49 protein-coding genes and 1 pseudogene (2 of these 50 cut by a window edge) are annotated in these 57,671 nt (G+C 70.5%); 31 read left to right on the top strand and 19 right to left on the bottom strand.

From position 1 onward, the window contains the following. The 10 genes from ACM26Y_RS10090 to proB form a co-directional block, all read left to right on the top strand. Positions 1-1,640, top strand: partial view of a S9 family peptidase gene (locus ACM26Y_RS10090; protein WP_416063356.1) — the 3' portion only. Its footprint begins 364 nt before the window's first position; the window shows 1,640 of its 2,004 coding nt (coding positions 365-2,004); its start codon lies off the left edge, out of view; its stop codon occupies positions 1,638-1,640. Between the two features lie 82 nt (positions 1,641-1,722). Then, complete coding sequence (locus ACM26Y_RS10095) at positions 1,723-4,398, top strand: valine--tRNA ligase (RefSeq protein WP_416063357.1); 2,676 nt, start codon at positions 1,723-1,725, stop codon at positions 4,396-4,398. Further along, a complete protein-coding gene (gene folC, locus ACM26Y_RS10100) occupies positions 4,395-5,828 on the top strand; it encodes a bifunctional tetrahydrofolate synthase/dihydrofolate synthase (RefSeq protein ID WP_003938157.1) in 1,434 nt (477 codons plus the stop codon). Before ACM26Y_RS10095 ends, folC begins: the two co-directional genes overlap by 4 nt. Then, complete coding sequence (locus tag ACM26Y_RS10105) at positions 5,825-6,250, top strand: DUF4233 domain-containing protein (RefSeq protein ID WP_003938158.1); 426 nt, start codon at positions 5,825-5,827, stop codon at positions 6,248-6,250. The genes folC and ACM26Y_RS10105 overlap by 4 nt, the downstream gene beginning before the upstream one ends. Positions 6,251-6,266: 16 nt before the next feature. Then, positions 6,267-6,686 (top strand): nucleoside-diphosphate kinase, encoded by a 420-nt coding sequence (gene ndk, locus ACM26Y_RS10110; RefSeq protein ID WP_003938159.1) that lies wholly within the window; start codon positions 6,267-6,269, stop codon positions 6,684-6,686. Between the two features lie 388 nt (positions 6,687-7,074). Next, positions 7,075-10,203, top strand: coding sequence for a translation initiation factor IF-2 N-terminal domain-containing protein (locus ACM26Y_RS10115; RefSeq protein ID WP_416063358.1), 3,129 nt, complete (start codon positions 7,075-7,077; stop codon positions 10,201-10,203). 202 nt (positions 10,204-10,405) lie between these two features. Next, positions 10,406-10,717 carry a 50S ribosomal protein L21 gene (rplU, locus tag ACM26Y_RS10120; protein ID WP_003939076.1) on the top strand — a complete coding sequence of 104 codons (312 nt, stop codon included), beginning with the start codon at positions 10,406-10,408 and terminating at the stop codon, positions 10,715-10,717. A 36-nt stretch (positions 10,718-10,753) separates the two neighbouring features. Then, the gene (rpmA, locus tag ACM26Y_RS10125; protein WP_003939075.1) at positions 10,754-11,017 is read left to right on the top strand and encodes a 50S ribosomal protein L27; all 264 of its coding nucleotides are present in this window, start codon (positions 10,754-10,756) and stop codon (positions 11,015-11,017) included. A gap of 200 nt (positions 11,018-11,217) precedes the next feature. After that, entirely contained in the window at positions 11,218-12,675 is a 1,458-nt protein-coding gene (gene obgE / locus ACM26Y_RS10130) for a GTPase ObgE (protein WP_416063359.1), read from the top strand. A gap of 27 nt (positions 12,676-12,702) precedes the next feature. After that, positions 12,703-13,803: a glutamate 5-kinase gene (gene proB / locus ACM26Y_RS10135; protein WP_003939073.1), complete on the top strand. Its 1,101-nt coding sequence runs from the start codon at positions 12,703-12,705 to the stop codon at positions 13,801-13,803. A gap of 10 nt (positions 13,804-13,813) precedes the next feature. Here proB and ACM26Y_RS10140 read toward each other — a convergent pair whose 3' ends face one another. The 6 genes from ACM26Y_RS10140 to ACM26Y_RS10165 all read right to left on the bottom strand — a co-directional run bounded on the left by ACM26Y_RS10140 (position 13,814) and on the right by ACM26Y_RS10165 (position 20,213). Then, positions 13,814-14,647: an NAD-dependent protein deacetylase gene (locus ACM26Y_RS10140; RefSeq protein WP_416063360.1), complete on the bottom strand. Its 834-nt coding sequence runs from the start codon at positions 14,645-14,647 to the stop codon at positions 13,814-13,816. A gap of 21 nt (positions 14,648-14,668) precedes the next feature. After that, entirely contained in the window at positions 14,669-15,604 is a 936-nt protein-coding gene (locus tag ACM26Y_RS10145) for a D-isomer specific 2-hydroxyacid dehydrogenase family protein (protein WP_416063361.1), read from the bottom strand. Between the two features lie 49 nt (positions 15,605-15,653). Continuing rightward, positions 15,654-16,049, bottom strand: a complete 396-nt coding sequence (locus tag ACM26Y_RS10150) for an ectoine synthase (protein ID WP_003939070.1) — start codon at positions 16,047-16,049, stop codon at positions 15,654-15,656. A 56-nt stretch (positions 16,050-16,105) separates the two neighbouring features. Further along, positions 16,106-17,386: a diaminobutyrate--2-oxoglutarate transaminase gene (gene ectB, locus ACM26Y_RS10155; protein ID WP_003939069.1), complete on the bottom strand. Its 1,281-nt coding sequence runs from the start codon at positions 17,384-17,386 to the stop codon at positions 16,106-16,108. Between the two features lie 43 nt (positions 17,387-17,429). After that, entirely contained in the window at positions 17,430-17,969 is a 540-nt protein-coding gene (ectA, locus tag ACM26Y_RS10160; protein WP_040784215.1) for a diaminobutyrate acetyltransferase, read from the bottom strand. A 141-nt stretch (positions 17,970-18,110) separates the two neighbouring features. Further along, entirely contained in the window at positions 18,111-20,213 is a 2,103-nt protein-coding gene (locus ACM26Y_RS10165) for a RecQ family ATP-dependent DNA helicase (RefSeq protein ID WP_416063651.1), read from the bottom strand. Positions 20,214-20,616: 403 nt separating this feature from the next. On the opposite strand from ACM26Y_RS10165, the gene ACM26Y_RS10170 reads away from it, so the two are divergent. After that, positions 20,617-22,170: an acetyl-CoA hydrolase/transferase family protein gene (locus tag ACM26Y_RS10170; RefSeq protein ID WP_416063362.1), complete on the top strand. Its 1,554-nt coding sequence runs from the start codon at positions 20,617-20,619 to the stop codon at positions 22,168-22,170. A gap of 22 nt (positions 22,171-22,192) precedes the next feature. Here ACM26Y_RS10170 and ACM26Y_RS10175 read toward each other — a convergent pair whose 3' ends face one another. Further along, a complete protein-coding gene (locus ACM26Y_RS10175) occupies positions 22,193-22,810 on the bottom strand; it encodes a DUF3515 domain-containing protein (RefSeq protein WP_416063363.1) in 618 nt (205 codons plus the stop codon). Positions 22,811-22,852: 42 nt separating this feature from the next. On the opposite strand from ACM26Y_RS10175, the gene ACM26Y_RS10180 reads away from it, so the two are divergent. From ACM26Y_RS10180 to ACM26Y_RS10190, 3 genes are read left to right on the top strand one after another with little or no spacing between them, the layout of a single operon-like run. Then, positions 22,853-23,920, top strand: coding sequence for a thiamine-phosphate kinase (locus ACM26Y_RS10180; RefSeq protein ID WP_416063652.1), 1,068 nt, complete (start codon positions 22,853-22,855; stop codon positions 23,918-23,920). A 10-nt stretch (positions 23,921-23,930) separates the two neighbouring features. After that, entirely contained in the window at positions 23,931-24,452 is a 522-nt protein-coding gene (locus ACM26Y_RS10185) for a gamma carbonic anhydrase family protein (RefSeq protein WP_003939063.1), read from the top strand. 18 nt (positions 24,453-24,470) lie between these two features. Then, positions 24,471-25,148: a uracil-DNA glycosylase gene (locus ACM26Y_RS10190; protein ID WP_416063364.1), complete on the top strand. Its 678-nt coding sequence runs from the start codon at positions 24,471-24,473 to the stop codon at positions 25,146-25,148. Positions 25,149-25,159: 11 nt separating this feature from the next. Here ACM26Y_RS10190 and ACM26Y_RS10195 read toward each other — a convergent pair whose 3' ends face one another. Both ACM26Y_RS10195 and rpmB read right to left on the bottom strand, forming a co-directional pair. Continuing rightward, on the bottom strand, positions 25,160-25,951 hold the full coding sequence (locus tag ACM26Y_RS10195; protein ID WP_416063365.1) for an enoyl-CoA hydratase-related protein: 792 nt from the start codon (positions 25,949-25,951) through the stop codon (positions 25,160-25,162). Between the two features lie 224 nt (positions 25,952-26,175). Then, a complete protein-coding gene (rpmB, locus tag ACM26Y_RS10200; protein ID WP_003939060.1) occupies positions 26,176-26,367 on the bottom strand; it encodes a 50S ribosomal protein L28 in 192 nt (63 codons plus the stop codon). 196 nt (positions 26,368-26,563) lie between these two features. Between rpmB and ACM26Y_RS10205 the strand changes: the two genes are divergently transcribed. The 13 genes from ACM26Y_RS10205 (at position 26,564) to ACM26Y_RS10265 (ending at position 43,843) form a co-directional block, all read left to right on the top strand. Then, a complete protein-coding gene (locus ACM26Y_RS10205) occupies positions 26,564-28,192 on the top strand; it encodes a DAK2 domain-containing protein (protein WP_416063366.1) in 1,629 nt (542 codons plus the stop codon). 59 nt (positions 28,193-28,251) lie between these two features. After that, a complete protein-coding gene (recG, locus tag ACM26Y_RS10210) occupies positions 28,252-30,549 on the top strand; it encodes an ATP-dependent DNA helicase RecG (RefSeq protein WP_371383121.1) in 2,298 nt (765 codons plus the stop codon). A 184-nt stretch (positions 30,550-30,733) separates the two neighbouring features. Continuing rightward, the gene (locus tag ACM26Y_RS10215; RefSeq protein WP_416063367.1) at positions 30,734-34,132 is read left to right on the top strand and encodes a pyruvate carboxylase; all 3,399 of its coding nucleotides are present in this window, start codon (positions 30,734-30,736) and stop codon (positions 34,130-34,132) included. After that, positions 34,092-34,721, top strand: a complete 630-nt coding sequence (gene rsmD / locus ACM26Y_RS10220) for a 16S rRNA (guanine(966)-N(2))-methyltransferase RsmD (protein ID WP_274521228.1) — start codon at positions 34,092-34,094, stop codon at positions 34,719-34,721. The genes ACM26Y_RS10215 and rsmD overlap by 41 nt, the downstream gene beginning before the upstream one ends. Continuing rightward, on the top strand, positions 34,718-35,212 hold the full coding sequence (gene coaD, locus ACM26Y_RS10225) for a pantetheine-phosphate adenylyltransferase (protein WP_003939055.1): 495 nt from the start codon (positions 34,718-34,720) through the stop codon (positions 35,210-35,212). Before rsmD ends, coaD begins: the two co-directional genes overlap by 4 nt. 182 nt (positions 35,213-35,394) lie before the next feature. Further along, positions 35,395-36,156, top strand: coding sequence for a DivIVA domain-containing protein (locus ACM26Y_RS10230; protein ID WP_003939054.1), 762 nt, complete (start codon positions 35,395-35,397; stop codon positions 36,154-36,156). 126 nt (positions 36,157-36,282) lie between these two features. Beyond that, a complete protein-coding gene (locus ACM26Y_RS10235) occupies positions 36,283-36,897 on the top strand; it encodes a YceD family protein (protein WP_003939053.1) in 615 nt (204 codons plus the stop codon). A gap of 2 nt (positions 36,898-36,899) precedes the next feature. Next, positions 36,900-37,082, top strand: coding sequence for a 50S ribosomal protein L32 (rpmF, locus tag ACM26Y_RS10240; RefSeq protein WP_003939052.1), 183 nt, complete (start codon positions 36,900-36,902; stop codon positions 37,080-37,082). Between the two features lie 19 nt (positions 37,083-37,101). Then, positions 37,102-37,863 (top strand): ribonuclease III, encoded by a 762-nt coding sequence (gene rnc / locus ACM26Y_RS10245; protein WP_054374642.1) that lies wholly within the window; start codon positions 37,102-37,104, stop codon positions 37,861-37,863. A gap of 6 nt (positions 37,864-37,869) precedes the next feature. Further along, a complete protein-coding gene (gene mutM, locus ACM26Y_RS10250; protein ID WP_010592786.1) occupies positions 37,870-38,739 on the top strand; it encodes a bifunctional DNA-formamidopyrimidine glycosylase/DNA-(apurinic or apyrimidinic site) lyase in 870 nt (289 codons plus the stop codon). A 115-nt stretch (positions 38,740-38,854) separates the two neighbouring features. After that, complete coding sequence (locus ACM26Y_RS10255) at positions 38,855-39,298, top strand: hypothetical protein (RefSeq protein WP_416063368.1); 444 nt, start codon at positions 38,855-38,857, stop codon at positions 39,296-39,298. Between the two features lie 181 nt (positions 39,299-39,479). Continuing rightward, on the top strand, positions 39,480-40,706 hold the full coding sequence (gene nhaA / locus ACM26Y_RS10260) for a Na+/H+ antiporter NhaA (protein WP_289381722.1): 1,227 nt from the start codon (positions 39,480-39,482) through the stop codon (positions 40,704-40,706). A gap of 140 nt (positions 40,707-40,846) precedes the next feature. Then, positions 40,847-43,843: a UPF0182 family protein gene (locus tag ACM26Y_RS10265; protein ID WP_416063369.1), complete on the top strand. Its 2,997-nt coding sequence runs from the start codon at positions 40,847-40,849 to the stop codon at positions 43,841-43,843. 206 nt (positions 43,844-44,049) lie between these two features. On the opposite strand, the gene ACM26Y_RS10270 is transcribed toward ACM26Y_RS10265, so the two are convergent. The 10 genes and pseudogenes from ACM26Y_RS10270 to pcaH all read right to left on the bottom strand — a co-directional run bounded on the left by ACM26Y_RS10270 (position 44,050) and on the right by pcaH (position 54,914). Next, positions 44,050-45,702, bottom strand: a complete 1,653-nt coding sequence (locus ACM26Y_RS10270; RefSeq protein ID WP_416063370.1) for a cation:proton antiporter — start codon at positions 45,700-45,702, stop codon at positions 44,050-44,052. Between the two features lie 6 nt (positions 45,703-45,708). Further along, a complete protein-coding gene (locus ACM26Y_RS10275) occupies positions 45,709-48,480 on the bottom strand; it encodes a cation-transporting P-type ATPase (protein WP_416063371.1) in 2,772 nt (923 codons plus the stop codon). Positions 48,481-48,698: 218 nt separating this feature from the next. Beyond that, positions 48,699-48,809: pseudogene (locus ACM26Y_RS10280) on the bottom strand (potassium transporter Kef); the annotation flags it as partial. Between the two features lie 111 nt (positions 48,810-48,920). After that, positions 48,921-49,700 carry an ABC transporter permease gene (locus ACM26Y_RS10285; RefSeq protein WP_416063372.1) on the bottom strand — a complete coding sequence of 260 codons (780 nt, stop codon included), beginning with the start codon at positions 49,698-49,700 and terminating at the stop codon, positions 48,921-48,923. Beyond that, complete coding sequence (locus ACM26Y_RS10290; RefSeq protein WP_054374640.1) at positions 49,697-50,431, bottom strand: ABC transporter ATP-binding protein; 735 nt, start codon at positions 50,429-50,431, stop codon at positions 49,697-49,699. The genes ACM26Y_RS10285 and ACM26Y_RS10290 overlap by 4 nt, the downstream gene beginning before the upstream one ends. Next, positions 50,428-51,006, bottom strand: coding sequence for a TetR/AcrR family transcriptional regulator (locus tag ACM26Y_RS10295; RefSeq protein ID WP_416063373.1), 579 nt, complete (start codon positions 51,004-51,006; stop codon positions 50,428-50,430). Before ACM26Y_RS10295 ends, ACM26Y_RS10290 begins: the two co-directional genes overlap by 4 nt. Positions 51,007-51,062: 56 nt before the next feature. Next, entirely contained in the window at positions 51,063-52,052 is a 990-nt protein-coding gene (locus tag ACM26Y_RS10300) for an ABC transporter permease (protein WP_416063374.1), read from the bottom strand. Between the two features lie 102 nt (positions 52,053-52,154). Further along, entirely contained in the window at positions 52,155-53,393 is a 1,239-nt protein-coding gene (locus ACM26Y_RS10305) for a cation:proton antiporter (protein ID WP_140189121.1), read from the bottom strand. Between the two features lie 106 nt (positions 53,394-53,499). Continuing rightward, positions 53,500-54,165 carry a protocatechuate 3,4-dioxygenase subunit alpha gene (gene pcaG, locus ACM26Y_RS10310; protein WP_416063375.1) on the bottom strand — a complete coding sequence of 222 codons (666 nt, stop codon included), beginning with the start codon at positions 54,163-54,165 and terminating at the stop codon, positions 53,500-53,502. Further along, entirely contained in the window at positions 54,162-54,914 is a 753-nt protein-coding gene (gene pcaH, locus ACM26Y_RS10315) for a protocatechuate 3,4-dioxygenase subunit beta (RefSeq protein WP_416063376.1), read from the bottom strand. Before pcaH ends, pcaG begins: the two co-directional genes overlap by 4 nt. A 113-nt stretch (positions 54,915-55,027) precedes the next feature. On the opposite strand from pcaH, the gene ACM26Y_RS10320 reads away from it, so the two are divergent. The 4 genes in view from ACM26Y_RS10320 to ACM26Y_RS10335 are tightly spaced (at most 26 nt apart) and all read left to right on the top strand, a layout consistent with a single transcriptional unit that may run on beyond the window. Next, the gene (locus tag ACM26Y_RS10320) at positions 55,028-55,975 is read left to right on the top strand and encodes a LysR substrate-binding domain-containing protein (protein WP_416063377.1); all 948 of its coding nucleotides are present in this window, start codon (positions 55,028-55,030) and stop codon (positions 55,973-55,975) included. 19 nt (positions 55,976-55,994) lie between these two features. Continuing rightward, positions 55,995-56,432 (top strand): OsmC family protein, encoded by a 438-nt coding sequence (locus tag ACM26Y_RS10325; RefSeq protein WP_003939035.1) that lies wholly within the window; start codon positions 55,995-55,997, stop codon positions 56,430-56,432. Between the two features lie 26 nt (positions 56,433-56,458). Next, a complete protein-coding gene (locus tag ACM26Y_RS10330; RefSeq protein WP_416063378.1) occupies positions 56,459-57,385 on the top strand; it encodes an SMP-30/gluconolactonase/LRE family protein in 927 nt (308 codons plus the stop codon). Then, positions 57,382-57,671, top strand: partial view of an acylphosphatase gene (locus ACM26Y_RS10335; protein WP_054374635.1) — the 5' portion only. It continues 1 nt past the right edge of the window; 290 of the gene's 291 nt are visible here — the first part of the coding sequence; the start codon lies at positions 57,382-57,384; the stop codon is cut by the window's right edge — 2 of its three bases fall inside, at positions 57,670-57,671. The genes ACM26Y_RS10330 and ACM26Y_RS10335 overlap by 4 nt, the downstream gene beginning before the upstream one ends.

A 57,671-nucleotide genomic window follows, 5' to 3' on the forward strand; every position in this document is an offset into this window, starting at 1 on the left:
CGGCGCGGGGCGCCGACCGGATCGTGGTGACGGCGGACGTGCTCGGCCGCACCGACGGCGACGACCAACGGATCCGGGACGCCCGCAAGAAGCACAAGATCTCCGCCGTGTTGCACACCGGATACCCGATCCGGCACTGGGATCACGACCTCGGGCCGGCCGAGCCGCACCTGCTCGCCCTCGCGGACGGCCCCGATGCGCCGCTGTCGGACCTGACCCCGGGACCCGGGGGCGCCCTGCGCGAGGCCACCCTCGACCTCGCCCCGGACGGCACATTCGTCGTCACCACCTGGTCGGTGCCCGGACCACTCGCATCCCGCCGCACCACCCTGGTGCGCATCGACACCGACACCGGACTGCGCACGGTCCTCGTCGACGACGAGACCGCCGACGTGTTCGCTCCCGCGATCTCACCGGACGGCACCCGGGTCGCGTTCCTGCACGAGACGCACTCCGACCCCGAGACCGCACCGAGAATCACGTTGCGGCTGTTCGATCTTCGTTCGGGGGACACGACGCTCCTGGTGCCCGGGTGGGACCGGTGGCCGACGTCCGTCGTCTGGCGTCCCGACTCCGGGGCGCTGCTCGTGACCGCCGACGAACACGGCCGCGCGCCGATCTTCCAGGTCGCGTTGTGGGCCGACGTCCCCACCCCGTTGACCACCGACCCGGCCGCCTACACCGACCTGCACGTCGCACCCGACGGAACGTGCGTCTACGCCCTGCGCGCGGCCTACGACGCCCCGCCGCACCCGGTGCGGATCCCGCTGGACGGCTCCGGCGCCGTCACCGCTCTGCGCGCTCCCGCCGAGCTACCGGACCTCCCCGGCCGTCTCACGGAACTGACCACCGCCGCCGACGACGGCACCCCGCTGCGGGCCTGGCTGGCCCTGCCGGCCACCGCCGATCCCGACGCCCCCGCGCCGCTGCTGCTGTGGATCCACGGTGGCCCCCTCGGCTCGTGGAACACCTGGTCGTGGCGATGGAACCCGTGGCTGCTCGTCGCCCGCGGCTACGCCGTGCTGCTCCCGGATCCCGCCCTGTCCTCCGGATACGGGCAGGACTTCGTCCAACGCGGCTGGGGCAGATGGGGCAAGGAGCCCTATACCGACCTGATGGCGCTGACCGACGCCGCGATCGGACTCCCCGTGATCGACGCCGACCGCACCGCCGCGATGGGCGGCTCCTTCGGCGGATACATGGCCAACTGGGTGGCCGGGCACACCGACCGCTTCCGGGCGATCGTCACCCACGCGAGCCTGTGGGCTCTCGACCAGTTCGGCCCCACCACGGACTCGGCCTGGTACTGGGCTCGGGAGATGACCCCCGAGATGGCGGTGGAGAACTCACCGCACCTGTACGTCGCCGACATCGTCACCCCCATGCTGGTGATCCACGGCGACAAGGACTACCGCGTGCCGATCGGGGAGGGCCTGCGACTGTGGTACGAACTGCTGTCCGAGTCGGGGGCGCCCGCCGCCGAGGACGGCTCCACCGTGCACCGCTTCCTCTACTTCCCCGACGAGAACCACTGGGTGCTCGGCCCCCAGCACACGAAGATCTGGTACGAGGTGGTCGAGGCGTTCCTCTCCGAACACGTACTCGCGCGTCCCCGGGCGCTGCCCGAGGTGCTGGGCTGAACCGAACCCGCAGGCCGGCGGCCCCGATCCGGGTCCGTGGGGCGTGTTCAGGCGGTTTGCCTCCGCTGACTACGATTGCGGGGTGACCAGTGCGCCAGAGAACCACCAGAACCCCGCCGACGCCCTCCCCAAGAGCTGGGACCCCAGCGCCGTAGAGGACGAGCTGTACCAGGGCTGGGTGGACGCCGGTTACTTCGCCGCCGATCCGTCCAGCGACAAGCCCGGTTACTCGATCGTGCTGCCGCCGCCGAACGTCACCGGCAGCTTGCACATGGGTCACGCACTCGACCACACCCTCATGGACGCGCTCTCGCGCCGCAGACGCATGCAGGGCTACGAGGTGCTGTGGCTGCCCGGCATGGACCACGCCGGCATCGCCACCCAGACCGTCGTCGAGAAGCAGCTCGCGGTGGACGGGAAGACCAAGGAGGACTTCGGTCGCGAACTGTTCGTCGACAAGGTCTGGGACTGGAAGCGCGAATCCGGCGGCACCATCCAGGGGCAGATGCGCCGTATCGGGGACGGCGTCGACTGGTCCCGCGACCGGTTCACCATGGACGAGGGACTCTCGCGGGCCGTGCAGACGATGTTCAAACGGCTCTACGACGACGGGCTGATCTACCGCGCCGAGCGACTGGTGAACTGGTCGCCCGTGCTGCAGACGGCGATCTCCGACATCGAGGTCAAGTTCGAGGAGGTCGAGGGCGAACTCGTCTCGTTGCGCTACGGCTCCCTGAACGACGCCGAGCCGCACGTGATCGTCGCCACCACCCGGGTCGAGACCATGCTCGGTGACACCGCCGTCGCGGTGCACCCGGACGACGAGCGCTACAAGCACCTGGTCGGCACCACCCTCGAGCACCCCCTCACCGGCCGGCGGATCCCCGTGATCGCCGACGAGTACGTCGACCCCGAATTCGGCACCGGCGCCGTCAAGATCACCCCCGCCCACGATCCCAACGACTTCGAGATGGGCGTGCGGCACAACCTGCCGATGCCCACCATCATGGACAAGGCCGGCCGGATCGCCGACACCGGAACGCCATTCGACGGCATGGACCGGTTCGAGGCGCGGGTCCGGGTGCGCGAGGCGCTGGCCGAGCAGGGGCGGGTCGTCGCCGAGAAGCGTCCCTACCTGCACAGCGTCGGTCATTCCGAGCGCAGCGGCGAGACGATCGAGCCCCGGCTGTCGATGCAGTGGTGGGTCAAGGTCGATGCGCTCGCCAAGGCTGCGGGCGACGCGGTCCGCAACGGCGACACCGTGATCCACCCGGCCAGCCAGGAGCCGCGCTGGTTCGCGTGGGTCGACGACATGCACGACTGGTGCATCTCGCGGCAGTTGTGGTGGGGTCACCGCATCCCGATCTGGTACGGCCCGGACGGCGAGGTCGCGTGCTTCGGACCGGACGAGACCGCCCCCGAGGGCTGGGAACAGGATCCCGACGTCCTCGACACCTGGTTCTCCTCGGGCCTGTGGCCCTTCTCCACGATGGGCTGGCCGGACAAGACGCCGGAGCTCGAGAAGTTCTATCCCACCAGCGTTCTCGTCACCGGATACGACATCCTGTTCTTCTGGGTGGCCCGGATGATGATGTTCGGCCTGTACGTGGCGAACGACGAGGCGATCACCGCCGGCGGGAAGTCCGGCGTCCAGGTGCCGTTCAAGGACCTGTTCCTGCACGGCCTCGTGCGCGACCAGTTCGGCAAGAAGATGTCCAAGTCGCGCGGCAACGGCATCGATCCGCTGGACTGGGTGGAGCGGTACGGCGCCGACGCGCTGCGCTTCACCCTGGCCCGCGGCGCGAACCCGGGTAGCGACCTCGCCGTGGGTGAGGACCACGCGCAGTCCTCCCGCAACTTCGCCAACAAGCTGTTCAACGCGACCAAGTTCGCCCTCATGAACGGCGCGGTCGTCACCGAGCTCCCCGCGCGCGCTGACCTCACCGACGCGGACCGGTGGATCCTCGACCGGCTCGAGCGGGTCCGCGCCGACGTCGACGAGGCGTTCGAGCGGTTCGAATTCTCCAAGGCGTGCGAGGCGCTCTACCACTTCGCGTGGGACGAGGTGTGCGACTGGTATCTCGAGCTCGCCAAGGTGCAGCTGGCCGACGGCAGCGAGTACGCGCAGGGCACCCAGGCGGTCCTCGGTAACGTTCTCGACCAGCTGCTCCGTCTGCTGCATCCGGTGATCCCGTTCGTCACCGAAACCCTCTGGAAGGTGCTCACCGGCGGCGAATCCGTGGTCGTCGCGTCCTGGCCGAGTGCCACCGGCGTCGAGCCCGACGCCGACTCCGCGCGTCGCATCGAGGATCTGCAGAAACTCGTCACCGAGGTCCGCCGTTTCCGCAGCGACCAGGGCCTCAAGCCGTCGCAGAAGGTCGCCGCGCGCCTCACCGAGATCGACGCCGCCGACCTGGCCGCGCAGGTGCCGGCCGTACGGTCGCTCGCGCGGCTGACCGAGCCGGGGGAGGAGTTCGCCGCGACCGCGGCCATCGAGGTGCGCCTGTCCGGTGCCACCGTCACCGTGGAACTGGACACCTCCGGCACCGTCGACGTGGCGGCCGAGCGGGCCCGCCTGGGCAAGGACCTCGCGGTCGCCGAGAAGGAACTCGCGGGCACGTCCGCCAAGCTCGGCAACGAGGCGTTCCTCGCCAAGGCGCCCGCGGCGGTCGTGGAGAAGATCACCGCCCGCAGACAGATCGCGGAGGAGGAGATCGCGCGGATCACCGCGCGCCTGCAGGAACTGGGGTCGGCGTGAGCGAGGACCGGTCCGCGGCCACCCCGGCGAAGCCGTCGCCGGTCGACCTGGCCGAGCTGACCCTGGTCGAGGCCGAACTCGACAAGCGCTGGCCCGAAACGAAGATCGAGCCTTCGCTGACCCGGATCGCGGCGCTGATGGATCTGCTCGGATCCCCGCAGCGCAGCTATCCGGCCATCCAGATCGCCGGCACGAACGGTAAGACGTCGGTGAGCCGGATGATCGACGCCCTGCTGACGCGGTTGCACCGGCGCACCGGCCGCACCACGAGCCCGCACCTGCAGCTGGCCACGGAGCGCATCAGTATCGACGGGGCGCCGGTCTCCCCGCGCACCTACGTCGACACCTATCGCGAACTCGAGCCGTACGTCGCGATGATCGACGCACAGTCGCAGGCCGCGGGCGGCCCGGCGATGAGCAAGTTCGAGGTGACCACGGCCATGGCATTCGCCGCGTTCGCCGAGGCCCCCGTCGACGTCGCCGTCGTCGAGGTGGGACTCGGTGGCACCTGGGACGCCACCAACGTCGTCGACGCGCAGGTCGCGGTCATCACCCCGATCGGGCTCGACCACACCGAATACCTCGGACCCGACCTCGCGACGATCGCGGGGGAGAAGGCCGGGATCATCAAGAAGGCACCCGACGACGGGCTCGTGCCTCGCGACACCGTCGCAATCCTGGCCCAGCAGGAACCGGAGGTGATGGAGGTGCTGCTGCGCCGGGCCGTGGAAGCGGATGCCGCTGTCGCGCGCGAAGGCTCCGAGTTCCAGGTCCTGGCCCGGCGCATCGCCGTAGGCGGGCAGCAACTCGAGCTGCAAGGCCTCGGCGGGGTGTACACCGACATCTTCCTGCCGCTGCACGGCGAGCACCAGGCCCGCAACGCCTCGCTCGCGCTCGCCGCCGTGGAGGCGTTCTTCGGTGCCGGCGCCGACCGGCAGCTCGACGCCGACGCGGTGCGCGCGGCGTTCGCCTCGGTGCTCAACCCGGGCCGGCTCGAACGGGTGCGCAGCGCTCCGACGGTGTTCCTCGACGCCGCCCACAACCCCCACGGTGCGAAGGCTCTCGCTGCGGCACTCGCCGACGAGTTCGACTTCCGCAAGCTGGTCGGGGTGGTGTCGGTGATGGCCGACAAGGATGTGCCCGGTCTGCTCGACGCCCTCGAGCCGGTGTTCGACGAGATCGTCGTGACCCACAACGGCTCGCCGCGGGCGATGGACGTCGACGAGCTCTCCGACCTGGCTGTGGCACGGTTCGGCGACGAACGCGTGGTCGTCGCGCCGACACTGCCCGACGCCCTCGAGACCGCCATCGCCATCGCCGAGGAGGTCGCCGAGCCGGGTGAGGCAGTATCGGGGGCGGGTGTCGTGGTCACCGGTTCGGTGGTGACCGCCGGCGCCGCCCGCACTCTCTTCGGAAAGGACCCCGCGTGAGCGAGGCAGCTGACAACTCCGCCGCATCGCCGGACCGGGACTCCGCCGTCCGGCCCCCCGCGAAGGACCCGTGGAAGGGGCTGCGGGGCGTCATGGCCGGCACGCTCGTCCTCGAAGCCATCGTGGTCCTGTTGGTGCTGCCGGTCGTCGCGGTCGTCGGTGGGGGACTCACGTGGCTCTCGGGTGGCTACATCGTGCTCCTCGCCGTCGCGATGATCGCGGGCGCCGGGCTGCAGGGCCGGCCCTGGGCGCTCCGGTACAACCTCGCGCTGCAGGTGCTGACCCTGCTGGGGTTCTTCGTCGACCTCTCGCTCGGCATCGTCGGCGTGATCTTCAGCGTGGTGTGGGGCTACATCCTGTACCTGCGCAAGGACATGAAGGACCGCGAGGCGCGGGGCCTGCTACCGGGACAGCGGGGCTGACCACTACGCTGTGCGCGTGACTGAGCGGACCCTGGTACTGATCAAGCCCGACGGCGTGGCCCGTCGTCATGTCGGCGAGATCCTCTCGCGCATCGAGCGCAAGGGACTCGACATCGTGGCACTCGAGCTGCGCACCGCCACCGAGGAGGTGGCCGCCGCCCACTACGCCGAGCACGAGGGCAAACCCTTCTATCCCGGCCTGATCGAGTTCATCACCGCGCGGCCGCTGGTCGCGGCGGTCCTCGAGGGGCCCCGGGCCATCGCCGCATTCCGCCAGCTCGCGGGCGGCACCGACCCCGTCGAGAAGGCCGTACCCGGTTCCATCCGCGGTGATCTCGGGCTCGACGCCGGAGAGAACCTGGTGCACGGTTCCGACTCGGTGGAGTCGGCCGAGCGTGAGATCGCTCTGTGGTTCCCGGCCCTCGCCGGGTCCTGATTCATCCGTCGACCTACGTGCCACGGCGCCCTTCGGGGCGCCGTTGGCGTGTTCACGGACCTCTGTGTGGGATACTGAGGTAGGTCGCTCCGCTTCGGAGTGTTGCGGAACGACCGAACGACATCACGGATCGATGCCCGACATCGCTGTGACCGGGGACGCAGGAGACACCTCGCCCGGTTGCACGCTGGATGCACCGGCGCTCGATCCGCGATCCAGCCAGGCACCGCTCGGCCGTGCAGTGAAAACGGGCACCGGACGACCGTGCGATGCGAGACCGCACATCTCGCGCCTCCCGGTGCGAGCCCACACAGACAGCGCCCCCGCGTGGCCGCGTCACATCGCTCGAGACGAGGATGGACGCGCCCGGGGGCCCGAGGAGACCTACGTGGCCGACCAAGCGCCGCCGAACGACACTTCCATCGATGAGGGCACCGTGGTGCTGCCGCCGAAGATGCGCGTGCACGCCCTCGCCAAACTGCTCGGCCTCACGAGCAAGCAGGTCATGGCGAAGGCCGCCGACCTCGGCACCGAATTGCGCAGTGCCCACTCGAGCCTGCAGCGCGACCTCGCCGAACAGATCCGCGCCGCTCTCGGTGCGCCCGCCGAGACCGGCGCGGAAGCCGCACCGGAACCGGTGGGGGAGGTGCCCGAGGTGCCTGCCGAGACCGCCGAGGTTCCCGCCGCCGAGGTTCCCGCCGGAGAGCCGGCCGTCGCGGCGGAGGCCGCGGTCGAGGACACCACCGCTCAGGAACCCGCCGCGCCGCCCGCGGCTCCGACCCTGTTCACCGGCGTGGAACAGGAGACCCCGGTGTTCACCGCGCCGGAACCGAGCGCCGTCGAACCCGTCGTCAGCGCGCCGTTGTTCCTGCAGCCGGAAGTCACCGCCCCCGCCGAGGCGGCGCCGCGTCGCCGCCGGTCCCGCCGGGCGGCCGAGGCACCCGAACCCAGCGTCGCCGAGGAGGTCACCGAGGAGGCCGCGGCGGCGGAACCGGGCGAGGAGGCCGCCGAGGAGGAGCCGCGCCGTCGCCGTCGTGGCCGACGCGGCCGTGGCCGTGGGCGCGGCGAGCAGGCCGAGACGCCGGAGGAGACCACCCCCGAGGAAACGTCCCCTGCAGAGACCGCTGCCGAGGAGGGCGCTGCTCCGGAGAAGGGCGAGGGACCGGAAGCAGAGCCCGAGGAGCCGGCGGCGGAAGAGGTCGCGACCGCCGAGCCGAGCGCCGAGCAGGCCGAAGGCGAGCAGGCCGAGGGCGAGCAGGCCGAGGGCGAGCAGAAGGAGTCCGAGCAGCGCGAGGGCGAGGAGGAGTCCGCAGAAGGGCCGTCCCGTCGTCGCCGCCGTCGTCGTCGCCGCAAGGGCAGCGCGGACGGCGCCGACACCGCGGTCGAGGACGACTCGGTCCCCACCGTCGTCCACGAACGTGAGCCGCGGTCCAAGACACGCGCCGCCAAGGACGAGGTTCAGGGCATCACCGGTTCCACCCGGCTCGAGGCCAAGCGCCAGCGCCGCCGCGACGGCCGGGACGCAGGCCGCCGTCGGCCCCCCATCCTCACCGAGTCGGAGTTCCTCGCCCGCCGCGAGTCCGTCGACCGCGTCATGGTGGTGCGGGAGAAGGCCGGTGACACCGCGAACCCCGGAAACATCACGCAGGTCGCGGTCCTCGAGGACGGTGTCCTGGTCGAGCACTTCGTGACCAGCGCCGGCTCCGGTTCGATGGTCGGCAACATCTTCCTCGGCCGCGTCCAGAACGTGCTTCCCTCGATGGAGGCAGCGTTCATCGACATCGGCCGGGGCCGCAACGGCGTCCTCTACGCCGGCGAGGTCAACTGGGAGGCCGCCGGGCTCGGTGGCAACTCGCGCAAGATCGAGCAGGCCCTCAAACCGGGCGACCGGGTGCTCGTACAGGTCAGCAAGGACCCGGTCGGGCACAAGGGTGCCCGGCTCACCACGCAGATCAGTCTCGCCGGCCGATTCCTGGTGTACGTGCCGGGCGGCTCGTCGACCGGCATCAGCCGCAAGCTGCCCGACACCGAGCGCAAGCGGCTCAAGGAGATCCTGCGAGAGGTCGTCCCGGCCGAAGCCGGTGTGATCATCCGTACTGCGGCGGAGGGCGTGAGCGAGGACGAACTCGCCCGCGACGTACAGCGCCTGCAGACGCAGTGGGCCTCGATCGAGGAGCAGGCCGCCAAGCTCGAGGCCGACGGTTCGGGACAGCCGAAGACCCTCTACGAAGAGCCCGACCTGCTGGTCAAGGTGATTCGTGACCTGTTCAACGAGGACTTCTCCAAACTCGTCATCGAGGGTGGGAACGCCTGGAGCACTGTCGAGAACTACATCCGCACCGTCGCCCCGGACATGCTGCCCCGCGTGGAGCGGCACGATTCCGAGTCGGGTGGGCGTGACGTGTTCGCCGCCCACCGCATCGACGAGCAACTCGCCAAGGCGCTCGATCGCAAGGTGTGGCTGCCGTCCGGCGGCACTCTCGTCATCGATCGCACCGAGGCGATGACGGTCGTCGACGTCAACACCGGCAAGTTCACCGGCGCCGGGGGCAACCTCGAAGAGACCGTCACGCGCAACAACCTCGAGGCAGCCGAGGAGATCGTGCGGCAGATGCGCCTGCGCGACATCGGCGGCATGATCGTCGTGGACTTCATCGACATGGTGCTCGAGTCGAACCGGGACCTGGTGCTGCGACGCCTGACCGAGGCGCTCGGCCGGGACCGTACCCGTCACCAGGTCTCCGAGGTGACCTCGCTGGGACTCGTGCAGATGACGCGCAAGCGGCTCGGAACGGGGCTCGTGGAGGCGTTCTCCACCACCTGCGAGCACTGCCACGGACGCGGCATCCTCGTGCACAGCGAACCCGTCGAGGTCGCCGCGGCCGAGGACGGTGGCCGGCCCGCGCGCGGCGAGAGCGGCTCCCGTCGCCGCCGCGGCCGTGATCGGGGCACCCAGCCGGAACCGGCGACGACCGAGGCGGCCGTGTCCCAGCCGGCCCCCGAGGCGCCGGTGGTGGACGCGACCGTCAAGCGCGCCCACCCGGTCGCTCTGGCGATGGCCGCGCATCACGGCAACCACGACGAACACCCGACCGAATCCGGAGCCGAGCCGGCGGAGGCAGTTCCGACAGAGGCAGTTCCGACAGAGGCAGGGCCGACGAAGGCAGGGCCGACGAAGGCAGCGCCGGCGGAGACGCCCACCGAAGCCGTGTCGGCCGAAGCCGCGCCGGCCCCGGTGGCCGAACCGCGCGAGGCGCGGCCGGCCGAAGCGCCGGAGGCCGGCACGCAGCCCGCCGAGCCGGCGGCCCGTCGCCGTCGCCGGGTCTCGCGGGCCGCTGCGGCTCCGACGGGCGACGGCACCGGCACGGTCTTCGTGGTGCCGACACCGGCCCCGGAGCCCGTGGCCGTGGCCACCGCGCCGGCCGGTGACAGCGCCGAGCCGGTGACTGTTCGACGGCCACGTCGTCGCCGGGCCGCGGGCCGGCCTGCCGGCCCGCCGGTCGAAGCACAGGCATGAGGTCGAACCGGGCCCGACTGCGGCCGGGCCCGGTTTGACCCTGGCAGTCACCTTCCCGTAATCTTGGTCAGTCGCTACTCGGCGATACGGCCCTGCTGCGCCCGATGCGGGATTGTGGCGGCCCCGAGTCAGCAACCACCAGACCAGTCGCGCTGCACACCGTGGCGCGAGCACGTTCGAACTAGCAAGGGGTAGCCGTCCGATGGCAACGTACGCGATCGTCAAGACCGGCGGTAAGCAGTACAAGGTCGCTGAGGGCGATCTCGTCAAGGTCGAGAAGATCGAGGGTGAGCCCGGCACTGCTGTCTCGCTTGCTCCGGTCCTCGTCGTCGACGGAGCCGAGCTGACCACCGACGCCGACAAGCTGGCGCAGGTCACGGTCACCGGCGAGATCGTCGAGCACACCAAGGGCCCGAAGATCCGCATCCACAAGTTCAAGAACAAGACCGGCTACCACAAGCGCCAGGGTCACCGTCAGAAGCTGACGGTCCTGAAGGTCACCGGCATCAAGTAATTCGGGCTTCCGCTTCAAACCCCAGGAGGGTTCGTCATGGCACACAAGAAGGGTGCATCCAGCTCCCGCAACGGTCGCGATTCGAACGCCAAGCGTCTCGGCGTCAAGCGCTTCGGCGGCCAGGCCGTCAGCGCCGGTGAGATCCTGGTGCGCCAGCGTGGCACCCACTTCCACCCCGGCGTGAACGTCGGTCGTGGCGGCGACGACACGCTCTTCGCGCTCGCTGCCGGTGCCGTCGAGTTCGGTACCAAGCGTGGTCGCAAGACGGTCAACATCGTTCCGGTCGCGGCAGACGCCTGATCTGCCGTCCGAATCGGACACCGCGAAGGTCTCCTTCGCACATACTCCCAGTAGGGGCGGACCAGGGTCGCACACCCGGGTCCGCCCCTACTGTTTTCGGACCATCGGTAACGCGGTGGTCCCGGCACGACTCCGGTGCTCCCGGCACATCGGGAGCACCGGCCGACACAACAGTTCCACCATTCGACGGAGGTCCACCCATGTCCCGCTTCATCGACCGGGTGGTGCTGCACGTCACCGCCGGCAAGGGTGGTAACGGCTGCGCCTCCGTCCACCGGGAGAAGTTCAAGCCGCTCGGCGGCCCCGACGGGGGCAACGGCGGGAACGGTGGCAACGTCGTGCTCGAGGTGGACGAGGGTGTCCACACCCTCCTCGACTTCCACTTCCACCAGCACGCGAAAGCCACGAACGGCACCCAGGGCGCGGGCAGCAACCGCGACGGCGCCAACGGTGGCGACCTCGTGCTGAAGGTGCCCGACGGCACCGTCGTGCTCGACAAGGACGGCCGGATCCTGGCCGACATGGTCGGCGCCGGCACCCGCTTCGTCGCCGCGCACGGCGGCCGCGGAGGTCTCGGCAATGCAGCGCTGGCTTCGAAGGCCCGCAAGGCCCCCGGCTTCGCCCTGCTCGGCGAGGAGGGGGAGGAGCGCGACCTCGTCCTCGAGCTCAAGTCCGTCGCGGACGTCGGGCTGGTCGGGTTCCCGTCCGCGGGCAAGTCGTCCCTGGTGTCGGTGCTCTCCGCGGCGAAGCCGAAGATCGCCGACTATCCGTTCACCACGCTCGTCCCCAACCTCGGAGTCGTGCAGTCGGGCGACACCACGTTCACCGTCGCCGATGTGCCGGGCCTGATCCCCGGTGCCAGCGAGGGCCGCGGGCTCGGCCTGGATTTCCTGCGACACCTCGAGCGGTGCGCTGTGCTGGCCCACGTCGTCGACTGCGCCACGCTCGAGCCGGGTCGCGACCCGATCTCCGACATCGATGCACTCGAGGCCGAGCTGGCCGCCTACCGGCCGGCACTGTCCGGTGACAGCAGCCTGGGCGACCTCGCCGATCGTCCCCGTATCGTCATCCTGAACAAGGCCGACGTGCCCGACGCAGCGGAACTGGCGGACTTCGTCACCCCGGACCTCGAGGAGCGGGGCTGGCCGGTGTTCAGGATCTCCGCCGTCAGCCGGGAAGGCTTGCGGCCACTGACGTTCGCGCTGGCGCGGATGGTGGAGGAGTACCGGAAGGCGCATCCGCCGGCGGCGCCGCGACGGCCCGTCCTCCGGCCCGTCGCCGTCGACGAGACCGGGTTCAGCGTCGTTGCCGATCCCGAGACGCCGGGTGGCTTCATCGTGCGCGGCACCCGGCCCGAGCGCTGGGTGCGGCAGACCGCGTTCGACAACGACGAGGCCGTCGGTTACCTCGCGGACCGTCTCGCCCGCCTCGGTGTCGAGGACGAGCTCGTCAAGCAGGGCGCCGAACCGGGCGCGTCCGTCACGATCGGCGACGTCTCCTTCGAGTGGGAGCCGCAGACGCAGGCCGGCGTGGACCTCGTGCCGACCGGCCGCGGCACCGACGCCCGTCTCGACCAGGTCGATCGGGTCGGGGCGGCCGAACGCCGCCACGCCAAGAAGGTACGGCGCGGTCTCGCGACCGACGACGACGAGTTCTGACCACCTCGAACCCAGAAGCAGGAGATCGTGAGCGATACCCGGGAGGCCGTCGCCGGCGCACGCCGCGTCGTGGTGAAGATCGGCTCGTCCGCCATCACCAGCTTGGTCGGCGGACTGGACCGGGACCGCCTCGACCGTCTCGTCGACGCGCTCGAGGGGCGCATGCGCGGCGGCTCGGACGTGGTGGTGGTGTCCTCCGGTGCGGTCGGTGCCGGACTCGCTCCGCTCGGCCTGACCGTCCGGCCCCGCGACCTGGCCACCAAGCAGGCGGCGGCCAGCGTCGGGCAGCTCGCCCTCGCCCACGCGTGGGGCACCTCCTTCGCCCGGTACGGCCGCACCGTCGGGCAAGTGCTGCTCACTGCCGACGACATCGCGCGACGCACCCAGCATCGCAATGCGCAGCGCACCCTCGACCGGCTGCGCGCGCTGCACGCCGTGCCGGTGGTCAACGAGAACGACACCGTCGCGACCGCCGAGCTGCGGTTCGGTGACAACGACCGTCTCGCCGCGCTCGTCGCGCACCTCGTCGGGGCGGACGCACTGATCCTGCTCTCGGATGTCGACGGTCTCTACGACGGCGATCCCCGCAAGGGCGATGCGCACCTCATCGCGGAGGTGACCAGCCCGGAGGACCTCGACGGCGTCGTCGCCGGGTCCGGGGGCGCCCTCGGCACGGGCGGGATGGCCTCCAAGCTGTCCGCGGCGCGGCTGGCCGCAGACTCGGGCGTGCCGGTGCTGCTCACCGCCGCATCCCAGGCCGACCGCGCTCTCGGTGCCGCGGATGTGGGGACCGCGTTCGCGCCCCGGCCCGACCGGATGTCCGCGCGGCGATTCTGGGTGCGGCACGCCGCCGACACCCACGGCACCCTGCACCTGGATGCGGGCGCGGTGCGGGCAGTGGTCGAACGGCGCCGCTCGCTGCTCGCGGCAGGCATCACCGGGATGAGCGGGCGCTTCCACGGTGGGGACGTGGTGGCGCTGGTCGGTCCCGACGGTCGGACGGTGGGGCGCGGTGTAGTGGCCTACGACGCCGCCGAACTGGACTGGATGATCGGGTTCTCCACGCAGCAGCTGCCGGCGGACCTGCAGCGGCCGGTGGTGCACGCCGACGACCTCGTGACGCTGTAGGGGCGGGCGCTCACCGGCCTGGGGCGGCGGCCGGCGACCGGGCGGCCAGGGCCGTGAGCACCTCCGAGCACCCGGCGTCGACCTTCACCGTGGCCAGCGCATCGCCCCGAGTGGTACCGCGGTTGACGATGCCCACGGATTTGCCGAGTTTCGCGGCGTGCCGCACGAAGCGCAGTCCGGACATCACCGTGAGCGAACTGCCGACCACGAGCAGCGCATCCGCCTCGTCGACGAGCGCGAACGCGCGTTCGACGCGTTCGCGAGGCACCGATTCCCCGAAGTACACGATGTCCGGCTTGAGCATTCCCCCGCACCGCTCGCAGTCCACCGGGCGGAAGCTGCCGGTGTCGTCGACGACCGCGTCGGCGTCCGGTGCGACCTCCAGACCGGTCGTCCCCCGGACCTTGTCGAGGAAGCCCGGATTGGCGGCGGTGAGTTGCTCGGCGAGGGTGAACCGCGAGATCCGGTGGTTGCACGCCAGGCAGCGCACCTGGGCGTAGCAGCCGTGCAGGTCGATCACCCGTCGGCTGCCGGCCTTGGTGTGCAGCAGGTCCACGTTCTGGGTGAGCACACCGAGGACGGTGCCGCGCCGTTCGAGCGCGGCGAGGGCACGGTGCCCGGCATTGGGCCGCGCGGAGTCCATGTGCCGCCACCCGACATGGTTGCGCGCCCAGTAGCGGCGCCGGAACTCGGGATCGCCCACGAACTGCTGGTAGGTCATCGGGTTACGGGGTGGCGCGCCGGGGCTGCGGTAGTCCGGGATGCCGGAATCGGTGGAGACCCCGGCGCCGGTGAGCACGCACAACCGCCGGCCGTCGAGCAGGTGGTGCAGCGGTTCGATCACCCCGTCCAGGGTAGCGGGGAGTCAGTACCCGGCGCTCGGATCGACGACCGCGGCGAGGTCGAGGCCGGCGGCGAAGCGCGTGACGTTCTCGGTCACGTGCTCGGCGAACGCGGGGATGCGCAGCGCCGGGGGATTGGAATCGTGTGGAGTGATCATGGCATTGCGCAGGGACCACAGGGGATGCCCGTCCGGCAGCGGTTCCGGGTCCGTGACGTCCAGGCCGGCGCCCGCGATGGCACGGCGGCTGAGAGCGTCCACCAGCGCGTCGGTGTCGACGAGGCTGCCGCGGGCAACGTTGATCACCCAGGCGGTGGGCTTCATCGCAGCCAGTTCGTCGGCCCCCACCAGCTGCTCGGTCTCTGCCGTGGCCGGAGCGGCGATCACGAAATGATCTGCGCGGGACCATACTTCGTCGATCCGCGCGACGGGGACGGTCTCCACTGCGCCCGGGACGGGACGGCCGCTGCGGGTGACCGCGAGCGCCTGGGCGCCCAGCGCGCCGAGCATGGGGATCAAGGCCCGGCCGATGCCCCCGGCGCCGATGATCCCCACGGTGGCGCCGCGCAGGGTTCCCAGCTGGGGGTAGAACTCGTTCGGCGTCCACGACGTCGCGGCCAGATGGTCGGGCAGCGCCCGGACCCCGGCGAGCAGCAGCATGAGCGCATGTTCGGCGACCGTCGCGGCGAACGCACCGGCCGCCGACGTCCACGTCACCTGGGGGTGAGCACGGATGATGCCGGCGTCGAGCCAGTCCTCCACACCGGCGGCGGGGAGCTGGACCCATCGCACCGACGTCGGCAACGCCGCGGGGAACTCGTCCGATGTGCCGGTCCAGACCACCGCGTCCGGGTGGTCGTCGAACCCGCATACGCGACCGCCGCCGGCCCCGATCGCCCGGTCGAACACGATGTCCGGGGCGGGGCCGACGGCGATCCGCGGCTGTCGCTCGTAGGTCATGGATCCGACTCTAGGCGCGAAGGGCCGGCCGGGCACATGCTGCGGGCTCTCAGACGACCTCGACGAGGGGGTACACGCCGTTCTCGTCGTGGACCTCCCTCCCGGTGACCGGCGGGTTGAACACGCAGAACATGCGCATCCGGGTGTCGGGCTCGACCCGGTGCCGCTCGTGGCCGTTCAGCAGGTACATCGTGCCGGGCGCGAGCGGGTACACGGTGCCGGTCTCGAGATCGGTGAGCGTGCCGGTGCCCTCGATGAGCCACACGGCCTCGATGTGGTTGGCGTAGTGGAATTCGTTGACGGTGCCGGCCTCGATCGTGGTCTCGTGGAACGAGAACCCGACCTTGTCGCCGCCGAGCACGATGCGCTTGCTGCGCCAGTTGCCGTTGTCCGACGTGATGTCGCGGTCGGTGCCGGTGATTTCCTCGGTGGTACGGACGATCATGCGCGGGTCCTTCCGATGCTCGTCTTCTCGTGCGGGGTTCGACGGGTGGCCGGGGCTCAGGCCCGGACCACCGAGGTGGCCTCGCACAGGATGTTCAGGCCGTGCTCGAGCTCGTCGTCGCTGATGGTCAGCGGCGGCAGCAGCTTGACGACTTCGTCGGAGGGGCCGGAGGTCTCCGCGAGCAGGCCCTGCTCGAACGCCAGGGCGCACACCTTCTGCGCGTCGCTCGGCTCGTCGAACACCAGGCCCTGAACCATGCCGCGTCCGCGGGTGGAGACGCCGTCGAACATGTCGGACAGGTTCATGAAGGTCTGCCGGATCCGCTCGCCCTTGCGCAGCGTGTCGCGCTCGAGACGGTCGTCGGCCCAGTAGTGCTGCAGTGCCTTCGCCGCGGTGACGAACGCCGGGTTGTTGCCGCGGAACGTGCCGTTGTGCTCGCCCGGGCCCCACACGTCGAGTTCCCGCTTGAACAGCGTCAGCGCGAGCGGCAGGCCGTACCCGCCGATCGACTTGGACAGGGTCACGATGTCCGGGGTGATCCCGGCGACCTCGAACGAGAAGAACGGGCCGGTGCGGCCGCAGCCCATCTGGACGTCGTCGACGATGAGCAGGATTCCGCGCTCGGAGCACAGGTCCGCGAGGGCACGCAGCCACTCGGGACGGGCGACGTTCACGCCACCCTCGCCCTGCACGGTCTCGACGATGACGGCCGCCGGGCGGTTCAGGCCGCTGCCGGAGTCGTCGAGCACGCGGGAGAACCAGTGGAAGTCCTCGGTGACGCCGTCGAAGTAGTTGTCGAACGGCATGGGGGTGGCATGCACCAGCGGCACGCCGGCCCCGGCGCGCTTCATCGAGTTGCCCGTCACCGACAGCGCGCCCAGGGTCATCCCGTGGAATGCGTTGGTGAAGTTGATGATCGACTCGCGACCGGTGACCTTGCGGGCGAGCTTGAGGGCTGCCTCGACCGCGTTGGTGCCCGTCGGACCGGGGAACTGGACCTTGTAGTCGAGGCCACGCGGAGCCAGGATGTGGCTCTCGAACGACTCCAGCAGCTCCCGCTTGGCGGGGGTGGCCATGTCCAGGCCGTGGGTGATGCCGTCGCCCATGATGTAGTCCACGAGCGCGGTCTTCAGGATCGGGTTGTTGTGCCCGTAGTTGAGGGCTCCGGCGCCGGCGAAGAAGTCGAGGTAGTCCTTGCCGTTCTCGTCGCGGATCCACGATCCGGATGCCGTCTCGAACACGGCCGGCCAGCCACGGCTGTAGCTGCGCACCTCGGATTCGAGGTGATCGAAAATGCTGTGCTTGGCGGGGGTTTCGGGGTGCTCCAGAATGGTCATTCCTCGTCCTCCTGCGGCGAATTCGTTTTCGCCGGTCGTGTATTCATTCGCCGATCGTGTAGAGATCCTCGGCCATGTGTGAATCGGGAAAATCCGAAGGGGTGAACAATTCGCTCCGGGTGATGCGCAGCCCGCGTCGCCGGGCGAGCGCGGTGAACATCGCGATCGATGCCTCGTTGTCCGGGCTGACCGTCGTCTCGAGCCGGGTCACGCCGGCGTCGGTGAGTCGGTCCCACAGACTGTCGAGCATCCGGCCCGCGACGCCGCGGCCCCGCTGGTCCTGGTCCACGGCCACCTGCCAGACGAACAGCGTGTCCGGTGCGTCCGGGCGTCGGTAGCCGCTGACGAAACCGACCGCCTCGTCGTCACCAGCGGTGGCGACCACCGAGGTCGCCGCGAAGTCGCGGCACCACAGCACGTACGCATAGCTGGAATTGACGTCGAGCACTTTCGAATCGCGCGCGATCTGCCACATACGAATTCCATCGGAAATGCGCGGTGCGCGGAAATGCGGCTCGGCGGGTGCGTCCGCCGTGTCGGCAGGCGCGGTGGGCGGGGTACTACTTTGTGTCACAGGCGTCATAAGCGGTCTCGAACCTAACAACTTCGCGGACGGGAATCACCCGTCTTGTCGGGATCCGTCCCCGGGTACCCCGCCTCCGTGCAGGTGAGACATCGATGTGAGAAGCGTCACTTCGCGTAGCGCCGGAGTGGAGCGCAGCGATTATTTCGGGCTCGCCAGAGCCAACGGGAGCACCGCGGACGCACCGGCGTGGATCAGGGTCCGTGCCGCCATCGTCAGCGTCCAGCCGGTGTCGGTGACCGCGTCGACGAGCAGGATCGGCCCCGGGTTTCCGTGGAGGTCGGGGCTCTCCCACGCGTCCACGAGGCCGGCGATCCGGTACGCCGAGTTCGCCGCCGTCACCGGGGGCCGGCCGGGCCGGGCACGTAGCACGCCGAGGTCCTCGAGCCGGCCGAGCTGCGCCAGCCGCGTCGCGAGGGAACCGACCAGCAGGGGCCGGGTCGCCGACTCCAGGGCCATCACCGCGGTCGGCCGCTGCGACCAGTCCCACGCCCTGAGCACGTCCACGGCGGCCTGCACGACCGCATCGGGCACCGGCGCGTCGGGGCCGTCCAGCAGCGCCCGCAGCCGCGGTCCCCATCCCAGGTCCGACAGCCGGCCGAGCACCCGCCCCGGCTCGGGCCCGTCGGTGATCTTTCCGGACAGTGCCACGCCGAGCTTGGCCATCCCGGTCGGCCACTGCCGCCGCGGCGGCAGGTCCACCCCCGGCCGGTCCAGCCGGGCCCGTACCCGGCCCAGCTCGGTGTCGTCGACGTCCGCGGACCACCGGGCCCCGGAGCAGTTGTCGCACCGACCGCAGCCCGCGGTCTCGGATGTCAGGCCGGGGTCGTCGAGCTGGGTGCGCAGGAACACCATCCGGCACCCGGTGGTCCGCTCGTACTCGAGCATCGCCTCCTGCTCGGCCGCACGCGCCTGCTCGAGCTTGGCGTACCGGTCGGCGTCGTACTCCCAGGGCGCGCCGGTGGCGATCCAGCCTCCCTTGACCCGGCGCACCGCGCCGTCCACGTCGAGGACCTTGAGCACCATCTCCAGCCGGGACCGGGTGAGGTCGACCAGCGGTTCGAGGGCCTGCGTGGACTGCGGCCGCTCCGGCTCGAGCACCTCGATCACCCGCCGCACCACATCCTCCCGCGGGAAGGCCACCGACGCGAACCAGCTCCAGATCTGCCGGTCCTCGGGCCCCGGAAGCAGGATCACCTCCGCGCGCTCGGTCGCGCGCCCCGCCCGCCCGACCTGCTGGTAGTAGGAGATGGGCGACGACGGGGCTCCCAGGTGCACGACGAACCCGAGATCGGGTTTGTCGAAGCCCATGCCCAGCGCCGAGGTGGCGATCAGTGCCTTGACCCGGTCGCCGAGCAGCTCCGCCTCGAGCTGTTCCCGCTCGGCCGGGTCCGACTGGCCCGTGTACGCCGCGACGGCGTGACCGTGCTCGGACAGCAGCGCGGCCAGGTCGTGCGCGGCCGACACGGTGAGGGTGTAGACGATCCCGGACCCCGGCAGCTCGTCGAGGTGCTGGGCGAGCCATGCCGCTCGCCGGGCGGGCTCGTCGATCCGCAGAACCGACAGGTGCAGCGACGGCCGGTCGAGGCCCCCGCGCAGTACCAGGGTCTCGCCCCGGCCCTCCCCGACGCCGAGTTGTGCCGCCACGTCCGCCACGACGCGGTCGTTCGCGGTCGCGGTCGTCGCGAGCACCGGGATGCCCTCGCCGAGGTCGGCGACGAGAGTGCGGATACGCCGGTAGTCGGGGCGGAAGTCGTGGCCCCAGTCGGAGACGCAGTGCGCCTCGTCGACCACCACCAGCCCGGCGTCGCGGGCGAGCGACGGCAGCACCTGGTCGCGGAAGTCCGGATTGTTCAGTCGCTCCGGGCTGACGAGCAGCACGTCCACTGCGCCGTCGGCGACCTGCCGGTGGATCTCCTCCCACTCGGTGACGTTGCCGGAGTTGATCGTGGCGGCGCGGACACCCGCGCGCTGCGCCGCCTCGACCTGGTTGCGCATCAGGGCCAGGAGGGGAGAGACGATCACGGTCGGCCCGTGCCCGCGGGCGCGGAGCAATTTGGCGGAGATGAAGTAGACCGCCGACTTGCCCCACCCTGTGCGCTGGACGACCAGCGCTCGACGGCGATGCACCACCAGTGCCTCGATGGCGTTCCACTGGTCCTCGCGCAACCGGGCCCCGGGTCCGGCGAGATCGCGGAGCAGTCGTTCGGCGTCGTCGCGTAGATCCGTGGTGGCGGTGCTCATGGAACCCATCGTGCCGGACGGTGACGACATCGTGGCGCGGGCGAGGCCGGCGGTGGCGTCCGATTCGGGGACGAACGTGCCCGGTTCCGCGACGAACGGGGTCGCTTCGTCGGCGAACGACCCGTCGGGCCGGTCGCGGAACCGCGTTCCGGCCCCGCGCCGGCACGGGACGCCGATCGAGTCGGATCGTCGGCGTCGCAACCGCCCGGAGTCGGGCCCGCTGCGGTCACGATGGTCGGACCCACTGCGCGACAGTTGCTTTCGGGTGCCGACGCAGGGGAGATGTTCGGCCGTGCGGACTCGGCCGGACGGCATGGCGTGGGGGAGTGGTCCGCGCCCCATCCGGTCGATCGCTGTGACGGAGGCTTCGTCGGCCGCCGCGCGTGCTCGTACCCTGTTCGCTATGCAGACGCAGTTCCTCCGCCCCGCATCCGACTCCGCTCCGAGCCGAATCGACCACCCGGCGTTCCGGCAGAAGGTCGTATCCGCGGAGGAAGCCATCCGCTGGATCCAGCCCGGCCACACCGTCGCCATCAGCGGCTTCGCCAGCGCCGGCACACCGAAGGCGATCACCCCGGCGCTCGCGGAACGCATCGGCGCGGCCCGCGCCGCCGGCACCGACTTCACGGTCAACCTCCTCACCGGCGCGTCGGTCTCCGCCGAGACCGAGCGGATGCTGTCCGAGGTGGCCGGCATCTCCCTGCGGATGCCGTACCAGGCCGAACCCACCGCCCGCCGCAACATCAACAGCGGCCGGATGGACTACGTGGACATCCACCTGTCCCACGTCGCCCAGCAGGTCTGGGAGGGCTACTACGGGCACGTCGACGTCGCGGTCGTCGAGGTCTCCGGCGTGACCGAGACCGGTGAACTGATCCCGTCCGCGTCGATCGGCAACAACAAGACCTGGCTCGACGTCGCGGAGAAGGTGATTCTCGAGGTCAACTCGTGGGTTCCGGCCGCGATGACGGGCATCCACGACGTGTACTACGGCACCGCGCTGCCGCCGCACCGCAAGCCGATCATGCTCACCGATGTCGAGGATCGTATCGGCCAGAGCACCTTTCGCGTCGACCCCGACAAGGTCGTCGCGGTCGTCGAGACGCACGCGCGCGACAGCGCCAGCCCGCTGACCCCGCCGGACGCGGTGAGCCGGGCGATCGCCGCGCACGTGCTCGACTTCTTCGAGCACGAGGTCTCCCGCGGACGGCTGCCGGCGGATTCGCTCCTGCCGCTCCAGTCCGGTATCGGCAACGTGGCCAACGCGGTCCTCCAGGGTCTCGACGCCGGACCCCACAAGGGGCTGACCTGCTACTCCGAGGTCATCCAGGACGGCATGCTGCACCTGATCAAGCACGGCACGGTCCGCTTCGCGTCCGCCACGTCGCTGGCGTTGAGCGAGGCCGGGATCGACGAGCTGGTGTCCAACATCGACTTCTACCGCGAGCACATCGTGCTGCGTCCGCAGGAGATCAGCAACCATCCCGAGATCGTGCGTCGCCTGGGCATCATCGCCATGAACGGCATGCTCGAGGCCGACATCTACGGCAACGTCAACTCCACCCACGTCATGGGCACCAAGATCATGAACGGGATCGGGGGATCCGGGGACTTCGCCCGCAACGGCTACTTGTCGATGTTCCTGAGCCCGTCCACCGCGAAGGGGGGCAGCATCTCGTCGATCGTGCCGATGGTGCCGCACGTGGACCACACCGAACACGACGTGCAGGTCCTCGTCACCGAACAGGGGCTTGCGGACCTGCGTGGGCTGTCGCCGCGGCGGCGGGCACGGGTCGTCGTCGACAACTGCGCCCATCCGGACTACCGGGACATGTTGCACGACTACGTCGACCGGGCCGAGGCCGTGCCGGATGCGGGACACACCCCCCATCTGCTCGGCGAGTCACTGTCCTTCCATCAGCGTTTCCTGCAGACGGGTTCCATGCTGGCACAGTGAATCCCGTGGGTCGCCGGCCGCGTCAGCCGCCGGCGACCGGCGCGGGATCGATCGGCTGCTGGGGCAGCGACTGCGTGATCGTCGCCGAAACCGTCTGCAGCGGAGTCGGGCCCGAACCGTTGGGCACCGTCAGCGCCACGTACACCGGCCGGTCCACGACGAACCACGTGCTCGCGTCGATGCCCTCCGCGGCGCCGGACACCTCGAACCATTGGACGCCGTCGACCACCTGCAGCGCCGCCGCCTGATCGAACTCCGCGGGCCGCTCCAGCCCGCATCGCAGCACCACCGGCTCGCCCTCGACGGGCTGCCACGCCGCGGCGCCCGCGGGGGCCGGGTCCGTCAGCTCGGCGCGGCGGAGGTCGCCGACCTCCTCGGGCAGCGACTCCAGCAGTGCCGCGCACTCCGGTGACTCGGCCTGCGGCGCCACCACCGGTCCGAGCGCCACGGGCGCCAGTTCCGGGGTGCGATTCGCCAGCACCGCCGCCACCACGATGCCGATCAGCAGTGCCACCGGCAGCGCGACGGCCGTGGCGACCAGCGCGGGGCTGCGGCGGTGCTCGTCGTCACCGGAAGTGCCGTCGGGGGAAGTGCCGTCGGGAACGGGATGGGGGTCGGGGGAGGGCGTCGGCTCGGTCATCGTCTCTCGGGAATCGGGAACGGTAGCGTGGTCGAAACTACCGTGTCCGCCGAAGCCGGTGGCCCTCCGACCTACGAACGGGAGCGCAGCGTCCCAGTGCCCGAAGTCTCTCCAGTGCCCGGTGTCTCTCCAGTGCCCGGTGTCTCGCCAGGGGCCCCCCGTACCGGTCCTACCGTCGCCGACCTCGGCGAGTTCCCCGTGATCGACCGCGCGGTCGCCGGACGCCGCCAGCCTCCCACCACCCTCGTCGGGCCGGGGCACGACGCGGCCCTCGTCGCCGCCGCCGACGGACGGGTCGCGGTCTCCACCGACATGCTCGTCGAGGGCCGGCACTTCCGGCTCGACTGGTCGACGCCGCACGAGGTCGGACGCAAAGCCGTTGCCCAGAACGGTGCCGACGTCGCGGCGATGGGCGCCCGCCCCACCGCCTTCCTCGTCGGTCTCGGCTGCCCACCGGACACCCCGGTCGGCGTGCTCGACGGCGTCTCCGCCGGCATCGGCGAGGCCGCGGAGGCGCTCGGCGCCGGCGTCGTCGGCGGCGACCTGGTGCAGGCGTCGCAACTGATCGTCGCGGTGACCGTCCTCGGCGACCTCGGGGGGAACGCGCCCCTCCTGCGGTCCGCGGCCCGACCCGGCGACATCGTCGCGCTGGCCGGTTCCACCGGGCGTTCCGCCGCCGGACTGGCCGTCCTCACTGCCGGACTCGCCGGTCACCCGGACCTGGTGGCTGCCCACAAGGTGCCGTCGCCCCCGTACGCCGCGGGCCCCGCCGCAGCCGCCGCCGGTGCCCATGCCGCGACCGACATCTCCGACGGCCTGCTCGCCGACCTCGGGCACATCGCCGCCGCGTCCGGCGTCGCGATCGACGTCTCGCGCGAACTGCTCGAGCCCGGCCCCGGGCTGCGGTCCGCCGCCGCGGACCTCGGCGCCGACGTGTGGGAGTGGGTGCTCACCGGCGGCGAGGACCACGCCCTGGCCGCGTGCTTTCCACCGGACGCGCCGCTCCCCACGGGCTGGCGTCCCGTCGGCACGGTGCGTGCGGGCGGCGGCGTCACCGTCGACGGTCACGACCGGCCGGGTCCCGGCGGCTGGCAGAGCTTCTCGAGATAGGTTTCAGGACATGGCTGTGTATGCGCTCGGCGACCGTGTGCCCGATATCCATCCCGACGCCTGGGTCCATCCCGATGCGGTGGTCATCGGCGACGTCACCCTCGGTGCCCGCGCCTCGGTGTGGCCCACCGCGGTCCTGCGCGGCGACTACGGCCGGATCGTCGTCGGCGCCGAGAGCAACATCCAGGACGGGACGATCATCCACTGCACCGCCGTGGACGCCACCGTCATCGGCGCGGGAACCGTCGTCGGCCACAACGCCCACATCGAGGGCTCCACCATCGGCGACGGCTGCCTGATCGGTTCCGGCTCGCTCGTGCTCAACGGCTCCGTCGTCGGCGACGGGGCGATCGTCGCGGCCGGCGCGCTCGTGGCCCCCCGCTTCCAAGTCCCGCCGCGCTCGATGGCGATGGGTGTGCCGGCGAAGGTCCGGGACGGATACGAGGTGCCGGAGGGGCACATCGATGCCAACGCCAAGATGTACGCGGCGAACGCCGAGTACTACCGCGGCGCGCTGCGGCGGATCGACTAGAAGGACCGGTCACCACCGATGGCTGCACGACCCCTGCCGGAGATCGTCGAGGAGGGCTGGGCGCGGGCACTGGCCCCCGTCGCCGACGACATCGCCGCGATGGGTGACTTCCTGCGCGCCGAGAACGCCGCCGGACGCGGCTACCTGCCTGCCGGCGCGAATGTGCTGCGAGCCTTCACCCAGCCGTTCGACCGGGTGAAGGTCCTCGTCGTCGGCCAGGACCCGTACCCGACGCCGGGGCACGCCGTCGGGCTGAGCTTTTCCGTCGCACCGGACGTACGACCGGTGCCGCGCAGCCTGGCCAACATCTACCGCGAGTACAGCGACGACCTCGGCCTGCCGACACCACCGAACGGCGACCTCACGCCGTGGTCGGCACAGGGGGTGCTGCTGCTCAACCGCGTCCTGACGGTGCAGCCGGGGCAGCCCGCGTCGCACCGGGGCAAAGGCTGGGAGCGCGTGACCGAGCAGGCGATCCGGGCGCTCGTCGCGCGTACGGCGCCGCTCGTCGCGATCCTGTGGGGTCGGGACGCGGCCACACTCGAGCCGATGCTCGGCGACGTGCCCACCGTGAAGTCGGCGCACCCGTCCCCGTTGTCGGCCTCCCGCGGGTTCTTCGGGTCCCGCCCCTTCAGCCGTGCGAACGCGCTGCTGGCCGATCAGGGCGGGGACCCGGTGGACTGGCGCCTGGCCTGACCGGGTGCGGTTCAGCCCCGGTCGATCGACTCGAAGTCGGGACGCCGCTTCTCGACGAACGCGTCGACACCCTCGATACCCGTGGGGGTGGTGGCCGCCGCGGAGATCGCGTCGGCCTCCGCGTCGAGCTGCTCGGACAACGACCGTCCCATGGAATCGGCCACCAGTCGCCGGATGCCGGCGTAGGCGGCGGTGGGACCGTTCGCGAGGGTGCGAGCCACCCGCATCGCCTCGCCCTGCACCTCGTCGTCGGCGACGAGGCGGCTGAGCACCCCGAGTCGCACGGCCTCGTCGGCGTTCAGGACACAGTCGGTCAGGATGATCTCCCGCGCGCGGGCGACCCCCACGATGCGTGGCAGGGTCCACGACATCCCGCCGTCGGGTGTGAACCCGATCGACGGGTACGCCGGACGCAGCTTCGTCGAGGGACCGCCGAGCGCGATGTCGGCGTGCAGCACGATGCTCATGCCCGCGCCCGCCGCCCAGCCCTGGACCGCGGCCACCACGGGCATGCGAGCCGCGTCGAGGGCCCGGACGAAGTCATGGAACAGGCGTGCGACGTCGCCGACGAACTCGCCGCGGTCCGGCGCGGTGGCGAACGCACGGACGTCGCCGCCCGCGCAGAAGTTGGCGCCCTCACCGACGAGCAGGACGGCGCCGACCTCGGCTCCGGCGGTTCGCAGGGCCTCGATGCCCTGGGTCATGCCCGTGGGGGAGAGGGAGGTGCCACGCTCGGCGGTCGCCACGGCGATGCGCAGCACGCCGTCCTCGATACGGACGTGGGACAGTACTGATTCGGTCACCCGGGCACCCTACCGGTCGCCCCCAGGGGCGGTGCGAGCCCCGTCCCGACGGTGCATGCGAGTCCTTCGCGACGGTGCATGCGAGTCCTTCGCGACGGTGCATGCGAGTCCGTCGCGGCTGTCGATGCGAGTCCGTCGCGACAGTGCATGCGAGTCCTTCGCGACGGGGACCGAACACGACGAGGCCCCGGCGTCGCAACGCCGGGGCCTCGTCGAACCGGGTATCAGCCGCGGACGACCTTGCCTGCCTTGAGGCAGGAGGTGCACACGTTGACCTTGCGCGTGTTGCCCGGGGCAACCTGAGCGCGAACGCTCTGGATGTTCGGGTTCCAACGACGGTTGGTACGCCGGTGCGAGTGCGAGACCGACTTACCGAAGCCGGGGCCCTTGGCGCATACGTCGCAGACGGCAGCCATAGTCGCGAACTCCTTGGTGAGTAGTGGATATTTTCGTGTCTTCGTCGGCCTGCGAACACGAGAAGGCGTCCGCCACCCGTGCGAGGCAACCCTGCAAGCGTAGCGGGTGGGGGTGGCAATGGCCAAACCGGCCGTCCGGCGGGCACACCGTTACCCTTGCGTCACCGTTGCGTGGTGGTCGAAGAGGGGGAAGCAGGTGCTCGAGGTCGGGGAGGCAGTCGACGGGACCGCCCTGCGCAGGTGGGTGGATCTGGGGTTGCGGGTCCTCGCCGAGCGCCGCGACGAGATCAACAGCCTCAACGTCTTCCCCGTCCCCGACGGCGATACCGGCACCAACCTGCTCGTCACCCTGCGCTCCGCGGCAGCGGAACTCGACACCTCCGCGGCCGACGCCGACGATGTCGCCACGATCGTCGGCGCCTTGGCGCGCGGCGCGTTCCACGGCGCCCGCGGCAACTCCGGGGTCATCCTCGCCCAGATGCTGCGGGGCCTGGCCGACGCCCTCGACGGCGCCGTCGTGGTCGACGCCACCGAACTCGGACGTGCCTTGTGTCATGCCGCCGACCTCGTTACCGGTGCCCTGAGCTGCCCCGCCGAGGGCACGATCGTCAGTGTGCTGCACGCGGCCGCCGACGGCGCGCACGCCGCCGGCGGGTCCGGTTCGCTCGTGACGGTGGCGACCGCAGCCGCCGACGCCGCCGCCGAGGCCGTGCAACGCACCACGGCACAGCTCGACGTGCTGGCCGAGGCCGGGGTCGTCGATGCCGGTGGGCTCGGTCTGCTCCTGCTGCTCGACGCGTTCGTCGAGACGGTCTCCGGCCGGCGTCCGGACCGGGCGCCGATCGCGACGTCGCGGCCCGGCGCCCCCGCCCGGCACGTCGGGCACGGCCTCCGCGACGACGGCCAGGACTTCGAGGTCATGTACTTCGTCGAGGACTCCGACACCACCCGCATGGACGTCCTGCGAACCCGCCTCGACGCGCTGGGGGACTCGGTGGCCGTGGTCGGTGACGGCGCCGGCACCTGGTCCGTGCACGTGCACTGCTGCGACGCGGGCGCCGCCGTCGAGGCGGGCCTGGAGGCCGGGCGCCTGCACCAGGTCACCGTCACGTGCTTCGCGCTGGAGGCCCAGCAGCGGATCGGCGTCCATCCGGTCGGTTCCGGTGCCGGAACCCGCTCGGTGCTTGCCGTCGTGGCCGGCGACGGAGCAGCCGAGCTGTTCGAAGCCGAGGGTGCGGCGATCGTGCGAGCGGACGATCCGATCACCCGCCGGCATCTGCTCGATGCGATCCGCCGGCTGGGCAGCCGCGACGTGATGGTCCTGCCCAACGGTGCGCTCCCCGCCCAGGAACTCGTCGCCGTGGGTGCGGCGGCTCGCGACCACCGGCGTGAGGTGATGTTCCTGCCCTGCTCGTCGATGGTGCAGGGGCTGGCGTCGCTCGCGGTGCACGACCCGGGCCGCGATTCCGCCGACGACGCCTTCGCCATGTCCGAGGCGGCCGCGGCGACGCGGTGGGGCTCGTTGCGCATCGCGAACGAACGCGCCCTGACGTGGGTGGGAACCTGCGAGCCGGGGCACAGCCTGGGCCTGTCCGGTCACGATGTCGTAGTCATCGAGCATGATCTGGTGACGGCGGGAGCGTCGCTGCTCGACAAGGTGCTCGCCGCGGGCGGAGAGCTCGTGACGATGCTCGTCGGCCTCGACGCCCCCGACGGACTCGCCGAACAGCTGACCCGGCACGTCAACGACCGCCACCCCGAGGTGGAGGTGCTGGTGTACCACGGAGGGCAGCGCAGCGACCTGCTGCAGCTCGGCGTGGAATAGCCGGCACAGGAACAGTCGGACACCGGACGCCGGTGTCGATCGGAGCGGAGAGGACGGCAGTGGCGACACTCGCGGACCGACTCGATCATCTTCTCGGCCGCAAGACCGCGGATGCACTCGCCGAGTCGTTCGGCATGACCACCGTCGAGGACCTGCTGCGCCACTACCCCCACCGGTACGCCACCCAGGGCGCCGAACTCGGCGACGCGCAACCGGTCGAGGGCCAGCACGTGACGATCATCGCGCGGGTGGCCAAGGCCGACGAGGTGCGGATGAAGAGCCGCCCCGGTACCCGTCTCGCTGTCGTGCTCGAATCGGACCGGCAGAAGATCGACGTGACCTTCTTCAACCCGCACAAGGTCAAGTACAACATCAAGCCCGGGGTGCGCGGCATGTTCTCCGGCACCGTCAAGTACTTCCGCGACAAGTGGAGCCTGGCCCACCCGAGCTACATCATCCTGCCCGAGCCCCGCGGCCCCGAGATCGGCGGTGCGGCCCTGCGGCCCGCCCGGGTCCGCGGCGCCGGCGCCCTCGCGGGGATGGCCCGCAGCGCCCAGGGCGACGGCGGCATAGACATGTCAATCTTCGACCGGGCTCTCATCCCCATGTATCCCGCCACCCGCGACGTCGAATCGTGGACCGTAATGCGATGCGTGCGGCAGATCCTCGACCAGCTCGAGACCGTCGACGACCCGCTGCCCGACTGGGTGCGGCGCGAGCACGGTCTGATCGGGCTGGACGAGGCGCTGCGCCGCATCCACCTGCCCGACGACCGGGACGACGTCACCGCCGCCCGCGAGCGCCTGCGTTTCGACGAGGCCGCGGCGGTGCAGCTCGTGCTCGCCCGGCGCCGCCACGACGTCGCGGTGCGCACCGCCCCGGCGTGCCCGCGCCGCAGCGGCGGTATCGCCGACGAGTTCGATCGCCGGCTGCCGTTCGAGCTGACCGCCGGCCAGCTCGCCGTCGCCGACGAGATCGCGGCCGATCTCGCCGGCGACCATCCGATGAACCGGTTGCTGCAGGGCGAGGTCGGTTCGGGCAAGACGATCGTGGCGCTGCGGGCCATGCTGCAGGTCATCGACGCGGGGCACCAGTGCGCGCTGCTCGCTCCGACCGAGGTCCTCGCCGCCCAGCATGCGCGGTCGCTGACGAAGATGCTCGGCGACCTCGCCGCGGCGGGCGAACTCGGCGCCCACGAGCTGGCCACGAAGGTCACCCTCGTGACGGGATCGATGGGCACGGCCCGCAAACGGCAGGCCCTGCTCGACGTCGTGAGCGGCGAATCCGGTCTCGTGATCGGCACCCACGCGCTGATCCAGCAGGGTGTGGAGTTCCACGACCTCGGTCTCGTCGTCGTCGACGAACAACACCGCTTCGGGGTGGAGCAGCGCGACGTGCTGCGCAACCGCGGCCGCGACGGTGCCAGCCCGCACGTGCTGGTGATGACGGCGACCCCGATCCCGCGCACCATCGCGATGACCGTTCTCGGCGACCTCGAGGTGTCCACATTGCGGGAACTGCCTCGCGGCCGGTCGCCCATCACCAGCCGGGTCGTGCCGGCGAAGGTGCATCCGAGCTGGGTGGCGCGCGCATGGGAACGCATCGGCGAGGAGGTCGCGGCGGGCCGGCAGGCGTATGTGGTGTGCTCGCGCATCGGCGACGGCGACAGCGACGAGGACGCCGACCTCGTCGACGTCGACGAGGCGGAGACGACCGGTGGGCGCAGGGGAAAGGGCGCGCCTCCCGAGACGAAGTCGGTGCTCCAGCAGTTCGACGAGCTCGCCGGCGGGCCGCTCGCTCACCTGCGGGTCGGGCTGCTGCACGGGCGCCTGCCCGCCGACGAGAAGGACGCGGTGATGCGCGACTTCGCCGCGGGCGACATCGACGTGCTGGTGTGCACCACCGTCGTCGAAGTGGGCGTGGATGTGCCCAACGCGACGGTGATGGTCATCGTGGATGCCGACCGCTTCGGGGTCAGCCAGTTGCATCAGCTCCGCGGCCGGGTGGGCCGGGGCGGACATGCCGGGCTCTGCCTGCTGGTGACCGATTCCAAGCCGGGCGCGCCCGCCATGGCCCGACTCGAGGCCGTCGCCGCGACCACCGACGGATTCGCGCTCGCTCAGCTGGACCTGCAGCAGCGTCGTGAGGGCGACGTGCTCGGCGTCGCCCAGTCGGGCACCACGTCGACGCTGCGGATGCTCTCGCTCGTCGACGACGTCGAGGTCATCTCGGCCGCGCAGGCCTTCGCGCGGGCGGTGACCGACCGGGATCCACGGCTCGAGGAGCATCCCGGTCTGGCCCGCATGGTCTCGGCCGCGCTCGACACCGAACGGGTCGCGTACCTCGAGAAGTCGTGAGGTTACGTTTCGCGCACATCGAGGGCCGCGCCCGCGTGAGGTGACGGCGGACCCGTCCTCCGTGTTTCCGGCGCGTTAAGGATCTCTCGACCTGCATCGTTTCAGTCGGACAAAGACTGCCGTCCGTCCCACGATCTGGGACGCGGGCGCCGAACGGAGTGTTTCGTCGCGGTACCGTCGTCCAATGTTCTCCAAAGTGCTTGTCGCCAACCGAGGCGAGATCGCGATCCGCGCATTCCGTGCCGCCTACGAACTGGGTGCCGGGACCGTCGCGGTGTTTCCGTACGAGGACCGCAATTCCCTGCACCGGCTCAAGGCCGACGAGGCCTACCAGATCGGGGAGCAGGGGCATCCGGTCCGTGCGTACCTGTCCGTGGCGGAGATCGTCGCCGCCGCGAAGAAGGCCGGGGCCGACGCCGTCTACCCCGGCTACGGCTTCCTGTCCGAGAACCCGGATCTGGCGGCGGCGTGTGCGGCGGAAGGGATCACCTTCATCGGTCCGTCGGCGCACGTGCTGGAGCTGACCGGGAACAAGGCCCGGGCGATCGCCGCGGCGAAGGCGGCCGGCCTGCCGGTGCTGGCGTCGTCCGAGCCGTCGGCGGACCTCGAGGAGCTGCTCGAGGCGGCGGAGTCGATGGAGTTCCCGATCTTCGTCAAGGCCGTCGCCGGCGGCGGTGGCCGCGGGATGCGGCGCGTCGCCGAGCCGGCGGCGCTGCGCGAGGCGATCGAGGCGGCGTCCCGCGAGGCGGACGCGGCGTTCGGCGATCCCACGGTGTTCCTCGAGCAGGCCGTGGTCGATCCCCGGCACATCGAGGTGCAGATCCTGGCCGACACCCAGGGCAACGTCATGCATCTGTTCGAGCGGGACTGCTCGCTGCAGCGCCGCCACCAGAAGGTCATCGAGCTGGCCCCGGCACCGAACCTCGCGCCCGAGCTGCGGGAGCGGATCTGCGCGGACGCCGTCGCCTTCGCGAAGCAGATCGGGTACAGCTGTGCCGGCACCGTGGAGTTCCTCCTCGATTCGCGCGGCAACCACGTCTTCATCGAGATGAACCCGCGTATCCAGGTCGAGCACACCGTCACCGAGGAGATCACCGACGTCGACCTCGTGCAGGCGCAGCTGCGCATCGCCTCCGGCGAGTCGCTGACCGACCTGGGCCTGTCGCAGGACAAGGTCGCCATCCGCGGGGCGGCGCTGCAGTGCCGCATCACTACCGAGGATCCGGCCAACGGATTCCGGCCCGACACCGGCCGCATCAGTGCCTACCGCACGCCCGGCGGCGCCGGGATCCGCCTCGACGGCGGCACCTCCGTCGGTGCCGAGGTCTCCGCTCACTTCGACTCGATGCTGGTCAAGCTCACGGCGCGCGGCCGCGACCTGCCCACCGCCGTCGCCCGTGCCCGCCGCGCGGTCACCGAGTTCCGCATCCGCGGCGTGTCGACGAACATCCCCTTCCTGCAGGCCGTACTCGACGATCCGGACTTCCGGGCCGGCAACGTCACCACGTCGTTCATCGACGAGCGCCCCCAGTTGCTGACCGCCAAGACGTCCGCGGACCGCGGCACCAAGATCGTCGAGTACCTGGCCGACGTGACGGTGAACAAGCCGCACGGCGAGCGCCCGACGACGGTGTACCCGCACGACAAGCTGCCGAAGATCGACCTCGACGCCGCCCCGCCGGAAGGCTCGCGGCAGCGTCTGCTCGCCCTCGGCCCGGACGGCTTCGCGAAGGCGCTGCGCGAGCAGAAGGCCCTCGCCGTCACCGACACCACCTTCCGCGATGCGCACCAGTCGCTGCTCGCGACCCGCGTGCGCAGCAAGGACCTGCTCACCGTCGCCGGTCACGTCGCGCGGATGACCCCGCAACTGCTGTCGATCGAGGCGTGGGGCGGTGCCACCTACGACGTCGCGCTGCGCTTTTTGCACGAGGATCCGTGGGAGCGGCTCGCGGCGCTGCGCGAGGCCGTCCCCAACATCAACCTGCAGATGCTGCTGCGCGGGCGCAACACGGTCGGCTACACCCCGTACCCGGAGGTGGTCACGCGCGCGTTCGTGCGGGAGGCCACCGACACCGGCATCGACATCTTCCGCATCTTCGACGCGCTGAACAACGTCGACCAGATGCGGCCGGCGATCGACGCGGTCCGCGAGACCGGCACCGCCCTGGCCGAGGTCGCGATGTCCTACACCGGGGACCTGTCGGATCCCGGCGAGACGCTCTACACCCTCGACTACTACCTGCGCCTGGCGGAGCAGATCGTCGAGGCCGGGGCCCACGTGCTGGCGATCAAGGACATGGCCGGGTTGCTGCGCGCCCCCGCGGCCGCCACCCTGGTCTCGGCGCTGCGCAGCAACTTCGACCTGCCGGTCCACGTGCACACCCACGACACCCCCGGCGGCCAGCTCGCGACGTACCTCGCGGCATGGCAGGCCGGCGCCGACGCCGTCGACGGCGCGTCCGCCGCACTGGCCGGCACCACCAGCCAGCCCGCGCTGTCGGCGATCGTCGCCGCGGCGGCCCACTCGGAGCACGACACCGGCCTCGACCTGCAGGCGGTATGTGACCTCGAGCCGTACTGGGAGGCGCTGCGCAAGGTGTACGCGCCGTTCGAGTCGGGTCTGCCCGCCCCCACGGGCCGGGTCTACACCCACGAAATCCCCGGCGGGCAGCTGTCGAATCTGCGGCAGCAGGCCATCGCGCTGGGCCTGGGTGACCGATTCGAAGAGGTCGAAGCCAAGTACGCCGCCGCCGACCGGATGCTCGGTCGGCTGGTCAAGGTCACTCCCTCGTCGAAGGTGGTCGGCGACCTGGCTCTGCACCTGGTGGGCTCCGGCGTCGCCAGCGAGGAGTTCGCGGCCGACCCGTCCCGCTTCGACATCCCGGACTCGGTGGTCGGATTCCTGCGCGGCGAGCTCGGCACCCCGCCCGGCGGGTGGCCCGAGCCGTTCCGCTCCAAGGCCCTCGAGGGCCGCGGTGCCCCCAAGGCCGAGGTGCCGCTGACGTCCGAGGACGAGAAGGCCCTCGACGACACCTCCACCGAGCGCCGCGCCACCTTGAACCGGCTGCTGTTCCCCGGCCCGACCCAGGCGTTCCTCGAGCACCGGGACCGCTACGGCGACACCTCGGAGCTGTCGGCCAACCAGTTCTTCTACGGGCTGCGGCGCGGGGAGGAGCACCGGGTGCGCCTGGACAAGGGCGTCGAACTGCTGATCGGGCTCGAGGCGATCTCGGAGCCGGACGAGCGCGGCTTCCGGACGGTGATGTGCATCCTCAACGGGCAGTTGCGTCCGGTGTCGGTGCGCGACAAGTCCGTCGCCAGCGAGGTTCCGGCCGCGGAGAAGGCCGACCGCACCAACCCCGGGCACGTCGCCGCACCGTTCGCCGGCGCCGTGACCCTCCTGGTCGCCGAAGGTGACCGGGTCGCCGCCGGCGACACCGTCGCCACCATCGAGGCGATGAAGATGGAGGCCGCGATCACCGCGCCGCGCGGCGGCACCGTCACCCGTGTCGCCCTCGGCGGCGTGTCCCAGGTGGAAGGCGGTGACCTGCTGGTCGTCGTGTCCGAGGCGAGCGCGGAGTGATCGGACGGTTCTCCGGGACGGTGCGATGACCCGGATCGTGGCCGGCCGGGCCGGGGGGCGGCGCCTGAAGGTGCCGCCCCGCGGCACCCGGCCCACCTCGGAGCGGGTCCGGGAGGCGCTGTTCAGCTCCCTCACGGCCCGGATGGAGCTCGAGGGCGCGTCGGTGCTGGACCTGTACGCCGGCTCCGGCGCGCTCGGCCTCGAGGCGTTGTCCCGGGGCGCCACCCATGCCCTGCTCGTCGAGTCCGACGCGCAGGCCGCCGCGGTGATCCGCCGGAACATCGGCGAACTCGGGCTGCCTGCGGTGTTGCGGGCGGCGCCGGTGGCTGCGGTGCTCGGCGGTGCCCCGGACCGGGTCTACGACCTGGTGCTCGCAGATCCGCCGTATGCGGTGACCGAGCAGGCGGTGACCGCGATGCTCGCCGGCTTGGTCGACGGGGGCTGGGTGGGGGAGGGTTCCGTGGTGGTGCTCGAGCGCTCCTCCCGCTCGCCGGAAACGGTGTGGCCGGACGCCCTCGAACCGGAACGCGTCCGCAAGTACGGTGAGACCCGGATCGAGATCGCCACCTGCTACGGTTCGGACTCATGAGCAGTGCGGTCTGCCCCGGTTCGTTCGATCCCGTGACCAACGGCCATCTCGACGTCATCTCGCGGACTGCTGTGCAGTTCGACGAAGTGACGGTGACCGTCGTGATCAACCCCAACAAGCAGGGAATGTTCACGGTCCCCGAGCGCATCGAGATGCTCACCGAAGCCACCGCGCATCTCGGCAACGTGCGCGTCGACTCCTGGCAGGGCCTGTTGGTGGACTACGCACGTGCCCACGGGATCACCGCCATCGTCAAGGGCCTGCGCGGTGCCAACGACTTCGACTACGAGCTGCAGATGGCGCAGATGAACCACAAGCTCACCGGCGTCGACACCCTCTTCGTCGCGACCAATCCGGCCTACAGCTACCTGTCGAGTTCGCTCGTCAAGGAGGTCGCCACCTACGGCGGCGACGTCGCGGACATGCTTCCGGCGACGGTGCACAAGCGGCTCCTCGCGCGAATCGCGGAGCGCACAGCCGCGCAGCGCTGATCGGACCCAGCCGCGCAGCGCTGATCGGGCCCAGCCGCGCAGCGCTGGCCGAGCGGGGCCGGTCCCGCCGTTCGATTGCCGACACACCGGGTGCGCGATGCCCGACTCGGTCGGTACCTGCGGCAGACTTGCATCCGGCGGCGGTCGCACCGGCCGCGCCGGGACGACGATTGGGGTTGGGCGTGTACCGGGTATTCGAGGCACTCGACGAGCTGGTCGCGATCGTCGAGGAAGCACGCAGTGTCCCGATGACCGCGAGCTGCGTGGTCCCGCGCGGCGACGTACTGGATCTGCTCGACGACGTCCGCGACGCGTTGCCCGCGGAACTGGACGACGCGCAGGACGTCCTGGACCATCGTGACAAGCTCATCGGTGACGCGCGGACCCAGGCCGACAAGACGGTCGCGGACGCCGACGCGGAAGCCCGCGAGACTCTCGACAACGCCCGCGCGGACGCGGACCGCATGCTCGCCGACGCGAAGGCGCAGGCGGACCGGATGGTGCAGGAGGCCCGCGCCCACGCCGACGATCTGGTGCGCGATGCCCAGGCCGAGGCCGACGACACGATCGCCGACGCCAAGGAGCAGTACGAGTCCGTGACGGCCCGCGCGCAGGCCGAGGCCGACCGCATGATCGAGGCAGGCAAGGCCTCGTACGAGCGGTCGGTCGCCGACGGCGAGGCCGAGCAGGCTCGGCTGGTGTCGAAGACGGAGGTCGTGCAGGCCGCGCACGCCGAGTCGGCCCGGGTCATCGACGCCGCGCATGCCGAGTCGGATCGGTTGCGATCGGAATGCGACGAGTACGTCGATTCCAAGCTCGCCGAGTTCGAGGACGTGCTCGGAACGACCCTGCGGTCGGTGGGTCGCGGCCGGCAGCAGTTGCGAACGGGCGCCGGGGTGCCCGACTACACGGAGGCCGAACGCCGGTCCGAGCGGCGCCGCTGACGCTTCCGGCGTCCGCGCGGGGGGTTCGGGGGCGATTTCGTTGTGCCCGGCTCCGTCGCGTATCGTGGAGTGGTTGCCCAGCCGTTCCGCGGCATCCGCCACCTGGAAAGAGGAAGAAGCATTCCCGTGTCTGCCCGCCGTCACAGCTCCCAGCATCCCGACCGGGATTCGGGTCTCGTGCTGGACGTACTCTCGCTCGGCCGCCGTCCGGGTTCCATGCGCACCGTCCACGAAGTGGTACCCGCGCCGGTGCGGATCGGACTCGACGCAATCGCGATCGAGGAAGGCACGGATGTGGAACTCGACCTCCGGTTGGAGGCGGTCTCGGAGGGGGTCCTCGTCACCGGGACCGTGCGTGCCGATACAGTCGGCGAGTGCTCGCGCTGCCTCGAGCCCTTCGAGGACTCGGTGGAGTTGTACCTGACGGAGCTGTTCGCCTACCCGAACAGCGTCACGGAGCAGACCACCGACGAGGACGAGGTCTACCGCCTGGTGGACGACACGATCGACCTCGAGCCGGTCATCGTCGACACCGTCGGACTGGAACTTCCGCTGCGGCCGTTGTGTAGTGACGACTGCGCGGGACTGTGCCCCGAATGCGGCATTCGCCTGGCGATTGCGGAATCCGGGCACGGGCATGAGAGAATGGATCCTCGCTGGGCTGGGTTGGCAGCCGCTTTCGGCGCAGGCTCCGAAGAACCCAGCAGTGCATCCGACAGCAAGAACAACGAGGAGAAGTAGACGTGGCCGTCCCCAAGCGCAGAATGTCGCGTTCGAACACCCGGTCGCGGCGGAGCCAGTGGAACACCACTGCGCCGACGCTCGTCACCTGCCCGAACCGCGGCTGCGGCGAGAAGAAGCTGCCGCACGTGGCGTGCCCGTCGTGCGGCACCTACAACGGCCGTCAGGTGACCGCCGCCGTCTAGTTCTCGAATCTGAGACATCGTGACGAGCGATTCGACCACCGCATCCGAGGGCGGCGAAGGGGAACACGCGTCCCTTCTCGCCGCCCTCGGTGTCGATGTGGATCCGGAGCTGCTGACGCTTGCGCTCACGCACCGCTCCTACGCGTACGAGAACGGCGGCCTGCCGACCAACGAGCGTCTCGAGTTCCTCGGCGACGCCGTCCTGGGCCTCACCGTCACCGAGAAGCTGTACCTGTCGCACCCGGACAAGTCCGAGGGTGAACTCGCGAAGATCCGGGCTTCGGTGGTGAACATGCACGCCCTCGCGGAGGTCGCGCGATCCCTCGGTGAGGGGGGCCTCGGTCCGCACCTGCTGCTCGGCAAGGGTGAGGAACTCACCGGTGGCCGCGACAAGCCCAGCATCCTCGCGGACGGCATGGAGTCGCTGCTCGGTGCCGTCCACCTGCAGCACGGCATCGACGTCGCGCGCACCGTCGTGCTGCGCCTGTTCGCCGAACTCCTGGAGCGCGGACCGCGCCTCGGCGCCGGCCTCGACTGGAAGACGAGCCTGCAGGAACTGACCGCGGAACGCGGCGTGGGCGTGCCGGCGTACGAGATCACCGCCACCGGCCCGGACCACGACAAGGAATTCACCGCGACGGTCATCGTCGCGGGCGACGCTCGTGGTGTCGGCGTGGGACGCACGAAGAAGGAAGCCGAGCAGAAGGCCGCCGCCGCGGCCTGGCAGAGCCTGTCCGACAGCGACGCCGCCCCCACCGGCGCCGCGGCCGACCAGAACTGACCCGGCGTGCCCGAACTGCCCGAGGTCGAGGTCGTCCGCCGCGGCCTGGACGCGCACGTCCGGGGCGCCACCATCGAGTCCGTCCAGGTGCTGCACCCGCGTGCGGTGCGCCGCCACGAACCCGGCCCGCGGGATCTCGCGTTGCGGCTGACCGGGCAGGCCGTCGCCGCCGTCCAGCGTCGCGGCAAGTACCTGTGGCTCGTCCTTGAGCCCGCCGACGTCGCGCTGGTCGTGCATCTCGGGATGAGCGGACAGATGCTGGTCCAGCCGCCTGCGGTGCCGGACGAGAAGCACCTGCGCATCCGCGCCGTTCTCGACAACGGCACCGATCTGCGGTTCGTGGACCAGCGCACCTTCGGAGGCTGGGCCCTGGCCCCGCTCGTCGAGGTCGACGGCGCCGTCCTGCCGGAACCCGTCGCACACATCGCCCGCGACCCCCTGGACCCAGCGTTCGATGCGGCCGCCGTGGTGAAGGTGCTGCGCGGCAAGCACTCCGAGATCAAGCGCCTCCTCCTCGACCAGACCGTCGTCTCGGGCATCGGCAACATCTACGCCGACGAATCGCTGTGGCGGGCCGGCGTACACGGCAACCGCGCAGCCGATCGGCTCGGGGGACCGACCCTGCGCCGGCTGCTCGATGCGGCCCGCGACGTGATGGGCGAGGCACTCGCGAAGGGTGGCACCTCGTTCGATGCCCTCTACGTCAACGTCAACGGTGAGTCCGGGTACTTCGATCGGTCGCTGAACGTCTACGGCCAGGAGAACCTGCCGTGCCCGCGGTGCGGTACGCCGGTGCGGCGCGAGAAGTTCATGAACCGCTCGTCGTTCAGTTGCCCGACGTGTCAGCCGCCGCCCCGGAGCGCGCGGCGAGTCTGAGCTCCGCCCACCTCCGAGTCGAAGCAGCGAATCCGCCTCACGATCCCGCTCCGGGCAGGCACAGTGGGAGCGGCGGAGGAGGACGCACATGCGAACATGGAGGAGAGCCGTGCCCGTGGCTGCGGCAGCGCTGACGGTGGCACTCGCGGTCGGCGGCTGCGGCACCGACGACACCTACCCGAGCGAGTCGGCGCAGACGACCACCGAGGCAGCCCCGGAGACGACCCCACCGACCGGGACGGCCGGTTCCGAACCCGGGCAGCCGGGCACCGAGCCGCAGGTCACCGAGGCGACGGGTGGGATCCCGGCCTATCAGCCGTCGACACTCGTCAGCCGATCGATCGGCTCGACCGTCCTGACGACCTCCGACCCGATCGAACAGGTCGGCGCCTTCTACCTCGACTTCGTGGACCGGGAGGAGTGGCAGACGGTCTCCGAGAGCATCACTCCGTACAGCACGAGTCTCACGATCAGGAAGGAAGGTGAGGGCGCCTCCATCTCGGTCTCGTCGGGCGGCGACGGGACGCTGGTCTCCATCAGTACCTATCCGTCCCCGTGACGGGCCGCCCGATTGTCTCCGCTCGAATCGGGGGCCCGGGGTGGGATACGGTGGATCCGGTGCGCCGGGAAGTCTGGTCGGCAGACGATGACCGCTACCCGAAATCCGAGGACGATCGATGACGACACCCTTCTCCCGCCTGCCGTTGCTCTCACGTGGATCGTGGGAGGAATCCAAGCGGGTGACCGAGATTCTCCGCAAGGAGACGGTCGGCGGTGTCCTGCTGCTCATCGGCGCGCTCGTGGCCCTGGTCTGGGCCAACACGCCGTGGTCCGACGCCTACCACAGCCTTCGTGACACGACGGTGGGCCCGTCCGCCCTGCATCTGGACCTCTCGCTCGGGACGTGGGCGGCCGACGGTCTGCTGGCCATCTTCTTCTTCGTCGTCGGCTTGGAACTCAAGCGCGAGTTCGTCGCCGGCGACCTGCGCGATCTACGTCGTGCAGCGGTGCCGATCACCGCCGCGGTGGGGGGAATGGCGGTTCCCGCCGTCGTGTTCGTCGCGGTGAATCTGCGCGGCGGAGGGGACGCGCTGGCGGGGTGGGCCGTGCCCACCGCCACCGACATCGCCTTCGCCGTGGCCATCCTGGCCGTCATCGGCACACACCTCCCGGCCGCCCTGCGTACCTTCCTGCTCACGCTCGCCGTCGTCGACGACCTGCTCGCTGTCACCGTGATCGCGGTGTTCTACACCGACGACCTCGACTTCGTGTACCTCGGACTGGCGCTGCTGCCGCTGCTCGCCTTCGCGCTCGCGGTGCAGCGCGGCATCCGGTTCTGGTGGCTCCTGGTGCCGCTGGCGGCGCTCACGTGGTTCCTCGTCCACGAATCCGGCGTGCACGCCACCGTGGCCGGCGTCCTGCTCGGGTTCACCGTGCCGGTCGCCCGCCGGACCCGCACCGGCACGGAAGCCATGGCCGAGCAGTTCGAACATCGCCTCCGGCCACTGTCGGCCGGGGTGGCTGTCCCGATCTTCGCGTTCTTCGCCGCCGGCGTGACGATCGGGGGCCTCGACGGCCTGGGTGAGGCGCTCCGCGACCCGATCTCGATCGGTGTCGTCGCGGGCCTCGTGCTCGGCAAGGTCGTCGGGATCTTCGGCGTCACCTACCTGATGGCGCGGTTCACCCGCGCCCACCTGGACGAGGGTCTGAGCTGGCTGGACGTGCTCGGGGTCGCACTGCTCGGCGGCATCGGCTTCACCGTCTCTCTGCTGATCGGGGATCTCGCGTACGGCGCCGGCACCGTCGCGGCCGACCACATCAAGGTTGCCGTCCTCGTCGGCTCCCTCACGGCGGCACTCGCCGCCTCGGTGGTGCTCCGCTCCCGGAACCGGGCCTACCGCAGGATCGCCGAACTCGAGACCGTCGACGCGGATCACGACGGCATCCCGGACGTCTACCAGCGCTGAGGCTCCGCCGGGTCGCGTGGCAGGGGTCGTCGGTTTCCTGGGCGGGGTGATCGCCCCCGCCTAGAATGGACGGACGGACATCGCGGCGGCACCCGCTCCGGCGTCGCCCCGGGCACCGCGGTGTACGCGGGTGATCGGAGGTGGACGTGCATCCCTCCGAACCCGCACGCGTCCTACCCCGCCGGGCGTATCGGGCGCTCGTCGCGTTTCTGGTCCTCTTCGCTCTGCTCGTCGCCGGACCTCGCCTGGTGGCGCTGTACACCGACTGGCTCTGGTTCGGAGAGGTCGGCTACCGGGACGTGTGGGGCACCGTCCTCGTGACCCGGCTGGTGCTGTTCGCCGTGGTGACGCTCGTGGTGACGGGGCTGCTCTTCGGAGCGACGGTGTGGGCGTACCGATCGCGGCCCCTGTTCGCCACCGGTCCGGACGATCCGATCGAGCGATACCGGATCATGGTCCTGCGGCGCCCGAAACTGTACGCGATCGGCATCCCGCTGCTGCTGGGACTGTTCTTCGGCCTGAGCGCACAGAGCCAGTGGGCCAGGGTGCAGCTCTTCCTCCACGGCGGAGCATTCGGAAGCACCGACGCCGAGTTCGGGCACGACATCGGGTTCTACGTCTTCGACCTGCCCTTCTACCGGCTCCTGCTGACGTGGGCGTTCCTCGCGCTGTTCCTGGCACTCGTGCTCTGCACGGCCACCCACTTTCTCTTCGGCGGACTCCGGGTGCCCTTCGTGACCGGCTCCGGCACTCGGCGCGGCACCACCGGCGCGACGACGCGCGCGGCCCGGATCCAGATCGCGGTTTTCTCCGGGAGTTTCATCGCGCTCAAGGCGGTCGCATACTGGTTCGATCGGTACGAGCTGTTGTGGAGCGGCCGGAAGGAACCGACGTTCACCGGGGCGGGGTTCACCGACATCAACGCGGTCCTGCCGGCGCGCCTGATCCTGGTGGCGATCGCGGTGCTCTGCGCGGCGGCGTTCTTCGCCTCGATCCTGCTGGACGACCTGCGGGTGCCGTTGATGGCGACCGCGCTCCTGGTCCTGTCGTCGATCGTCGTCGGCGGTATCTTCCCGGCACTCACGGAGCAGTTCTCGGTGCGCCCGAACGCCGCCGATCGTGAGAGCCCGTACATCGAGCGCAACATCGCCGCGACCAGACAGGCATACGGGATCGAGGCCGATCGCGTCGAGTACCTCGACTATCCCGGGGTCGGAACCCGGCCACCCCGGGAGATCCCGGCCGACGTCACCACGATCGCCAACGCCCGGCTGCTGGACCCGAACGTGCTATCCAGGACCTTCACCCAGCAACAGCAGCTGAAGAACTTCTACGGGTTCACTCCGCAGCTGGACATCGACCGGTACACCATCGATGGGAAGGTCGGTGACTACATCGTCGCCGCACGGGAACTGTCCCCGGACAGCCTGAGCGGCAATCAGACCCAGTGGATCAACCGGCACACCGTCTACACCCACGGCAACGGATTCGTGGCGGCGCCGGCGAACCGGGTCAACGCCGCCGTACGAGACGCGGCCGCGGCCGGCAGCGGAAGCGACAGCGGTTACCCCATCTACACCGTCAGCGACATCGCTTCCCAGGCCTCCGGCAGGCAACTGATCCCGGTCGAACAACCGCGCATCTACTTCGGTGAACTGATCGCGGCGTCGGACCCGGACTACGCGATCGTCGGTGGGCCCGCCGGCGCGACGCCGCGCGAGTACGACACGGACACCTCCCAGTACACCTACACCGGAAGCGGGGGAGTGCCGATCGGGAACTGGATCAACCGGCTGGCCTTCGCGGTGCGCTACGGCGAGCGCAACATTCTGTTCTCCGGCGCCATCGGGGTGGATTCGAAGATCATCTTCGATCGTGATCCGAAGACCCGCGTGGAGCGGGTCGCGCCGTGGCTGCGCACCGACGGCAATCCGTACCCTGCGGTCGTGGACGGCCGGATCGTCTGGATCGTCGACGGCTACACCACCCTCGCGCACTACCCGTACTCCCAGTCCGGCGCGCTGCCCGGCGCCGGCCTCACCGATACGGGCCGGCTGTTGCCGGGTGAGGCCGTCTCCTACATCAGGAACTCGGTCAAGGCCACGGTGGATGCCTACGACGGCACCGTCACCCTATACCAGGTGGACACGAACGACCCGGTCCTCGTGGCGTGGATGGGCGCCTTCCCTGAGGCCGTGCAACCGCCGGAATCGATCAGCCCGGAACTGCGCGCCCACTTCCGATACCCGGAGGACCTCTTCGGTCTCCAGCGGGAGCGGCTCGCGAAGTACCACGTCGACGACCCACGGGAATTCTTCACCAACAATGCGTTCTGGTCCGTTCCCAGCGACCCCACCTCCGAGGCCGTGGGGTCTCAGCCGCCGTACTACGTGCTGGTCGGTGACCGCGAGAACGCGGAACCGTCCTTCCGTCTGGCCAGCGCAATGGTCGGGTTCAACCGGGAATTCCTCTCCGCCTACATCTCGGTGGACTCCGACCCGGACAACTACGGCCGGATGGAGGTGCTGCAGCTGCCGACCGACACGCAGACCCAGGGTCCGCAGCAAACCCAGAACTCGATGATCTCCGACACCCGGGTGGCCTCCGAACGCACCCTGCTTGAGCGGTCCAACCGGATCCACTACGGCAATCTGCTGACGCTGCCGATCGCGGACGGCGGGGTGCTCTACGTCGAGCCCCTGTTCACCGAGCGTCTCACCAGCACCGCCGACGGCTCGACGTTCCCGCAGTTGTCGCGGGTGCTGGTCAGCTATCGCGAACCCAGCGCCGGCGGCGTCCGCGTCGGGTACGCACCCACCCTCGCCGAGGCACTCGACCAGGTCTTCGGTGCGGGAACGGGCCGGGTGGCAACCGCACCCGGCGGTGACGCCGCGACCGCGCCGGATCCTGCTGCGACCGCACCGCCGCCCGAGGAAGGCGCTGCGGTGCCGCCGACCACCGCGCCAGCGGAGCCGACCCCGGAACAGCTGACCGCTGCCGTCGTCGAACTGAACAATGCCCTGGCGGATCTGCGCGAAGCCCAGCGCACGGGCGACTTCACGTCGTACGGCGCTGCGCTCGACCGGCTCCAACGCGCCGTCGACAACTTCCTGGCGGCTGGGGGAAGCCTCAACTGAAGTTCACGTGGCCGATGTCGGGGACCGTCCGGCACCGCAAGCTCCGTCCCGAGACCGCGGGATTTCGGTCGCGTCCCGGCAGAAAAGCGGTAGCCGTGCCAGGGTGATCCGCCTCGCCGTCGTAGTCGGGCAAGCGCTCGGCACCACGCAGCGGGTCCACCTGGACGTGCGCCCGGTGCTCCTCCGCGTACCGCGCAGTGCGCCGGTCAGTCGTCTGACCTTTCGGGGTCGGCGACCTCCACGAGCTGGTCCAGTGCATCGGTCGTGGTGGTGGCCGCCAGCGCGAAGGGGTCGACCACAAGGTCGGCGCCGGCGTCGCGGAGCCGCTCGGAGTCGTGGCTGCCGTGGGCGGTGACGGCGACCTTGCCGCGAAACCCGTGGTGACGCAGTCCGTGCAGGAGCGCGAGATTCGTCTCCAGGACAGGGATCGTGCTGATCACGTACCGCGCGGTCGACAGAGGGAGGGTTTCGAGGAAGTGTGCGTCCTCGGCGCTGCCGTAGACAGCCGTGATGCCGAGCCGACGGTTGGTCGACACGCGGTGCGGATCGAAGTCCACCGCGAGCACGCGCTGGTCGGTCTCGCTCAGCCGATCGGCGAGGTGCCCACCGAACCGGCCCAGCCCGTAGACGATGCCGTCGACGTCGGCATCGGGCCCGTCGAGAGCGACACGGCGGACGTCGGAACGCTCGAAGAGACGCAGACCGCCCGCGAGGCGCTCGTAGATCCGGTGCGAGTACAGGATCAGGTAGGTCGATCCCCCGATCGTGACCACGCCGACGACGGTGATCAGGCTGACCGTCGCGTTCGTGATGTGCCCCAGGCTCAGCCCGAGTGCCGCCAGGATCAACGAGAACTCGGAGATCTGCGCCACCGTGAGACCGGCGAGGAAGCCCACCCGCACCGGGTACCGCATGAAGGACATGATCGCCACGACGATCAACGGGTTGCCGACCAGTACGAAGACCGAGAAGACGATGGCGGGCACGATCTGTTGCCCGGCGTCCGTGAAGTCGAGCCGGGCGCCCAGATCGAGGAAGAAGAACAGCAGCAGGAAGTCCCGCAGGCTCACCATGCGGGCGCCGAGGGCGTCGCGGTACGGCGTGCTCGCCAGCGACACACCGGCGAGGAAGGCACCCACTTCGGAACTGAAGCCCAGCCACTCGCTGAAGGCAGCAACCGAGACCGCATATGCGACACCGAAGAGCACCAGTAGTTCCTGGGAACGCGCGACGTGGCCGAGCAGCCACGGCAGGACGTAGCGCATCAGCACGACGATGCCGGCGAGCAACCCGAGCCCCTTGACGAGCACGAGTGCGACCCCGACGGCGACGTGGTCGTCCGTCGACTGGCCGAAGGCGGTGAGGACGATCATCACCAGCACGACCACGATGTCCTGGACGATGAGGAAGCCCACGGCGATGCGGCCGTGCAACTGCTCGAGCTCGCGCTTGTCCGACAGCAGCTTGACGATGATGATCGTCGACGAGAAGGTCAGGGCGACGGCCACATACATCGCCGATACCGAATCCATGCCGAGCGCCAGCGCGATGAGGTAGCCGACCACCGAGGTGAACAGGACCTGCCCGAGCCCGGTGGCGAGTGCCACGGGACCGGTGGTGCGAACGAGGTGGAGGTCGAGCTTGAGCCCTACCAGGAACAGCAAAATCGCGATTCCCATCCGGGCCAGCAACTCGACGGTGCTGTCCGCGACGACCCACCCCGTACCGGTCGGACCGACGAGGATGCCGACGCCGATGAACGCGACGATCATCGGCTGCCGCAGCCGCGTCGCGAGCAGCCCTGCCAGCGCAGCGAGGGCGAGGATCGCGGCGACGAGCGGGAAGGAGTGCACGTCCACGGCGGGTCACCTACTCACGGTCGGTGCGGCGACGGGACCGCGTCTCTGGCGGGGTGTCGTGGTCCCTCGTGCGGTCCGGGCGCGCAGGGACTTGTCGACGGCGACGACGAGCACCGCCAGCGTGGCGAGGCCGACAATGCGCAGCCATGCGCCGGCGTCGATCGGCGCGGTCTGGAAGAGCGTGTTCATGGCGGGTACATAGGTGATGGCCAGCTGCGCGAGCGTCTGGACGAACACCCCGACGAGGATCCACCGGTTGCCGAAGAACCCGATCCGCCACACCGACGACGTGAGCGAGCGGCAGCTGAAGAGGTAGAACAGCTCCACCGCCACGACGAGATTGACGGCCGAGGTGCGTGCCTCGTCGACGTCGGCGCCGTTGCCCAACTCCCACTCGAACAGCCACCACGCGCCGCCCACGATGAGCCCGGACACCAGCAGGATCCGGGTGACGAGCGCACCGGTCAGCAGCGGGCGAGTGGGGTCCCGCGGGGGCCGGGACATCGTGTCGGGTTCCTTCGGCTCGAAAGCCAGCATGAGACCCAGCGCGACGGCGGTCGTCATGTTGATCCACAGGATCTGCGTGGGCAGGATCGGCAGGGTCGTCCCGAAGACGATGGCGGCGAGGATGACCAGGCCCTGCCCGAGGCTGGTGGGGAGTACCCACACGATGAACTTCGTGAGGTTGTCGAAGACGCCGCGTCCTTCCTCGACGGCGGCCTCGATGGTGGCGAAGTCGTCGTCGGTGAGCACCATGTCGGCGGCCTCCTTGGCGACCTCCGTTCCGCCATGTCCCATGGCCACCCCGATGTCGGCCTGCCGCAGGGCGGGAGCGTCGTTGACGCCGTCACCCGTCATGGCGACGACGTGGCCGCGTTCCTGCAGGGCCCCGACCAACCGGAGCCTCTGTTCGGGGGAGACCCGTGCGAACACCCTCGCCCGGCCGACCGCCTCCGCGAGTTCCTCGACAGGGATCGCGTCGAGATCCTGTCCGGTGAGCACCAGGCCGTCGTCGGCCTCGCCGATCAGCCCGAGTTGCCGCGCGATCGCCGCTGCGGTGGCCGCATGGTCGCCGGTGATCATCTTGACCGCGATGCCGGCGACGTGGCACACGTGCACGGCGTCCACGGCAGCCTGCCGGGGCGGGTCGAGCATCGCGTGCAGGCCGGTGAACACCATCTCGTCCGAGACGACCGGCAGGTCGAACACCGCCTCCGCATCGATCGTGCGGACGGCCGTGGCCAGCACGCGCAACCCCTGCCGCGCCAAGTCCTCGACGGCCCGGTGGACCGAGTCCCGGTCCAGGGGAAGAAGGCCGCCGTCGGGACCCATGGCGTAGCGGCACCGTTCGAGAATCCGCTCGACGGCACCCTTTGCGAGCACGATCCGCTCACTCGGGTGCGACCCGGCGTGCAGTGTCGCCATGAACTGGCGTTCGGAACTGAACGGGATGGTGCCGACACGGGGATGTTCGGCGCGGACCGCGTCGGGCCCGAGGCCGGCCTTGCCCGCCACAACGAGCATCGCGGCCTCGGTGGGATCACCGACGACGGACCACCGGCCGTCCTGCCGGTCGAGGTGGGCGTCGTTGCATCCGGCACCCGCGACGATCGTCCACCGCAGGGCCTCGTCCGAATCGGTCGGCGCGACGGATCCGGTGGGATCGTGGACGGCGCCTTCGGGCGCGTATCCCGATCCGGTCACCGTGTACAGGGAGTGCATCGTCCACAGGTGGCGCACGGTCATCTGGTTCGCGGTGAGAGTTCCCGTCTTGTCCGAACAGATAACGGTCGTGCTGCCGAGCGTTTCCACGGCGGGTAGGCGACGGATCACCGCTCGGCGCCGGGCCATTCGCGCCACGCCGATGGCCATGGTGATGGTGACGACCGCCGGGAGTCCTTCGGGGATCGCACCAACCGCGAGCGCCACCGCGGCGGTGAACGTTTCCGGCGCGTCCTGACCGCGGACGAGACCGATCGCGAAGGTCGCCGCCGCCAGTACGACGATCGCCACGGTCAGAACCCTGCTGAACGAGGTCAGTTTGGCGGTGAGCGGCGTGGCCAGCACGTCCGCCGCCCCGACGAGGCGATGGATCTCCCCGAGTTCGGTCCGGTCACCGGTCGCGACGGTGATCCCGGCGCCTGTCCCGGCGGTGACCAACGTGCCCGAATGCACCATGTTGCGGCGATCCGCCACGGCGGTGGCGCGCGGAAGGACCACCTCGTCCTTGAGCACCGGGACGGACTCCCCGGTCAGCGCGGACTCGTCGACCTGCAGTTCGGCCACGCGGATCAGGCGCAGGTCCGCGGGAACCTTGTCGCCGGCCTCGAGGACGACGAGATCACCGGGTACGAGGTCGTCCGACGGCAGGGTCTGCTGGCGGCCGCCGCGGATCACACGTGTCTGTGTGCGCACCATGGACCGGAGTGCGTCGAGCGCCGCCTCGGCCTTGGACTCCTGGACGAAGCCGACGGTGGCATTGACCAGCACGACCGCGAGGATGACCGCCGAGTCGACGTATTTGTCCAGCCACAGCGTGATCGCCGCCGCGGACAACAGGACATAGATGAGGGGATTGTGGAACTGGCGCAGAATCCGCCGCAGCAACCCGTGGCCCGACGCCGCCGGCAGGACGTTGGGCCCGAAGCGAGCCAGTCTGTGGATGGCCTCGTCCGCGTCGAGGCCGCGATGTGGATCGGTCTCGTGCAGGAGCACGACCTCGTGGGCCGACAGGTCGTGGTGAGTGTCGATGGGCGAGGAATCGAGGGGTGCAACCATCACGCGACCTCCGGCATCGATTGCGGGGATGACGAGAGCAGCAACCAGGCTCGGTCCGGCACGCCGGATGCAGAGCAGGCGGTCGTCGACTCCGACGGTGAGGGCCTCCGGCGATCCGACGTGCAGCCCCGCACGCCGTGGGTGATTCCGAGCACGATGTCGGGCAGATCTTCGACCATCTGCACGACGCCGAGTGTGGCCGTCGCGACGCCCAGCAGTTGCCCGGCGGCGACCTCGAGCATCGACGGATTGGTGTCGACGACCACGATCCGAGACGGCGGGACGCCGTCCCCGAGCATCCCGTCCACCGCGGCACGGCTCATGGTGCCTCCCTGGTCGTGAGATGCGAACACCGATCGCCGACCAGACTTCCCGGCACTCCGGGCATCACCCTATCGTGCGTGCGGCCCGGATCGAAGGGGCTTCGGTCCCTCCTGGCGTCACTGATGCACGAGGCTGAGCCAGCGCCACGACCACAGGGTCAGGCCCGCCGAGACGACCGGAACGGTGAGGGCGAGCGCGAGCTGCGGAGCGTTCACGGAACCGGCTTGCGGTCCCGCCGCCCACAGACCCGGGGCGGAGAACGGGAACCAGCCGCCGGCTCCGGTCATGACCGCCATCTGGGCGGCAATCACCACGGCGATGATCGCCCCGATCGCGGGCAGGTATCCCCGTGCCAGGGTGGCGACCCAGGCGCAGGGAAAGGCGAGCCCCGCGGTGAGCAGGGCTACGGCGAGGAATTTGCCGACGAGCGCAGTCGTCCCCGGGTCGAGCGGATCGTCGTCGACGAACGTTCCCGCGACCGCAAGCGCGGCGCACGTCGCGACGCTGACGGCGACGGACCAGGTCAGCAGGATCAGCAGTTTCGCTGCAGCGACGGCGGGGCGGGAGACCGGGGCGGCCCACAACCCGCTGATCGCCCCGTCGGTGAACTCGCGGCCGAAGACCCAGCCGACGACTACACCGAACCCGAGAAGCCCGCCCACCGAGACGATGGTGTCGGCTGCGGCGAACAGCCCCGCACGGCCTCCGTCCCCGACGATCGCCTGCGCCTTTCCCGCCATCGCGGCGTCGGCACCGTGTACGGATCGCAGAGTCAGCACGCACATGGCCACCACCCCCGTCGTGAGAAGGACGGTGGTGACCCATACGGGACGTGCCCGCCGGAACTTGGCCCATTCCACCGCCAGCGCGGCCCGGACCTGCTCGGACGTGGTCATCGGCGCGCCTCGCTGTCGCGGTACACGAGGTCGAAGAACTGCCGCTCGAGGTCGATGCCGCGGGGGTCGAGGGCACCGACGGTGCGCCCCTCGTTCACGACTGTGATGCGGTCGGCCACGCGGGCGACCTCGTCGAGGTGGTGACTCGACACCAGCGTCGCCGCGCCGCGCTCCCGGCTGCGCTGCAGCAGCGTGCGCAACAGCATGATCCCGGCCGGATCCAGCGCATTGGTCGGCTCGTCCAGGATCAGAACATCCGGGTCCGCGATCAGCGCCGCAGCCAGCCCCAGTCGCTGCCGGTTGCCGAGGGACAGTTTCCGGGCACTGGTCCGCGCCCACCGGGTCAGGACGAGTTCCTCGATCCACCGGTCGGCCGCGGCGGTGGCGCCCGCCGCGGACAGGCCGGCGAGACGCCCCGCGATGCGCAGGTTCTGCGTGACGGTCAGTTCGGGGTAGAGAAGCGGTGTTTCGACGAGGTGCCCGACTCCCGTCCAGTGCCGAGCCGGCATCGATGCCGGTGCCAGGCCTCGGACGCGCACGATTCCGTCGTCGGGCTCGATCATGCCGAGGAACAGGCGCATCAAGGTCGTCTTGCCCGCCCCGTTGAGGCCCACGAAGGCGTGCACCTCGCCCGCGCGCACCTCGGTGGAGACGTTCTCGAGTACGGCCGTGGAGCCGTAGCGTGTGCACACGTTGCGGCACTCGAGCACGACGTCGCCGACCGCGGTCATGACGTCTCCTGCGACTGCCGCGAGGGACGGGCCTGCGGTGCGAGCTGGTGCAGGGCCGACGCAATGCGGTTGCCGAGTGTCCCGTCGCCGGTCTCTGCCCAGTCCGTCAGCGCCGCCATGAGGGCGCCCATGCAGGCTCCGGCGGCGACGGCGGCGTCGAGTCGTCGGGTGCCCGGTTCGGCGAGCGCGGCAGTGACGGCCTCCTGGGTGCGCAGCGTGTTCTCCCACATCCGCGCGCGCAGCCGGGGGTGCGTCGCGACGATTCTCAGGCGGGTGCGCACGTCCCCGAGGTCGCTCTCGGGAATCTGAGCCCAGGCGTCGAGGATCCCCCGGCACGCCCGTTCCAGCGGGCTCCGGTCCGCCGATTGCGCGGCCACGGCCTCCGCGATGACCGGGTCGTAGGGGTCGTCGAGCAGGACCGCGTCCTTGGACGGGAAGTGCCGGAAGAACGTCATGTGCGACACCCCGGCGGCGTCGGCGATCCGGTCCACGGTGACGGCGTCGTAGCCGTCCTCGGTGAACAGTTGCACCGCCGTCGCCTGGATGCGCTGACGGGTTCGCGCGGACTTGGACACCGCGTAATGTTATCGACTAACATTTCGGGCGGCAAGGAGATTCCGCCGCGGGTGAGTCATGCGCTCAGGAGGTCGCGCCGCCGGAACGCGGCCAGACCGGCCGCCGTGACGAGCGCGGCAAGAGCGACGAGAGCGACGAAGGAACCCGCGGCGAACGGTTCGAGCGGCATCTGCCGTACATGGTTCAGCGGGGAGAAGGCGCCGGCGCTGTCGGGCAGATTCAGGATCGGTCCGAAACTGCCCACCAGGTAGCCGCAGACGACCAGCACCCAGACCAGATCGAAGGCGCGAGGGACGAGACCGAACAGCGCCGCTGCGATCGCCGCGATGCCGGGCACGGCGGGAACGTAGCCGACATGCGCCCATACCGACGCGGCCGCCCGGGTCGGCTCGCCGGTGGACGCCGCGGCCCCCAGCCCGGTCCCCAGGCCGGCGAGTGCGAGGAGCGCCACCACGCCCACGGCGGTCACGGACAGCCCCGATGCCATCCATCCGGCGCGGCTCGTGGCGGTCGTCAAGACGGGCTCGATCCGGCCCGACTGCTCCTCGCTCCGCAAGCGACGGACCGACAGGATCACGAAGCAGGAGGCGAGGAAGGCCATCGTGTACCCGGTCAGGCCCAGGAAGCCGTCGACGAGATTCGCGGTCGAACCACCCATGAGAACAAGAATGTCCTCGGGCAGGTTCGCGAAGCTCTCGGCGATCGAGCCGGCCAGGGAGCCGTAGAACAATCCCGTCAGTGCCAGGCCCGTGCCCCATCCGGCGATACTTCCGCGCTGCAACCGAAGCGCCAGCGCGAACGGGGTCGCCAGCGCCGGTGCCGCCTCGTCCCGGCCCGGCCGTGGGGGCACCAGTCCGGCGCCGAGGTCGCGACGGTCCACGACACGGTACGCGGCCGCTGCGGCGACCGCCGCGAACCCGAACGACAGGGCCAGCGGGCCCCACCGCGGATCGACGAATGCTCGCGTCTGCTGGGACCAGGCGATGGGGGACAGCCAGGACACCGCGCTGCCGTGTCGCTCCAGGACGTCGCCGACGCCCCGCACGACGAAGGCCGTTCCCAGTGCCGCTGCGGCCAGTCCTGTGGCGGTGCGCGTGTTCGCACACCTGGCACACCATGGCGGTGAGTGCGGCGAAGAGAGGAGCGCCTACGGCGAGCCCTGCACGCGCGCGTTGTCGAGCATGCGCATCACGCGCGTCGCGCTGACCCCGTGTATCAGGACGGAGAGGACGACGGTGAAGGCGACGGCCGCCCACAACTCCTGCTCCTGCGCGAGGTCGAATTCCGCCGCTGCGTACGCCAGGTAGTAGACGGAGCCGATGCCGCGTACGCCGAAGAAAGCCGTGACGCGACGTTCTCGGGCGTCCAACTCGTCGCAGCCCAGGAGCGAGAGCCAGCCGACCACGGGCCGGATCACCAGGACCAGGGCGGCACCGACGAGAACCGAACCCCACGACAACTCGGCGAGCAGACCGGTGGTGAGGCCGGCCCCCAGCAGGAGCAGGACGGCGAGCGTGAGGACGTGCTCGAGCTGCTCGATGAGGCTGTGCATCTCCGCGTGGTACTCGTGTGCGCGTTCGATGCGCCGCATGGCGACCGCGCACACGAAGACGGCGAGGAAGCCGTAGCCGCCGACCAGTTCGGCGATTCCGTACACCGCGAAGGTGGCCGCGAGCGCGACGATCGGTTCACCCCGGTCCGCGAGCCGGACGTGTTCGACCGGGAAATGGAACACCGCCCGGCCGACGAGATGACCCGCCACCGCTCCCACCACGGCGCCCACGACGATCTTGCCGAGCAGCTCCCACAGGACCCAGGAGACGATCCAGTCCTCGATCGGTCCCTTGGTGTACAGGAAGAGCGCGAGGTAGACGAACGGAAACGCCAGCGCGTCGTTGAGGCCGGCCTCGGAAGTGAGCGCGAAACGCACCTCGTCGTCCTCGCGATGAGAACCCTCCCCGGAGGTGGGTCCCTCGACCTGCACGTCGGACGCGAGAACGGGATCGGTGGGGGCGAGGGCCGCCCCGAGCAGAACTGCGGCCGCGGGGGTGAGGGCCGCGGCCCACCAGCCGAGCACCGCGACGGCCGCGATGCCGAGGGGCATCGCGATCAACAGCAGCCGCCGGGTGGACTTCCACGACCGCCACCCGAGGGGACGGTCGATCGCGAGGCCGACGCCCATGAGCGCGACGATCACGCAGACCTCGCTGAGGTACTCCGCCACGGCCGGATGCCAGCCGGGAGTGACGGCTTCGACGTTGTCGAATACCAGCCCGAGCAACGCGCCGGCTACCAGCACGATCATCGGTGCCGAGATCGCCCGGTTGTCGAAGAGCCGCGGCACTGTGACGGCGAAGAGCAACGCAAGTCCGGCGGAAACGTAGATGATCGCGGTGTCCAGTGCCGTGGCCTTCGTTCGCTGCGACGTGGTCGGACCAGGGATGCCCACGCGACCCCCACCCGAAACGCGCGATCACACCCTCGGCACCCGGTCAGATGTCGAAGAACACGGTCTCGAGCCCGCCTGCCGGGGTGTCCTGCAGGTACACGTCGAAGGTGTAGACGACCCGGCCGTCGCGTTCGGAGCGCTTCGCGACCAACGTGTCGCGGCGGGTCTCCCACTCGATCCCGTTCAGGACGGGATCGGCGGCGTTGGCGTCGGCCTCGTCGTCGAAGTAGACCCGGGTGTGCAGGCCGAGGTTGATGCCCCGGGCGAAGAGCGCCATGAGGATGTGCGGGGCCTGGGTTCCGCCGTTGCTCGCCGGCACCGGTCCCGGCTTGATCGTCTCGAAGGTGTAGACGCCGGTGTCGAAGTCCCCGCCCGTGCGGCCCCAGCCGCGGAACGTCGGATCGAGCTCCCTGCCCTGGGTGTCGCCGTCCGGGGTGTCGCCGGGGTGGGCGTACCTGCCTGCGGCGTTGGCCTGCCAGATCTCGATCAGCACGTCGCGCACGGCGGTGCCGGTGCCGTCGAAGACCCGGCCTTCGAGGGTGATGTGCTCGCCCTTCGTCTCCGGGGTGGTGAGGACGTTGCCGAAGTTGTTGTCGAAGATGTCGAACCCGGCCTGCTGCGGCGCGAGCCCGATGTGTACGTACGGGCCGCCGGTCTGCGAGGGGGTCTCCGGGTGGCGCGTGACCATGCTGTGCGGGGAAAGGCTCATCGGGGGGCTCCGGGAAGGGTGACGTTGTCGAAGAAGGTGGCGCGGCGGCCGCGCAGGGTGAGGTCGAAGCGGTAGGTCCGCGCATCGAACGGGGCGTTGTTCGCCGGATCCTCCTGCGCGATCAGGCTGCGCAACTGGTCCAGGGTGGGAACGGTCTTCGCGATGGGGCAGCGCTCGATGAGCGGGTCGCCTTCGAAGTACATCTGGGTGATCAGGCGCTGTGCCCAGCCGGTGCCGTGGATCGAGAAGTGGATGTGCGCGGGCCGCCACGCGTTGGTGCTGTTGGCCCACGGGTACGGTCCGGGCTTGATGGTGCGGAAGAAGTAGTAGCCGTTGTCGTCGGTGATCATGCGGCCGCAGCCGCCGAAGTTCGGGTCGATCGGCGCGAGGTAGCGGTCCTTCTTGTGGCGGTAGCGGCCCCCCGCATTGGCCTGCCAGGCCTCGACCAGGGCGCCCTTCACCGGGTTGCCGAACTCGTCGCGGACGTAGCCGTGCACGATCAGCCGTTCACCGATCGGCAGGCCGTCCCTGGCGAAGTTGAGGATCAGGTCGTTGTCCTTCTCGCCCAGCTCGCGCGGGTCGAACACCGGTCCGGTCGTTTCGGAGAGCGTGTTGCGCGGCGCGATGAGCGCATTGCGCGGGGAAAGCAACACCGAGGTGCGGTACCCGGGGGTCAGGGCGGGCGGGTGCTGGGTGTGGTCGCGTTCGACGAACTCGCCGGACGCGGCGCCGGGGGCGGCGATGATCATGAGCGGTACTCCTGGGAACTGTCGCACTGCGACGGACGGGATGTGCATCACGCTATGGGTGAGCAATAGTCATGTAAATTGACGATTTCGGCGACTTTGCATAACTTTTGGTGATGCAAAGTGATGTCGTGCCACCGGGCGACCGGGCATCGCGGCTTGTCGATCGCATCCGGCTACGTCACCTGACGTGCTTCGTTGCCGTCGCCCAGGAAGGCAGCCTCGGGCGGGCGGCGGCCCGGCTGCATCTGAGCCAGCCGGCGGTCACCAAGACGCTCAACGAACTCGAAGCCCTCTCCGGCGCGCGCCTGGTGGACCGGGGACGGCACGGCGCCCGGCTCACGCCCGCGGGAGAGGAATTCCTGAGTCGTGCCGTCGAGGTCACCGACGCGCTGGCATCCGCCGCGAGTGTGCTGGCCGGAACGGGACAGCCGGCCGTCGCCCCGGTGCGGGTCGGCGCCCTGCCCACCGTTGCGAGCACCCTGCTGCCCGGCGCGGTCACGCGGCTGCGGCACCGGCGTCCGCATGTCGGCGTGCAGATCCGGACGGCCCCGAACACCGCCCTGCTGGGCGCGGTGCGCGCCGGTGAGCTGGACTTCGTCCTCGGCCGGACGGCCGACCCGGAGACGATGCGAGGGCTCTCGTTCGAGCTGCTGTACGCCGAGTCGCTGGCCCTCGTCGTGCGCCCCGATCATCCGCTGGCCGGGGGGCCGGTGTCCGTGCCGTCGGTGCTGAACCACCCCCTCGTCGTCGCCACCGCCGGGACGGTGCCGCGGCACCACACCGAGGGTTTCCTCGCCCGGCACGGCCTGCGGCTGCCGGCCGGCACCGTCGAGACCCTCGACGTGTCGGTCGCGCGGGGGCTGGTCCGCGCCGGTGACGCGGCGTGGCTGACCCCCGAGCGGGTGCCTCAGGGCGACCTCGACGACGGCACGCTCGTGCGGCTGCCGGTACCCACGCCCGGCACCGCCGAGTCCGTCGGGCTGCTGCGCCGCACCAGCACCGACACGCCCGTCGCCGCCGAGGAGCTCATCGCGATCCTGCGCGAACTGGCCGTCGGGTGATCATGGCAGGATCTCCCGCATGGCCGAACAGACTTCCGACACCCCGACGACCGAGCTGTGGGTCGAACGCACCGGCACCCGCCGCTACACCGGGCGCAGCTCCCGCGGTGCCGAGGTCCTGATCGGATCGGAGACCGTCGAGGGTGTCTTCACTCCCGGAGAACTGCTGAAGATCGCGCTGGCAGCCTGTTCGGGGATGAGCTCGGACTTCCCGCTCTCGCGCCGCCTCGGCGACGACTACGACGCCACGATCCGGGTCTCCGGCGCCGCGGACCGGGAGAACGAGGTATACCCCCACCTCGTCGAGGAGATGATGCTGGACTTGAGCGAGCTGGACGAGGAGGCGCAGCGGCGCCTCGTCGCGCTCGTCGAGCGATCCGTCGACAAGGTGTGCACCGTCGGCCGTACCCTCGAGGCCGGCACCGAGGTGACACTGAACATCGTTCCGGACGCGTGAGCGGCGGACATCGGCAGGGAGGGCGGATGAAGCGGACAGCGACCGGACTCGCGCTCGCCGGCGCACTCCTGGCGGGCGTAGCGCCGGCGGCGGCCGCACCCGCCGCGGCGGACTGCACGCCCTGGCGGGTGGATGTCGTCGCGTCCGGGCTCGGCATCCTGGAGAATCTCGCCTTCGACGGTCGGGGCCGCCTGCTGGTCTCGGCGTCCACCCCGGCAGGCGGCGGGTCGCTGTCGAGCCTCACCCCCGACGGGCGGACCGATACCGTGGTGGCCGAAGTCCCGGCGCCCGGCGGCATCGTCGTCGACGAGGGCACCGCGTTCTTCACGACAGGCAACGGCACCGTCTCCGGGCTGCTCGGCCGCACCGACGGCACCCTGGAGGCCGTCGACCTCGACACCGGGGACCGGCGCATCGTCGCGGCGGGCCTGACCATGCCCAACGGTCTCGTCCGTCTCCCCGGCGGCGACTTCCTCGTCAGCCGGAATCTGAGCAGCCCCCCGGGCCTGACACGGGTCCCGGTCGACGGCCGCGCTCCTCGGACGCTCCGCACGGATCTCGGATCCGTCAACGGACTCGCGGTCGACGGCGAAACCGTGTATGCGGCTACGACATTCGATCCGACCACCCGGATTCATGCGCTCGACGCCGACGATCTCGACGGCCCCGTCCGGACTCTGGACCCGTCCGGGCCCGGCCCCCTCGAAACCGCCGACGACCTCGACGTGGGCCCCGACGGCGCGCTGTACGTCCCGCTCAACGTCGCCGGCCGGATCCTGCGCGTCGACCCGGTGACCGGCGCCGGCTGCACGATCGCCACCGGGGTGCCCTTCGTCTCCGCCGTCGCGTTCGGTGACGGTCCCGGCTGGGACCCGGAGGTCCTCTACACCACCGGATTCGACGGCTCCGTCCACGCCGTGCGTCCGGTTCGCGGTTCCGGGGAGGCGTCGTGACGCAGTCGTCGCCGGATGCGGTCCGGCTCACCGCCTGGGTGCACGGGTATGTCCAAGGTGTGGGATTCCGCTGGTGGACGCGCTCGCGCGCCCTCGAACTCGGTGTCGTCGGTCACGCCACCAACCATCCCGACGGACGCGTGCTCGTCATCGCCGAGGGGCCCCGCGACGCCCTCGAACGCCTGCTCGCCGCGCTGCGCTCGGGGGAGACCCCGGGCACGGTGCGGCTGGTGGTGGAGAGCTGGGAGCCGGCGCGCGGCGACCTGACCGGCTTCGTCGAGCGGTG

The sequence above is a fragment of the Rhodococcus indonesiensis genome, from assembly GCF_047782815.1.
Taxonomy (GTDB): Bacteria; Actinomycetota; Actinomycetes; order Mycobacteriales; family Mycobacteriaceae; genus Rhodococcus; species Rhodococcus indonesiensis.

What these genes read in the sequence shown, in the direction of transcription:
- rplU (WP_003939076.1), top strand. Translation starts at nt 10,406, where the DNA reads ATGGCAACGTACGCGATCGTCAAGACCGGCGGTAAGCAGTACAAGGTC.
- rpmA (WP_003939075.1), top strand. Translation starts at nt 10,754, where the DNA reads ATGGCACACAAGAAGGGTGCATCCAGCTCCCGCAACGGTCGCGATTCG.
- obgE (WP_416063359.1), top strand. Translation starts at nt 11,218, where the DNA reads ATGTCCCGCTTCATCGACCGGGTGGTGCTGCACGTCACCGCCGGCAAG.
- ACM26Y_RS10145 (WP_416063361.1), bottom strand. Translation starts at nt 15,604, where the DNA reads ATGACCTACGAGCGACAGCCGCGGATCGCCGTCGGCCCCGCCCCGGAC.
- ACM26Y_RS10150 (WP_003939070.1), bottom strand. Translation starts at nt 16,049, where the DNA reads ATGATCGTCCGTACCACCGAGGAAATCACCGGCACCGACCGCGACATC.
- ectB (WP_003939069.1), bottom strand. Translation starts at nt 17,386, where the DNA reads ATGACCATTCTGGAGCACCCCGAAACCCCCGCCAAGCACAGCATTTTC.
- ectA (WP_040784215.1), bottom strand. Translation starts at nt 17,969, where the DNA reads ATGACGCCTGTGACACAAAGTAGTACCCCGCCCACCGCGCCTGCCGAC.
- ACM26Y_RS10165 (WP_416063651.1), bottom strand. Translation starts at nt 20,213, where the DNA reads ATGAGCACCGCCACCACGGATCTACGCGACGACGCCGAACGACTGCTC.
- ACM26Y_RS10170 (WP_416063362.1), top strand. Translation starts at nt 20,617, where the DNA reads ATGCAGACGCAGTTCCTCCGCCCCGCATCCGACTCCGCTCCGAGCCGA.
- ACM26Y_RS10175 (WP_416063363.1), bottom strand. Translation starts at nt 22,810, where the DNA reads ATGACCGAGCCGACGCCCTCCCCCGACCCCCATCCCGTTCCCGACGGC.
- ACM26Y_RS10185 (WP_003939063.1), top strand. Translation starts at nt 23,931, where the DNA reads ATGGCTGTGTATGCGCTCGGCGACCGTGTGCCCGATATCCATCCCGAC.
- ACM26Y_RS10190 (WP_416063364.1), top strand. Translation starts at nt 24,471, where the DNA reads ATGGCTGCACGACCCCTGCCGGAGATCGTCGAGGAGGGCTGGGCGCGG.
- rpmB (WP_003939060.1), bottom strand. Translation starts at nt 26,367, where the DNA reads ATGGCTGCCGTCTGCGACGTATGCGCCAAGGGCCCCGGCTTCGGTAAG.
- ACM26Y_RS10215 (WP_416063367.1), top strand. Translation starts at nt 30,734, where the DNA reads ATGTTCTCCAAAGTGCTTGTCGCCAACCGAGGCGAGATCGCGATCCGC.
- coaD (WP_003939055.1), top strand. Translation starts at nt 34,718, where the DNA reads ATGAGCAGTGCGGTCTGCCCCGGTTCGTTCGATCCCGTGACCAACGGC.
- ACM26Y_RS10275 (WP_416063371.1), bottom strand. Translation starts at nt 48,480, where the DNA reads ATGGTTGCACCCCTCGATTCCTCGCCCATCGACACTCACCACGACCTG.
- ACM26Y_RS10285 (WP_416063372.1), bottom strand. Translation starts at nt 49,700, where the DNA reads ATGACCACGTCCGAGCAGGTCCGGGCCGCGCTGGCGGTGGAATGGGCC.
- ACM26Y_RS10290 (WP_054374640.1), bottom strand. Translation starts at nt 50,431, where the DNA reads ATGACCGCGGTCGGCGACGTCGTGCTCGAGTGCCGCAACGTGTGCACA.
- pcaG (WP_416063375.1), bottom strand. Translation starts at nt 54,165, where the DNA reads ATGAGCCTTTCCCCGCACAGCATGGTCACGCGCCACCCGGAGACCCCC.
- pcaH (WP_416063376.1), bottom strand. Translation starts at nt 54,914, where the DNA reads ATGATCATCGCCGCCCCCGGCGCCGCGTCCGGCGAGTTCGTCGAACGC.
- ACM26Y_RS10320 (WP_416063377.1), top strand. Translation starts at nt 55,028, where the DNA reads ATGCAAAGTGATGTCGTGCCACCGGGCGACCGGGCATCGCGGCTTGTC.
- ACM26Y_RS10325 (WP_003939035.1), top strand. Translation starts at nt 55,995, where the DNA reads ATGGCCGAACAGACTTCCGACACCCCGACGACCGAGCTGTGGGTCGAA.
- ACM26Y_RS10330 (WP_416063378.1), top strand. Translation starts at nt 56,459, where the DNA reads ATGAAGCGGACAGCGACCGGACTCGCGCTCGCCGGCGCACTCCTGGCG.